This window comes from Shewanella marisflavi (genome assembly GCF_023283925.1).
In the GTDB taxonomy this organism is placed as follows: Bacteria; Pseudomonadota; Gammaproteobacteria; order Enterobacterales; family Shewanellaceae; genus Shewanella; species Shewanella marisflavi.
This window is the reverse complement of record NZ_JAKIKX010000014.1, coordinates 1-57,671: the sequence shown is the minus strand read 5'-3', so window position 1 is coordinate 57,671 and position 57,671 is coordinate 1. Positions and strand designations below refer to the sequence as shown.

The following is a 57,671-nucleotide window of genomic DNA, read 5'->3' as shown; positions in this document are numbered from 1 at the left end:
TCTTGGTATCGACGGGACTCGACCCCACCACTAGCTTCACCGGCGCGGTGACGGCGGTGACCAATGTGGGACCCGGGCTTGGGCCAGTGATCGGCCCGGCGGGGAACTTCTCCAGCCTGCCAGATATTGCCAAGTGGTCATTGGCCATCGGCATGCTGCTGGGGCGCTTGGAGATCTTGACGGTGGCAGTACTCTTCCACCCCAACTTTTGGAAATACTAAACGCGATACTGGCCCCATAGGGCTTGCTGCTCAGGGGTTAAGAAGGTCCAGGCCAGCACGCGGGTCAACTTGTTACCTTGAGCCATCTCCAGCGTCTTCACCTGTTTAGCACCAACTCGCTCAAGCTGCCGATAACAGGACTTAAGGTTTTCCTTCTTCGACACCAAGGAGGTAAACCAGAGGCACTGAGTCGCAAACGCCTGACTCTCGCGGATCATCTGGCTGAGAAAAGCCTGTTCTCCGCCTTCACACCAAAGCTCGGCCTTCTGACCGCCAAAATTCAACTTAGGCTTATTTGCAGCCACCTCATGACCTTTAGCCCGTTTATTGGCTGCCAGATTCTTCAGCTTTCGGTCGCTGCCTCGACTCGCCTCTTCCAGCGAGCCATGAAAAGGAGGATTACACAGGGTCAGGTCGAATCTGTCTTGCGCCGTGATGATACCGGTAAATATCTGCTTGGCGTCTCGCTGCTGGCACAGACTCAGCTTACCTTCGAGAGGAGGATTGTTATCTATTATCTGCGCAACGTTCGCCAAAGAGACAGGGTCTATGTCGCTGGCCACAAACCGCCAACCATAGACCTGACTCCCCAGCAGCGGATAGATGCCATTGGCACCCGTACCGATATCCAGAACGACCACTCGCTCCCCTCTGGGCACCTTCGTCACATTGACCACCTTGCCTTTGCCTCCCTTGTTCGAAGGAGCCGATTCGGCCAGGAGATCCGCCAGATAATGCAGATAATCCACTCGACCAGGAATAGGCGGGCAGAGAAAACCTTCGGGAATATCCCAATAGTTCAGCCCATAGTGCAGCCTAAGCAGCGCCAGATTGAGCAGTTTCACCGCCTTAGGATCGGCAAAATCGATAGACAAGTTGCCATAAGGGTTGGGGCGAACATAGGGCTTAAGCGCCGGAGTGGTCTCTACCAGCGCATTAAAATCATAACCCTTGGCGTGTAGATTACGCTTATGCAGCCCCTTGGGCTGACGGGGAGCCTTGTCTGATGTGGCCTTAAGCTTGGGCTTAGACGGCTTTGGCTTAGACGTCTTAGAGGTCAACTTTTGAGAGACAGATTTTTTTGCGTCAGGGCGCGCAGGTTTGCGAGAGAGGGTCATCAAGAAGATCCCGGCTGCACACGCAGGCATGCAGCCAAAAAACATTAATCGTACAGATATTTAGTAAACAGCAGATTGACGACAAGCGGCCGACCTATCTCCAGCTCCAACAGGCGGTTAAGCGTGTCATAACACTCGCGGCGGATCTCCTCTTTTCCCGTCAAAGATTTCACCTTGTCCTCAGTCTGCGCACCTAATATCTCTATGATGGCGGCGCGTAATAGCGGATCATGATGCTCTAAAACGATCAGATCTTCCGGCGCCTTGACCATCAACTCGACGCTGATCTTCACAAATCCCAACTTCTTACGGTTGGAAATATAGTTAGTCACAATATCTGGCTCGAAACCATAATAAGCATAGGTATCGATCACCTCTTCCTCTTCGGCAAAGACACCCAGACTCACTACACTGGTCACTAACAGCAGCATAAGCAGCGCAAACTTTTTCATATCAGACGAATACTCCGTTCATTATTTGATTGCCAACACCCGCTTTTCAGCTTGGCCGATACCTTATTAACGGCATTAAGACGTAAGGCTTTAATTACCGACATCAAAGCCTCATCGTGATAAACTGCTGAGGTTTTTGAGTATTGTACCGAGAATTTAATGAGTGTGACTAGGTTAAGCTTTCCCTATGGCGAATCCATTCAATGGCATTCACCGGATCAAATTCCCCAACTTCCCCCAACACCCTTTAGGGAATGGCTGTTAGCTTCAGGTAGTTTAACTCAAAAACTCAAGTCTCACTGCACCCAATTTGAGGTTAAGGTACTGGGCGAGGATATGTTATCGCCCTTCCCAGGCGAACTTCCCGAGCAACAACCCGCCTGGATCCGCGAGGTGCTGCTCTGTCTCGACAATATTCCCTGGGTATTTGCCCGCACCTTAGTACCCGGCACCATGATGGACAAGGCCCAAGATAACTTCTTAAACTTGGGCACCCGTCCACTGGGCGAGCTGTTGTTTACCAGCGGCGACTTCACCCCAGGCAAGATAGAGGTCAGTCAGTTTACTGCTTGCAACTCCCTGGCTAACTTGATCGACTCACTGAGTCAAGATAGCCAGCAGCCCCTCTGGGGACGCAGACGCTACTTTAGCCACCAGGCGCAGCAGTTGATCGTCAGCGAAATATTTCTGCCCAAAGCGCGACAACTGATCGAAAGACTGCCATAAAAAAACGCCTCTTAATGAGGCGTTTTTCTTTAGCTTCGACGCCGCAGACCTAGCAGCATCAGCAGGGATAAGCTGAGCCAACCAAGGCTACCACCACCTGAGTCCTGCTTAACTTCTGGCTCAACCACGGGCGGCTGCACTACCGGAGCGGTCACGGTCAACGTCAGGCTCTTACTCGACTGATTATTGGCCTCATCGTTTACCGTCAGAATGACAGTGTAAGCCCCACCTGCACTATAAGAGTGTGTCGGCGAGGAGGCCGTGCTCGTCTGTCCATCACCAAACGACCAGTGATAACTTAGGGTACCAACCCCTTGGCTAGACAGATTACTAAAGGTCACGGTCAGGTCGCTGGCCTGATAGCTAAATTCGGCCAACGGTTTGATCACCACGGTCACTTGCGTGTTAGCCGTTACCGACTCACCCGCACCATCGGTTACCGTCAGGGTGACCTGATAACTGCCCGATGACTGATATACATAGGTTGGCGCTGATGCTGTACTAGCGGCACCACTCACACCAAAGTTCCAGGCATACTGATAGTTGCCGTCACCACCGGTCACGTTAGCACTAAAGCTAACACTCGCCCCCTGCTGTGAGGTAGTGATCGCGGCGCTGAGCGACTCGGGGGCTGGCGGCGGAGCCTGAGTACCGGAATACTCGAAGCGCACTTTGGCACTGCTCGAATCCTCACTCTGTGTCACGACCTCCATAGTCAGTCCCAATTCAGGCAATATGATGCCCGACTGCGGTTTCAGCGGCGCACTATAATCCTGGCTATCATCGAACAGGCTATTGCCGGCCAGATGGGTATCACCAAAAAAGGTGGATTGATTGTATAGGCTAAAGGTGGCGTCACGGATCTGAGTCGCCGTGCCATTGGTGCCGATAAGCATCTGATCTGCATCGACCACACCTATCAGGCCGCTACCAGGATGGCTGCTGGAGTTGTTGTCTGACTCGTTAAAGTTCTCCAGCCACAACAAGACCCCTGGCTCATAGACATGGCTCTTCAAGCCCACATCGACGCCATTGTAGCTGCGCAGCTGCACCAGATAACGACGTGGCTTACCTGGGCGGGTATTATCGATACGGGCAAAGCCGCCGGTTAACGCCATAGCCCCCGCTTCTTCGGCGCCATCGCTATACACTACAGTATCACCGTCAAACAGCTTCAGCTCATCGAATACAAAGCCATAGTCACCCACCGCCTCATCGGTAAAATAGACCACACTGATCTGGCGATCGCTGCTACCTGCGTAGGCACTTAGGTCAAAGCTCAATTCTACCCAGGCATCGCTGCCTTCGGCGCCCGACACATCGGCAGATTTCCCCGTGATAATATTTTTCGCATTATTGATGCTGTTACTCGCCTTAGTGAGATTGCCCACTAACGGCACATCACCCACCTTCACCTGCACATAGTCGTAATCTGTCTCGATGCTCCAGTGGGCCTTCATCTTTAGCGTCAGCTTGCTACTGGCCGGAAAATCCAGGCTAAACGAGGCCGCAGTGCTGAGCAGATGGCCCTGACCCGAATAGTACTGATAGCTGCCGGCATAGGGCTGCTTAAAGGGAATATTGTCTACCGGTAGGGGAATAGATATCTGGTTAACCTGATTGGCATTTACCGCCTCGACCAGCTGCACTTCCTGGCCACCAGCTGGGATAGACGCTAGGTCCACCTGAGTCTCATTTATCCACTTACCCTTGTACTTGTTTTGCAGATAGGAGCGGGCATAAGGGCTAAAGCCCACGGGTTCACTGCCAGGAATACTGCCGGTCCAGCTACCACCAGACATGATAGACCAGGAACCGACGGGCGAGCCGTCGCCACTGTTACTGGTATCATATTCATCCGGCAGGCCAAGATCATGGCCAAACTCGTGCACTACCACACCTGCGGCAGCATCTATAGGTTGCACCGTATAACCAAACACCTTCTTACCTGTTCCCGGAATTTCGTAACCCGGTGAACCACCCTCATAAACATAGAAACGGTGAGACCAGATGGCATCGTCTCCCAGCACGCCACCACCAGCCTCTTCGCCAATGCTGGAATGAAACAGCATCACATGGTCGATATCGCCATCGGCTTCATTGAGGTTGCCGTCGCCGTCGAGATCGTAGGGATCCTCCACGTCGAACGACGCAATTTCAGTTGGCGTCATGTCTGCCAGCGCCTGGGTGACAGCCTCTTTCACCAGCTCAGGCACCGCCATGTCATCATCACCGTTATTAGAGTCGTTCTGACCATAGTAGGCGGCGTTCTGGCTGGCGGTATACCAACCATAAACCTTACCTGTGAAGTAAAAGCTGCCGCCGGACTCCGCCTGATAATATTGATACCCGGTCAGCAAGTTTTGTCCTTGCGGCCCGGTAAAGCCTGTTGTCGAGAACATCAAATCCTGATAGTGCGACACGGGATAACTCACGTAATACATAGGGGTGTCGACGGCGGTGAGGCGATTGTTGTCATGGGGTAGATCGGGAAAGTCGATCAACACGCCAAGCACCTTGACCGTCTTGGTGACATCCGCATCCGCCTGCGGCGAGGTAAAAGAGATCACACGTGTCTTTTGCTGCGCCTTCTCACGCAGACGCTGCTGTGATTCAAGCTTGGCCTGCACTACACCGCCTTTTTCCTGATAGCTCTTGGCTCTTTGGGTATAGGCCTGAACCGCGGCGCGCTTCTCAGCTTCACTGGCATCGGCTTCCAGCTCACCACGCTTTACCAACCAGTAGAGGATCTGCTGTTCGTTAATCACGCCTGCATCGGCAAGCCCTTTCATGGTGAGGGGCGCGGCATTGGCCTGTGCACCCACTAACAACAGCGCAAGGCTCAATGCGGATAACGCAACACGGTAACATTGTCTCTTCATGCTTAATATATTCCTTTATCCCAGACAGGGCTTAGCCCTGCTGGAGATCCTCAGGCTGACAGCCATCTCTAATCATTTTAGTGGGGACTTGGGAAGGGAGCGAACTCATCGCCATAGGCACTAACTTAAACACGCGATGAGTTAAGTGGCCGCTGATTCGGCCTGCTGGGTGTTAACATTGGCTCTGCGGCAAACGTAACAACAACACCCAAGGTCCACCACAAGACATTAACAGTATTTTCCCCTATAGAGTAGAGCAAACATGCTATTTTCCTCTAAAGGGGTAGAGATCATGGCAGAGTACAGCAGAACCTGCGACGACTATTCAGCTTTATCATCACTCTCCGCCTCAATTAACCAGCTACGATAGATGAGCAGTAACACTGAGGCTGACCAGCTGAAGTTAGTGCAATGTAGGCCATCACCCGTGATGGGATCATAGTTCTCCCTAATGGGTGCCTGAGTCAGCACACCTTCGGCCTGATTCACCAATTGAATGGCGAGGCGCCGCGCCAACTCATCATAACCGTAACGGGAGACCCCTTGCAGGCCAAACAACGCCTGATCCAACCAAACGGGGCCACGCCAGTAGCGTTTCGGGGCAAACGCCGGGTTATCAGCGCTCACGGTGGGAAATGGCACCTTAGTCGCAAAACTTGATTGGCTGAGCTGGGTGGCGATCATTTGCTGCGCCTGAGCCTCGCTGGCGGCACCCGCCCACAGCGGCAGCCAGCCCTCGACCCCTTTACCCTCGGTTAACATCAGACGAGAGTGCTCTCCATGGAAACGTCTATCGTAGAAAAAGCCGCTCTGAGCATCGAAAAACTCGCTGCGGATCCGCCCGCCCAACCGCTCAGCCTGCTGACGCCAGGTCGCCGCCTGGGTATCAAATCCCTGCAACTCAGCCATCTGCGCCAGATAGCCCTTCTCCGCATACAGGTAGCTGTTAAGATCCACCGACTCCTGAGAGATTGAGTAGCCAAGTAGTCGTCCCTTATCATCATAATTTTCCAACACTTTAAGCTCATCACTGATATCGAAGCGAGGGGCATTATCCATGCCAGACTCCCAGGCCGCCGCCTCGATCACTGCCTCTCTATCTGGCTTACCCGGCTCACCGTGGCGAGGATGGCGATTAGCACCATATTCCGCCAACCCATTGTGGTTATGATCCCGATTGCGATACCACCACTCATGATAGGCGACTAGCTGGGGGTAAAGCTTGGCGACAAAATCCCTATCTTGGCTCTGTAGATAGATCTGCCACACGGCCCAAGCTGCCAGCGGCGGCTTGCCGTTACGCTCATTCCAGTTGCCCCCTTTGCCACCGCGGCTAGCCTCAGCGTTATAGAAGATAGCATCAGGTAGGTTACCCGCATCTTGCGGGCGCAGCGTGTCTTGCTCATCAAACTGATAGTCGAACATCGCCAGCACGTTCGACTTGGCCAGCTCTGGATCAAACTGTGCCAGCGCCACAGCCTGTTTCCAGCTATCCCAGGCCCAGACGCCGTTGAACCACTTATAAGTCACCGAGGGGGTGACGGCGTCATGCAACAGGGCGCCCGCCGGACTGCGCCAGTTGTGCAGTAGAGTGACCATACTCTTGGCAGCTAGTCGCCTGGCCGCCAAGTCGCCACCCAACATCAAGCTATCGAGTCGCCTCTGCCAGCTTGCTTGATTAGCACTCAGACGCTCGCTCACCGTCATCCAGTTTAACGGACCGGCACGCTCAGCCTCGTTCGTTGTATGAAAGTACCTGTGAGCGGCGCGAAGCGTCACACTCGCCCCTGGCGTTAAGGTTACAGGCTCACTGTCGGCGCGATAGCCCTGTTGGCCGTCCGCAGTGATAGCCACCGCCTGCTCAAATAGCAGCTGGTAGCTGGCATCATCGAGCTGTATCTGCCAGGTTTGATCTATAGGGGTAAACTGCCAGGTGACACTGCCATCAGACACTAGTCGCTTGTCGATAGGACGATACTGCTTCAGCTTGGGGTGACTCTCGAAAGGCTTACCCGACCAGCTCAGTTGCCATGAGTGAGGAGTATCACTCAAGTTACGCAAATGGGTGGTAACTATGGCGGTGCGATTGTCGCTATAGTCCAGACGGGTGATTAGCTCAAATTGATCAAACACAAAGCGCTGGGTCAGACCCCAGGGCTCGCTATAGATCTCAACCTTATTGGCCTGAGACAGATCGATACGCTCCCCCGAATCGAGGGAAAACAGCTGCAAGCGTTGCAAGCTGTCGCTCAGGTGCAGGCTATATTCTTGAGCAATAAACAGCGGCCCGGTAAAGCTACCGTAATAGGCGGGTGTATCTGGCAGGTGAAAACCGTGCCAGGCACCTTGATCCATATAAACGGCAGGAATAGTTAGATTGCCTTGCTGATCGCGCTGTTCCATGGAGCTGGGCGTGCCAGCATAGCTGAGCAGATCACGATAATCACGGCTAGATGCAGTAACCGATGAGCAAACGGTTATGCTAAGGGTGAAAGTGAGCAGCACGCCAAGCAGATAGATGGGACGCAACATGATGAGCCTTATCATTGGATACAATATCCAGATAATCCCAGAGTCCTACTTCAGATGCAAGGAGAATGAAAAAGCCAGAAATAGGAATGCACGAGAACGAGCAATTAACTGCGCCTGTGCAAGCGTATGAGTCTCCAGCTTGGCCACACACGGTGGCCAAAATGTATTTGCACAAGCTGTGCCTTCGGGTCAATCAAACCAAGCTATAGGCAAGCGTAACGCAAAGTTTAGTTGGTATGCTCGATATAATTAGCGACGCCATCGAGGAACATCTGCACCGAGATCATCACCAGCACCATGCCCATCAAGCGCTCGACTGCGGTCAGTCCCTTCTCACCCAGAAGCTTAGTAAACAGCTTATAGAAGAGCAGGATCACGGCGCTGGCCACCCAAGCGGCCAACAGGGCCAGAGTCCAGTCCAACATGCGAGAACTATCGGTATGAGCCAGCAGAATCAAGGCCGCCAACACTGACGGGCCCGCCATCAGCGGAATCGCCATAGGCACAATAAAGGGCTCTTCACCTGCTGCCAAGCCCACCACTCCACCAGGCTGAGGGAAGATCATACGAATCGCGATCAGAAACAGTATGATGCCGCCGGCAATACTGACCGATTCGGTGCGTAGGTTTAGAAAGCTGAGAATCGCCTCACCGGCAAACAGGAACAGCATCATGATGATCAGCGCAAAGATCAGTTCCCTCACCAAGACTCTGCGCCGCTTCTTAGGCTCAATATGACGAAGAATCGAGGCAAAAATGGGTAAGTTACCCAAGGGATCCATGATCAAAAACAACATTACCGCAGCAGAAAAGATATCCATAACTCAATATTCGTCAAAAGTTGAACCCATATTGTATAACTTATTGGCAATATTAAGCAGTAGATAAGACAACAAAAACTGCACGCGTTATAGCATTTTACGCCGCTATCGCGATCCTTGTTACCAACTGAGATGTAAATTCATCACATGCTCAGGTTATTTGTTCGATTGGCAGCCATAAGACTGATATACTAGCTGGCTTTCTAGGCTCCCTTGTTAACACTTATATGTACTATCTCGTCGCCAGTTGTATTGCACTCCTGCTAGGCCCACTCTTCTATCGTTTCTTTACGACAGGGACAGGTCTGCAAAAAGGCTTAGATGGTTTTATCTTCGTGTCTCTGGGCGGCCTGGTGCTAATCCATATTCTGCCTGAGCTGCTGGAACACGGCGGCTTTCTCTCAATCCTCTTTGTGATCATAGGCCTATGGGGCCCAACCTTGAGTGAGCGTCTGTTTCACCGCTACTCAGAAGTCACCCATAACCTCACGTTGACACTGGGTATCGGCGGCCTGCTGCTACACACCCTTACCGATGGCGGCGCCATGGTGCTGGCTCAGCAAGACGGTAACTCAAGCCTGCTGGCTCTGGGGGTAATTCTGCATCGCCTACCTGTAGGTCTGGCGATCTGGTGGTTACTCAAGCCTCAGGTGGGCGGACGTTGGGCCTCTATCGTTTTGGCCGGCATGATGCTGCTTACCGCCGTTGGCTATTTCGCTGGCGAACAGTTATTAGCGCAGCTAAGCCTGGATAATACCGTCTATCTGCAATCCTTCGTCACTGGATCTATTTTGCACGTGGTACTGCATCAGCCCCACGGCCACAACATCAGCGACAGCCAGGGCAAGTATGAATATCAGGCCGGTATTGGCAGCCTACTGGGCATCGCCCTACTCTTTATTCTGCTTATGGTCGACTCAGGCGGTCACGACCACCATGAACATAGCCATGCCACCGAACAACTCGTAGAGTGGATGCTGACGCTGGCCCCTGTGCTGCTGCTCAGCTACAGCCTGGCCGCGCTGCGCTATCAATTTGGCCTGTCGCCGCAACATAAACGACTCAGCCAACGCTGGCTGCAACGCCTGGCAGGGCCTGAGGCTTTAGTGATCACTCTACTTTTGTTAGGACCAAGCCTGGCACTGATCCAACTGATCGGCCTGACTTTGGTCGGCATCTTACTCACCCTGACCCGGGTCGAACCGACTGACCCCCATCAGGGACTTCCAAGCTCGGCCTGGCGATTTGGCTTTGCCCATCTGGTAGATCGCAGCGCCCCCTGGATAGTGCTCAGCCTGGTACTTGCCAATCTGATTGGACACCCATCGGTTCCCCTTTCTTCACCTTGGGTGCAAATTGGGGTCTTGTTGCTGCTTCTGCTGCCTATGCGCTTCTGTAACCTGGGTGGCGCCGTGTTGGCCCTGACCCTGGCCTACAGCGGCTGGAGTATGGAAGCCGTGATGCTGGTACTGCTGGCGGCACCAGTCTTTAATCTGGCGCAGCTAAAGCTGATGGACTGGACCCAGCGTCTGGCACTGACAGGGGTGATTGGTCTCTGTCTACTAGGCACCCACTGGTTAATTCCAGAGTGGAGTCAGCTGCTCAGCCTTAGCGAAACGGTTAACCAAGTGAGTCTGGCTTTGATCTCCGCACTCTTTGCCGCCAGCCTGTTAAGACTGGGACCACGCAAGTTTATGGCGCGCATCATGCTGTGGAAGCCCAAGGGCCATGATCACAGCCATGCGCCTGCTAACAGCCACGAGACACTTAAGCATAAACACGAGCACGGCCATCACTAAGAGATAGCTTTTCTCGCCGGTGGGGGCTAAGTTAAACACAACAGCCCCATCTGGAACCGCCTATGTGCATACTTTTCGTCGCCCTAGAGGTACATCCCCAGTATCCCTTGATCCTCTGTGCCAACCGAGACGAATTTCATCACAGACCCACAGAACCGGCTCACTTCTGGCCACCCGAGAATCAACTGCTGGCGGGTAAAGATCTCGAGGCCGGCGGCAGCTGGCTAGGGGTTAATCGCCGCGGTGATATCGCCGCACTCACTAATATCCGCGCTCCCGAGCTGCACGAGGCTAATCGCCATAGCCGTGGCGACTTAGTGATCAAAGCCTTGTCCCCCGCAGCCCCCATCACCACAGGCTGGCTTAAAGAGCACAGCCAACACTACAACCCCTTCAACCTGCTATTCGGTAGGGATCTGGAGCTCTACTGCTACCACAGTGTCAGCAAACAGGTTAAGCCACTATCACGGGGCTTTCACGCCATCAGTAATGGCGCGCTTGATGACATCTGGCCCAAGATGGCCAAGGGCACCCAAGCCTTGGAACAGGAGGTTAATCGGGCTGAAACCATAAATATTGAGGCGCTACTGACCATCATGACAGATGAGCGTCAGGCGCCCGATGAAGATCTGCCTCAAACCGGTGTCGCCCTGGAATGGGAGCGACAGCTATCGGCCATCTATATTAAGCATCCAGAATATGGCACCCGCTCTACCTCAATCTTTCTACGAGACAAACAGGGAAAGTGTGAATTTATCGAAGTCAGGTACGATGGTAAGGGCAGAAACTTGGGTAGGCAGGTGTTTAAGTTTGAGGTATCCGCGAATCAACCGGACGAGGCTCGCCCGGCATACACTAACGCAATCTAATCAGAAGAGTGGTCGTGGGTAATCACCCACTTGTCGTCTATCTTCTCAAGCAAAAGGGTAAACACCCCATTAGGCTTATCTTTCACCCGGGTCAGCTGCCAGCGCCCCACGACGATGGCGGCATAATTGCTGAGCATCTTGGTCTCTTCTATGGTGAACGTGAGTTGCCCCAAGGTCGCCTTATCGGGGTAGTTTTTCTTATAAGCGGCTAGGGTCTCTGCCCAACCATAGCGGAATTTATTGCCTGAGACGAAACGCATCTTATCGCTCTGCCAGTAGCCTTGCATATAGGCATCCAGGTCGCCGCGATTCCATGCAGCTTCTTGATTGCGCAAAATATTGGCAATCTCATCAGTGGGTACTGCCTGCACTGGGAGTCCGAGTAGCAAGAGCAGTAAAATCCATCCATTTTTGTTCATCATCTTCTCCAGAGGGAGGCATCAGGGCCCGTTTAGTATATATTAAAAGCTAGGTAAGGCATTATCTTCTCTATAAAAATGCCTTAATGGACCTTATCAAATGAGCCTAATTTATGTTTCAAACCTTGTGTAAAACGATCCTAAAACTCAGTGGCTGGACCATAGATGGCAGCCTTCCCAAGGCTGACCAATATATTACTATCGTAGGCCCTCATACCAGCAACTGGGACTTTATTATCGGGGTACTCGCCAGAGGGGCTTTGGCGCAAAAAATTCACTTCCTCGGCAAGCATCAATTGTTTATTCCCCCTTGGGGCTGGTTCTTCAAGGCCATAGGCGGGACACCTGTCGATAGGCGTAAAAACAATAATCTGGTCGATGCCGTGGCCCAACTGTTTCAGCAAGATCCCCATTTCAAGCTGGCTCTGGCCCCAGAAGGCACCCGCAGCCCGGTGACCCGCTGGAAGACAGGCTTTTACCATATCGCCACCAAGGCCCAGGTGCCCATAGTCACTGTAGCGCTGGACTTCGAGGGTAAGCGAGTGGTGATCCCCGAGGCGATAAACGTCACTGGCGATATCGATAAGGAGATGACACAAATTCTCGACTTTTACCGCACCATCAAGGGCTGCCACCCTAAGACTATCCCCGAGTATCACGCCTAAGTTCGTCCAGGCTCGATTGCCAAATCGGGCCGCACTGGTTATAGTGCGGCCACCTGCTGTTTTGTATACAATTTTTAGATGAACTTAGATACCTGGCTACTCTACTTGGCAGCAATCTTGCTGATTGCCATCTCTCCCGGCACCATGGCGGTATTGTCGATGAGCCACGGCATCCATTTCGGCAAGGTACGTAGCCTGGCCACAGCAATGGGCAGCGTCAGCTCGGCGCTACTACTGATGTTTGCCTCCGCCGCTGGGCTAGGTGCCCTGCTAAGCGCGACCGAATATGGCTTTACCCTGCTGAAATATTGCGGCGCCGCCTACCTTATCTATTTGGGAATCAAACTGATAATGACCAAGGCCAGCGCTCAGGGGCTGGACTTACAGCACATTAAGGGGAAAGGCTCACCTAAACAGATGTTCAAACAGGCTTTTTTAGTGGGGATCAGCAACCCCAAAGATCTGCTCTTCTTTGGTGCCCTGTTTCCACAGTTTATCGATATCACGGCGCCCCAGGGGCCACAGCTCGCCATACTCGCGCTCACCTGGGCCCTGGTGGATTTCAGCTTTGTAATGATCTACGCCAGCATGGCCAATGTGCTGGCCCCTAAACTCAGAGCCAGCAACCGTCTGCATTGGTTCGACCGCACCAGTGGCGGCGTATTTCTTACTCTGGCCGCCATACTCGTCACCCGAGACTAACCAGCCCTGGTCAACTGGATTGGGCAAACAGAGGTACCGAATCAGACGGCTCCCTTAAGGCTCCGCACGTCGGCACCCGTTGGTGCCTGGAAGGCCCGCAGATTAAATTGCGGCAATATCGCGTAGATATGATCGAAGATATCCGCCTGAATATCTTCGTAAACCGCCCAGCGGGTATCGTTAGTGAAGATATAAATCTCTATCGGTAGCCCCTCAGTGGTTGGCGCCAACTGACGCACCAGCAGGGTCATATCCTGATGCACCTTAGGATGTTTGCGCATATATTCCAGCAGATAGGCCCTGAAGGTACCGACATTAGTCAGATGACGGCTGTTCACCGGCATGTCACCGTCTTGAATATTAGCGTTAAACTCGGCAATATCCGCCTGTTTGCGCGCCAGATAATCCTTGAGTAGGTTGATTTTCCCCAGGCGCTTAAGCTGCTCTTCGTTAAGAAAAGCAATAGAGTCTATATCGATATTCACCGCTCGCTTGATGCGTCTGCCGCCCGACTCCGACATACCGCGCCAGTTCTTAAAGGCGTCAGACACCAAGGCATAGGCCGGGATCATTGTGATGGTCTTGTCCCAGTTCTGCACCTTAACCGTGGTCAGGGAGACCTCTTCCACCGCACCGTCGGCGCCGTACTTATCCATCTGGATCCAGTCGCCGGGACTGACCATGCGATTGGCCGCCAGCTGGATACCGGCCACGAAGCCTAAGATGGTGTCTTTAAACACCAACATCACCAAACCTGTGGCAACACCCAGGCCGCTGAGGAAATAGACCGGCGACTGCTCAGCCAGCACGGAAATCGAGATGATGATGGCAACGAAGAACATAAACAGCTTAAGCAGCTGCACAAAACTCTTGATCGGCAGACGACGGCTAATCAAGTTGATATCGGCAATCTCATTACCTGCGTCCAACATGCTAAAAACGGCGCGCACAAACAGCACTACGATGGCCACATCCAGCAATCTATCGGCCAAGCTGCTAAGCAGCGGATGTTCCACCAATGCTAGCGGCAGTAAAATATTAAGAATCAGGGCAGGCACCAGCTTAGCCAGCTTCTCCAGCACGCCATGCTTCATGAAGATATCATCCCAACGCACCCTAGAGCGCTGGATCACCATATTCATGGTGCTCACGACACCCCGTTTCACCACCAGGTAGCCAATTAAGGCGATCAACAAGCAGGCAAAGACCATAACGCCTGTCGACACATTGCCAGCCGGACTATTTATCCCCATTTGAGTCAGCCAGTGGGAAACCTGCGCGCGTAATTCTTGATCCAAAATACTCTCTCCCTTGTAAATTCACTTAAGGCGTCACAGCCGATAATGCCCGCATAACAAGTCCATTTCAGCGCACCAACAATAGTAACACAACTGCTTATTTTAAAAGCTTTTTTACTCTATTTTATTGACTGTAATATAAAGATTCACAACAATCCATTTTCCCAAGAAAATGGAGACCTTGATGTTAAAGCCACTGCTCACCTGTGTCCTACTGAGTATCACACCGCCATTGCTGGCCGCCACATACCAGGATGACATTTCCGCCCCGGCCCCTAAGACGGCCATCACACTGGATTATATCGCCGCAGACTCGGCACTCTATGGTATCACCATCGCGCCCAGTCATTATGACAGCAATTATGCCGACTGGGGTTACTACATGGGCTATGCCATGAGCCAGAAAGAAGATATTCAGCTTGAGGCCCCAAAAGAAGCCTATACCCAGGAAAAGCTTTGGCGTTTCGGCGTCAGCTATTGGCTCACCGACAGTCTCAGCCTCTATGGCGGGGCCAGTGCCTATACCTATGAGTATTCCCGCACCAGCAATATCTCGCCGCGAATTGTCGGTGGAAAACCCATCTGGGAAACTGAGAGGGATACCCAATGGGGCGGTGAACTCGGCATACGTTTTCAACTCGGTCGACATATGGTGCTCGGCCTGGGCTATGACTCCGCCAGCGAGTCAGCACTCTTTAGCCTGGGATACAGCAACTAAAATCCGCTAATCGCGACCCAGGCATATAGGAATTTACCGCGAGTTTGACTATGCTAGAGGCCACAGACAAACCGCTAAAACTGGTTAAATTCAATGTATAAAGCACTACAAAGCTGTGCCATCACGGCCCTCTTCCTCTTGATGGCGCCCGCCTTTGCAGCCGATAAGGCTGACGATGCCGTCGCACTCATCACCCTGGAAAATGGCGCTACCGTCAGACTCAATTCTGACTTCACCTGGGAATATGTGTTCTTGACGCCACAAGTGACAGAGGATCAGACAGCTAAGAGCGAAACCGTCGAAACTCAAGCAAATACAACAACTAATACAGAAAATCAGATACAAACATCGACTGAACAGGTCAGTCAGCCTGTCGTCCAGGCGGCCAAGGTGCAGCCGGTAGTGATCGCCAGCGGCCCGGTCGTGGGCAACGCCATGACGGCAACGGCCATGGATCACGCCAACCTACTGAGATCCACCGCCAAGGGAGGCGCCAAGGTAAGTTATCTCAAGAGCCAGTGGGACAACAAAGGCCGTCTGGGTCTGGATTTCGAGCTCAGCAGCAACAGCGAAGAGAACTATGTGATTATCGAGCTCGAGATCAGCCTGTTTGCCGACTCTGGCGAGCTGATTAAGACAGAGACAGCCAACGTCTGGCAGGCTATCTTCCGTGTACCCGAAACCTATTTGCGTAAGGGCCAGACCCGCAACAGCGAAACCTTATGGATTGAAGGCATCGACAAGGCCCAGTGGAGCAAGGAGCTGATGACGCTGAAAATTGTGGATATGAGTTCGCGCTAACTCAACGCCATTAAAGCATAACAAAACAGGCCCTGGCGGCCTGTTTTTTATAGGATCTATAAAGCCATTGTCTCAGGCATCCTGACCGCCACCATATGCCCTCGAGCACACACCTTGCCCTCAGCCGACAGGGTAATCTCCACCACCACCTTGCGAGGCTTCACCTCTGTGATCTCACCGACAAGCTCAAGTTCCACCCCCATAGGGGTCGGCGCCAGATAGTCTATGTTAAGGGCGGCGGTGACAAATCTGGGCGGCTCATCTAAGCGCTCACCCGCTAGCTCAAGCGCCCTTTGTGCGGCCGCGCTGGCACTGCCGGTACCATGACAATCGATCAATGAGGCGATCAGGCCACCATAAACAAATCCTGGGATCGCCGTGTGAAAGGGCTCGGGGGTAAAATGAGCTATGGTCTGCTCACCGCGCCAGTAACTCTTAAGCTGATGACCACGTTCATTGTTGCGACCACAGCCGTAACAATGGCTTAAGTCATCTGGATAAGCATCCTGAAAAGCGATTCCCTGCATAGTAAACTCCTCGACAAATTGGCCTTCTACGCTAACGGGATAGCACCACCATGGCAACACAGACTTAAGCACTAATCACTTGTCACTATGCCGGTACGCCATCCAATAAAAAAGGGCCCTGTGGGCCCCTTTTAAGCAGCTTAGTTCACTAGAAACTCGACAGAATACCTGCCGGCAGATAGCGATTATAGCTGGCGCTCAGTAGCAGCTTGGTAGCCGCCTCGATATCCGGACCGAAGAATCTGTCCTTGTCATAATAAGCTACCACCTCACGCAGCTCGGCCTTAGCCTGAGCCACAGCGGTCGCTGGTTGCAGCGGTGCGCGGAAATCCAAGCCCTGAGCCGCCGCCAGCAATTCAACTGCCAGTACGCCACGGGTGTTTTCCGACATATCACGCAGACGGCGCGCCGCGAAGGTCGCCATAGAGACGTGATCTTCCTGGTTAGCGGAAGTTGGCAGACTGTCAACCGAGGCAGGGTGTGCATAGGTCTTGTTTTCAGAGGCCAGGGCCGCCGCCGTCACCTGCGCAATCATAAAGCCTGAATTCACCCCGCCATTTTCCACCAAAAATGGTGGCAGCTTAGAGAGGTTAGAGTCGATCAACAAGGCGATACGACGTTCGGCAATCGAGCCCAGCTCGGCAATGGCAATCGCCAGGTTATCCGCCGCCATGGCCACAGGCTCTGCGTGGAAGTTACCGCCCGAGATGATATCGCCGGTATCCTGGAACACCAATGGGTTATCGGTTACGCCGTTAGCCTCGGTGGCCAGCACTTCGGCAGCGTGACGGATCTGAGTTAGACAAGCGCCTAATACCTGTGGCTGACAGCGCAGCGAGTAAGGATCTTGCACCTTCTCACAGTTCACATGATCTAAGCTAATCTCCGACTCTTCACCCAACAAGTGACGGAACACGGCGGCAGAGTCGATCTGTCCCTTCTGACCACGCGCAGCATGAATGCGTGGGTCGAACGGGCTACGGCTGCCCATGGCGGCCTCGACGCTCATGGCGCCAATCACCGAGCTGGCCGCAAACAGATCTTCGGCGTTAAACAGACCTTCCAGCGCCAGTGCGGTAGAAGCCTGAGTGCCATTAAGCAGCGCCAGACCTTCCTTCGCCGCCAGTTCAATGGGCTTAAGACCAGCGATCTTAAGGCCTTCGGCGGCCGAGATAAGCTGTCCCTTGTAGCTCATCTCACCTTCGCCCAGCATCGGCAGACACATGTGTGACAGCGGTGCCAGGTCGCCTGAGGCGCCTACCGACCCTTTCTCGGGCACGCAGGGGTAAACTTCGGCGTTCACCAGGGCGATCAGGAAGTTGATCACCTCGAGACGAATGCCTGAGAAACCGCGGCTCAGAGAGTTGATCTTCAGCACCATCATCAGACGCACTGTGGCATCTTGCATATACTGACCGGTACCGGCGGCATGAGACAACACGATAGAGCGCTGCAGCAACTGCAGGTCCTGCTCGCCAATCTTAGTGTTGGCCAGCAGACCAAAGCCAGTGTTAATGCCATAGACGGTACGGCCTTCGTCGATCACCTTCTGTACCAGGCCGGCGCTGGTATTGATGTCTGCTACTGCGCTCTCACACAGCTCCAGACTCACCTTGCCACGACTGATGGCTCTTAGCTGCGCCAGGCTTAAGGTGCCTGGCTTTAATACTAAATGACTCATTGTTACAACCTCTTGTTATTATTCTTATCGGTTGAGCATAGGCAGATCTAGGCCCTGCTCCTTGGCACACTGCTTAGCGATCTCATAGCCCGCATCCGCATGACGCATCACGCCCGTGGCTGGGTCATTCCACAGCACACGGCCCAGACGCGCCTCGGCCTCATCGGTACCATCGGCAACAATCACCACACCCGAGTGCTGACTGAAGCCCATGCCGACGCCGCCGCCATGGTGCAGAGACACCCAGGTCGCGCCGCTTGCTGTGTTAAGCAGAGCGTTCATCAACGGCCAATCCGATACTGCATCTGAGCCGTCCAACATAGACTCTGTCTCACGGTTAGGACTGGCCACAGAGCCAGAATCCAGATGGTCACGGCCGATCACGATAGGCGCCGACAGCTCGCCGTTTTTCACCATCTCGTTGAAGGCCTTCGCCAGACGCGCCCTGTCTTTCAGGCCGACCCAGCAGATACGTGCAGGCAGCCCCTGGAAGGCGATGCGCTCGCGCGCCATATCCAGCCAGTTGTGCAGATGCGGGTTGTCTGGGATCAGCTCCTTCACCTTGGCATCTGTCTTGTAGATATCTTCGGGATCGCCTGAGAGCGCCGCCCAGCGGAAGGGACCTATGCCTTCGCAGAAGAGAGGACGCACATAGGCTGGCACAAAGCCCGGGAAATCGAAGGCATTTTCCACGCCCTCATCAAACGCCATCTGGCGAATGTTGTTACCATAATCTGTGGTGGCCGCGCCCGCCGCCTGCAGGGCCAGCATGGCTTTCACCTGCACAGCCATCGACTGCTTGGCCGCCTTGACCACGGCCGCCTCATCTTTCTTTCGCATCTCGGCGGCGTATTCTAAAGTCCAGCCCTGTGGCAGATAGCCATTTAGCGGGTCGTGGGCCGAGGTCTGGTCGGTCACCACATCTGGCGTAACACCACGCTCAACTAACTCGGCGAAAACGTCGGCGGCGTTGGCGAGCAGGCCGACAGACACAGGCTTGCCGCTCTTGTTGGCTTCGTCGATCATCGCCAGCGCCTCATCCAGGCTAGTGGCCTTCTTATCCACATAACGGGTACGCAGACGGAAGTCGATGCGGGTCTCGTCCACCTCACAGGCCAGTACAGAGTAGCCCGCCATGGTGCCGGCCAGTGGCTGAGCGCCACCCATGCCACCCAGGCCGCCGGTGAGGATCCACTTGCCGCTGGCGTCACCGCCAAAGTGCTGCTTGGCCATGGCCACGAAGGTCTCGTAGGTGCCCTGGACGATTCCCTGAGAGCCGATGTAGATCCAAGAACCCGCTGTCATCTGGCCATACATGGCCAGGCCCTTCTTATCCAGCTCGTTGAAGTGTTCCCAGTTGGCCCAGTGTGGCACCAGGTTAGAGTTGGCGATGATGACGCGTGGCGCATTGCTGTGGGTCTTGAACACGCCCACAGGCTTGCCCGATTGCACCAGTAAGGTCTCGTCTTCTTCTAGGCGCTGTAGCACCTCGATAATCTTGTCATAGCACTGCCAGTCACGCGCCGCACGGCCGATACCGCCGTAGACCACTAGGTCTTCCGGGCGCTCGGCCACATCTGGGTGCAGGTTGTTCATCAGCATGCGCATCGGCGCCTCGGTGAGCCAGCTCTTACAGCTCAGCGTAGTGCCATGTGGCGCGATAATGCGACGGCTAGGGTCGTGTCTCTTATCCATTCTTGCTTACCTCATTTGTGCTGTCTTGATGACATTATTTTTATCTTTATTCAGTAACTCATTACCTGTGACAGTCTTAAATACTGCTTAGGGAAACAGGCCGTTCCCAAATAGGGTTATCGCTTTAACGGTTAAAGGTCAGGTGACCGCCGAGGCGGAAACGGCTGCCTGGATGCAACAGGCGAGCAAAACTCACCACCCCCTGACGGGACCAGGTACGACGCAGGATCTGCAGGCAAGGCTCGCTTTGGGTTATCTGCAATCGCTCGCGCTGGATGTCGTCGGCCACCACGGCCTCTATGGTGTGGCGCGCCTCGGTGAGCGGTGCCACAAAGGAGAGATATTCGTGGGGCGTCTGCAGGCTAAAGTCCTGGGCCAGATAGTCGGGTACCAACTGCGGATTAACGAAACGTTCTTCCAGTTGCAGCGGCGTCCCCTGCTCACAGTGCACCAATACCGAGTAGAACACCTCGCTGCCCTCCTCGAGCCCCAAAGCGATAGCAATCGGCGCCGTAGCCTGGGTTAGGGTCAACTCAAGCTGCTCCACGCTGTAACCATGGCCCCTGTCCTTGATCTCGTCGGCGATATTACGGATCGCCATCATGGAAGATTGCGACTTGAGCCCAGCCACGAAGGTGCCCAGTCCTTGGGAGCGCTCGAGCACGCCAGACTCGGTCAGCTCAGTCAGGGCACGCCGCGCCGTCATGCGGCTACAGGTAAACAGCTCGGCCAACTGGTTCTCCGATGGCACTCGGCTATGCTGCTGCCACTCGCCGGACTCCACCTTAGTCAAGATAAACTGTTTGATCTCGGCAAACTTGGGCGTCGCCATCTCTGCTCCTTGTGGGCTTGCCGGGTAGCTATTGCTCCTAGGCATCGCCGCAAACTCGATTACACTTTTCAAATGCTGAAAATTACCGCTATAATCCTAGCTTGTATATACAAGTAAATACAAGCTAGCTCACACAAATTTATTGCCGCCACCGTTAAGGCGCGCCAGTCGAGGGAAACATCATGTCTTGGGATCAGGTTTGGATTGACGTCAATATCGCCACTATGGACCCTGAAATTTCAGCGCCTTACGGTGCGATCACCGATGCCGCCATCGCCGTCAAGGAGGGCAAGATCGTCTGGATGGGTCCACGTAGCGAGCTACCCGAGTTCGATGTCTTGTCAACGCCGGTTTACAGAGGCAAGGGCGGCTGGCTTACCCCAGGCCTTATCGACGCCCACACCCATCTGGTGTTCGCCGGCAACCGCGCCAACGAGTTTGAGCTACGCCTACAAGGAGCCAGCTATGAAGAGATCGCCCGCGCTGGCGGCGGCATCATCAGCACGGTCAAGGCTTGTCGCGAGGCCAGCGAGGCCGAGCTGTTCGAACTGGGACGCCAACGCCTCAACGCCCTGGCCAAAGAAGGGGTGACCACGGTCGAGATAAAATCTGGCTACGGTCTGGACACAGAAACCGAGCTCAAGCTCCTTAGGGTCGCCCGCGAACTGGGCAAGCATCATCATGTGGACGTGAAGACCACCTTCCTCGGGGCCCACGCCATTCCGCCCGAGTACAAGGACAACAGCGACGCCTATGTGGACCTGGTGATCGACGAGATGCTGCCCGCGGTCATTAACGAAAACCTGGCCGATGCCGTGGATGTCTTCTGTGAAAACATCGCCTTCAGCCTGGAGCAGACTGAGCGCGTACTGAGCGCGGCCAAAGCAGCCGGGCTGGATATCAAGCTACACGCCGAGCAACTCTCTAACCTGGGCGGTTCGGCTATGGCGGCGAATCTCGGCGCCAAGTCGGTAGACCATATCGAATACCTGGACGAGGCTGGCGTGAAGGCTCTGAGTGAAAGTGGCACCTGCGCCACCCTGCTCCCAGGCGCCTTCTATTTCCTGCGGGAAACCCAAATGCCGCCTATCGACCTGCTGCGCCAATACAGTGTGCCCATGGTGCTGGCCAGCGACTATAACCCGGGCTCGTCGCCGCTCTGCTCCAGCCTGCTGATGCTCAACATGGGCTGCACCCTGTTCCGCCTCACCCCAGAAGAGGCACTGGCGGGCATGACCCGCAACGCCGCCAAGGCGCTAGGAGTCGAGGCCACTGTCGGCGTGCTCAAACCTGGTATGCAGGCCGATTTCTGCCTATGGGATATCACCACGCCCGCGGCCCTAGCCTACAGCTATGGGGTGGATGTGTGTAAGGAAGTGGTGAAAAACGGGAAGTTGGTTCATCAGTAAGATTGTTAGGCGCCTGAGCGATGAGGCGTACTCATCGTTTGGGTTGGCCTGCAGGACAATGACGTTTGCGTAGATTCAAGTTCACCATAACGTCTTGGTGATCAATTGCCTGCCGTGGGTGCAGCAGAGGGACATGCCAATGTCGTGATCACATGGATGTGAAAGAACGACCTCATGTGCAAGCACTCTTTTGGCAGGGTGAGTGAAGCGCAGCTTCTAGCTCACGAACGAGAGGCATGGATGCCGAACTGGCTTTTAAACAGGGAAGTTGTTCAAGCCCATCCCTGGGTGCTCTACGGTGGCATCTGATGTGAATGGATTCACAAATGCAGCGATGACATGGATGTCAAAGAGCTGCCATGCCACCGAAGGCCAAAAGCGTGCTTACACCCGGTCATCTGTCTCTTCGATTTGGCCTCAACTAATTCATCTATGAAATGCGATCAAATTTGGATATTTCTTTGTTCCTCTATCACTTATGAGTTTTCCTACTGTTGACCTAGCAGATACAAAATCAGGTTAATCGAAGAGACGTTGAATAAGGTGTGTAGGTATGTCTGAGGGTATCGAAAACAGGGCCGAAAATGTTCCCAACATTTTTCGGCATTCCCAACATCCATGTCGGTCAGATGTTTTCGTTAAGCGGCCAGGGATGGCTTTACAGCGTCCCGAAGACGTATCTGCACATAAGCCCGCGGCAGGCGATTGGTAACAGTAGCCGCCCGGCTAACAAATTCATTAGTAAACGCGGTGGAACTAAGAATACTCCAGATCTTCGGTAGCTATTTGCCTATTGCTTTAAGTGATAAAAATGCAGCTAGAAATAGCTTCAAGAAGACCTACCCTGACAACATTGTCCCCGTTGTATTGGCGGACACTTCACTGTGCCGTAGGAGCAGAAGACGCAGCAGTCGCCCGGAAGGGGTTTGAGAATCTCATGGCAGCCCTGGCATTCGTAGAAGAATTGGCAGGCATCTTCGGGCATGGTCTCCACTTGCTTGTAACCACAGTGGGGACAGGTGATCTCGGATCTGAGTTGGATTGGATTTGCCATAAAAACCTCGTGCAAAGCTCTTCATTTCAAACGACAAGCATTAAGCCATCATCATTAGCAGGCTCACAGGGCTATCTGACTTAGCTACCTGACTTAGCTACCTGACTTAGCTATCGGCCTAAGCTACGCCCATTAGAGGCAAATAAACAGCGCCGAGCTCACATTGCAGCAAGCAAGAATCTCGACTATTACCTAGCCAAAAAACACGCCGGACGCGAATGACGACACAAGATAGTTGCTCACTCGCTGTAAAGCAGAGTGATTCGGCATAAAACCGCCTGTAACGCCCGGGGGACTCTGCTTTGAGCATATTTCACTAGCAGCCAATTCTCACCCCCAACCGATAGCCACTATACCTAAAAGATCTCCCCTTGCTTGATCAAGAGTGATCAATTAGGAGTCACTATGAACAGCCATACATTCTCCCGCGCATACCCTTTGCTGATTGCCGGTTTAATTGCCGCCACAGGCTTAACCTATAGCCCAAACAGCCAGGCCGATCTACTTACCGATATCTGGAATAAACTCAAAATCACGGCAACAGACGCCGCCGACGCCGCAGAAGATGCCGGTAAAACCGTCACCAATACGGTAGACATACAAGGTAAGGTGCTGATTTTACAGAAAGCACAACAAAGTTTTAATGGCTATACCCAACAGATGTTCGACATGATTGAAAACGCTGGCAGCGAAGGTCGCATGGTGATCCAACAAGAATTTGAGGGACTCGCGGCCTTTGGTGGCGCCAGCTGCTCAGGTGGCAGCGACTGCTACCGCTTTAAAAACGATCTTATCGCCTTCGTGAGCGATCTGGAGTCTACGGGTAACCTGCTATTTAACATGCAAGACAGCAGCCTGCTAGGCAACATCTACCACTTCGACCCCATGATCAACCTGATCGACGCCATGCCTGGCTACTCGCTTTATCCCCTCTACCGCGCCTTCACTGTCGACGGTGGTGCCTTCCAATCTGGCTTCTTCGATGTATTTCACGAGATGACGACCCATCTGGAGACTTTAAGACAAGGGCTCAGCCCCAATATCAATACCAGTCTCAGCATCAACAGCCTGGTAGGCGACAGCTGCCAGTTTATCAACGGCAATCCTGCCGAGTTTGAACAGGCGGCGTTCTTCGTCACCGCCGGCGCGGGCTCCATTAAGCTATTCGGTCAACTGCTCAAGGCGCTGGGCACCACCAAGATTGAACCTGTCGCTCAGGTGCATGGCTATGTGGGCGGCACAATAAAGAATAACCCTTTGAAGAAGTTCGGTGAGCTACTCAACGGTATCTCCTCGGCGGCACTGACGGCGGCCAATTACGGCCATAACAAGCTGAGATACTGCCAGACTCAAGCAATTCAGCAGCAGATCATCGCCAATCAACAGCAAGTGATCGACAATCAGAACCAGCTGCTACAACGCCTAGATAGAATGGAAAACAGCCTGCCTGCGGGTTGGGCCAGGAAGGGCGGCGAATAGTCACATAGAATAAAGCGACGGATAAGCCAGTGTGCCAATACCGTCCCAACTGCTCTGGAGTGTGCCGCTCCAGCAGAGCGGCACCTTGTACTAGCTTAAGTAACGCCTCAGGTCTGCCTAGTTTAAGGGCTTAAGGCTTTCCATTGCCCTGCTTAAGCAGCAGCTCGGCCTTGGCACCGAGAAACACATAAATCCCCAACCCCACCAGCAAGCCAACCACGGCAAACATCATGCCGATGGCCGGCAGCACATACTCCATCTCACCCAGAGAGGCCTTAAACATGGTCAATAGCGCCTCGATAGAAACGGCAATTAAGATAGTGGAGATAAAGCGGGTGATGGTGCGCCGGGTAGAGCTGTGACGGAAGATATCCTTATGCATTAACACCTCTTCTTCGAGTATCGTCTTACCCAGATCGAACACCGCCAAGGCCAGGGTGATGAAGATGATGATGCTAAAGGGCTTAATGGATCCACTGGGCACAACGCCTTGTGCCAATAAGGCGACAATATCCACGGTTGCCATGCTGATCAGCACGAACACCATGATAAACAGCCCCAGCACCAATGCCGAGTAAATGCCCTTAAACAGTGGTGTCGCCCGGCGTCTGGCTCTATCGCCCATCATGAATTCAATCAACTGGGTCAAGTTGATATCCACCACGATAAAGCCTCGCCCAGCATCGTCATCGATACGGTAAGAGGCCGACAAACACAGTTTGCCGCTGGCATTGGAGAGATAGGGGGTGGTGATCTTAAGGCGCTTACTCTCCTGCGCCTTCGAGAAATAGGGACGATGGCTGCGGCTCAGGTTGCGCCCAACAGGAATAGCCTGCACCACACGATTGACTATAGCGACATTCTCGCTGATCTGCACTCCATCGCCGTCGAGCACATAAAGCAGCTCGATAAAGGGATAACTGTTGGCAATCTCGGCCATCGCCCGCACCCGAAAACCTGGGTCAGACAACATCAGGGGATCGCTTATCCCCACCAGAATCGACTCCATCAACTCTTTTACCAACTGCTCATGTTCATGGTAACGCTCGATCACGCTCAAATAACTCATTGCCGCCATAGACTGCTCTCCAAAGGTAACTATCCTGAGCGTTGCAACTATGGCGCCAACCCCACTCGCCAGAGTGGCACCAAGGGCAAGACACAGCGGAAACATGGCTGTATGAGTGAAAACCTAAGCAGAATAGGGGGGTGCAACTCGGAAAACCGATTGGATTAACGCTAGAGATCCACTCTGGTGGCGCCCAAACCCAACAGCATCTGCACCAAAAAAGGGCAAATGCGGATGGGTTTGGGCTGAACCTTATGGCTGAGTGTAAAAAGCTTATGGGAAGCTGTTAAGGCCGCTTCTGAGCCTCAAACGCAGCCAAACTCTCACTGTATTTGCGGGTCCAGAAAGGATGATCTGTCTTGGCCAACGCCAACTTCTGCTGCTCGATAGCCTGATCAAACATCTTCAGCTCGCCATAGACCCGAGCCAAGGCATCGTGTGCAGTGTGGGACTCAGGGTTAGCCTCCACCGCCGCGCGGTAGATGCTGAGCCCCTTGTCGCTATCCTTGGCAAACTCGGCATCCGCCAAGGCGATCAGCGAATCGGTAGAGGGCACGGCAAAGCCATACTTCTGCTGCGACAGAAAACGGTAGTGGTCGAGGATCCCTTTGACGCCGCCCTTAGCAATTTCTGAGTCAGGCGAGAGCACCCTGTGATAGTCATCGAACAGCCACTCTATGCCATAAGCGGTCGCTAGGATTGGCTGTGTCATATAGTAGGTGCCGTCGAAACGCTTCACCTTATAGTGCAACGCCGGATGATTAGTCGTCTTGAGAAGCTCCTCGAAGGCAGCGAAATCTGCCAGCTGACGCTGCTCGAAATTGCTGTCACTGGTGGTCAGCATCAGGTAGCGTGGCTTGCCCTTAATACGCTCCAGCTTCACGGCAGCCGATTTCATCACATAGGCAAAGTCGTCACTCAGTACTGGGCTTGCCGCCAAATAGGCATTAAACAACTCAGGCCGATTAAGCAGGGTGTAGAGCACCAAGCCGGCATTGCCGGTAAAGCCGTTCATGATACGAAAACCATTGGTGCGATACTTGGCATCAATGGTCGGCAGCAGCGACTGCTCCATGAAATCAAGCAAGGCGGTACTACCCTCCTGCTCAATTGCCCTACTCTTCAGCTGACCTAAGGTCTCGTCACCATCGGGCGCCGTGACGATAATGGTCTCCAACCAAGGCCAGTCACCGTTATGGCTCATCCAGTCATGCATGCCATCCAGGTAGCCGCGACTGCGGGGATGAAAGTCGAATAGGAGCACATAGCGCTTATCGGGATTCTTACCGTAGCTTGGGGGCAGAGTGACATTAAAGGCAATGGGCTTTTCAATGTCCGGAGCCTTGACCATCAGGGTCTCCAGATGAGGAGTTGCCGCCTGAACCTGGTTCAAGCTGCTGCCGAGCAGTAAAATAACGCCTACAATCCATTTATTTATCACGTGTATTCCTTTTTGTTGTTAAGTGATAACGCAACGCAAGCCGTTACCAGGTCGACATAAGAAAGTCTCTAATTCGCTCCCGGTCAGACTGACTATTACAGGAGATCATCTCACCGCAGGTACGCCCCCGCAGAGAGGTTCCCGTGCCGCTGACCGCATCGGGTACTCCACCACGCATGGTGGCAATGTGGTAACTAAATACCTCTTCGATACTAGGTGCTCGCACTTCGATCACCTCCATATCATCAGTAGGCGCTTGTCTTGCAGTCTCCTTTACTGGCTGAACCTCTGCCTGACGCTTCACCTCCAGGGCCACCTCGCTGGCTTCTGCCAGCAGATTCAGCGTCGGCTCATGTCCCGCCTCATAGGCCTTGATCAGGTAAGCCTTGGCTTTCTCCTTGTCCTTTTCCACCAGCTCGCCTTCTATATAGAGCATCCCCAGCAGGTGAGCCGCCTCATTCAGATCGCCGCGATTGGCATCTCGCAGATAGCGCATCGCCTTGTCGATATCCCGGTTCTCGCCATCTTGCAAATAGAGAATAGCCGCCTTGTACTGGGCAAAAGGATTACCTAACTTGGCCGCGCGCCGATACCACTTGGTAGATCGCTCCATGTCGACCTGAGTGCCATACCCCAAACGGTACATCTCAGCCAGGGTGTACATGGCATCGGAATGGCCGTAACGGGCCAGTGTCTTGTATTCTTTGAAGTGGTCGATGCACTCGCCACGCTCACAGCTCTCCAGCTGAGTAGGCAGCGGCTTTACGCTGATCTCGGCCGCAAGCGGCAAACAAACACAACTAGCTATCAATGCTATGCAGCTAAAAAAACCGCTATATTTTAACGTCATACGCCTTTCCCTGATCCTCTGACTTAAGCGGATTAGTATGATATTCAACCAAATACAAGTCAAACCTTGATCCGGCAAGGTCGATTGACCCTTGCTGTTTGTTAGTGCGGTAACTTGTCGGCGATTTATACGAGGCAGAGTCGGCGTGATGTAGTATTCTACATAAACTGGCGGTCACCCTTTACCTATCGCCTCCAAGCGCTGTCCCAAGGGGTGAGCTAAACGCATTGCGCTTTGTTGCTTGCCATTGACATAGCCAAACTATGTTACTTGGCTCATAAGCACAAATTAAACCTGAAAGAGAAACAGACCCTAGCCAAAGGGGCGTTTTCAGCTTAGGATCTGGCCTGTCGTATAAGCGGATCATTTCTATTAATACATAGTGGAGTAAGCCAACGTATGGGTATTCGAGCCATAGTTGTAGATACAGCAGGTACAACAACCGATCTGAACTTTATTCAGGACACCCTTTTTCCCTATTCGGCTAAGGTCCTTGCTGATTTTTTAGAAGAAAATCAAACTAATGTATTAGTCGATAACTGCATTAGCGATGTTAAAGATATCGCGCTTGAACCCGAAGCCTCACTAGAACGTGTCGTCGAGATCTTAGAACTGTGGATTGCTGAAGATCGCAAGGCGACTCCGCTTAAGACACTTCAAGGCCTAATCTGGAAACAGGGCTACGCCAAAGGTGAATTTAAGGGACATATCTACCCTGATTTTATCGACAGCGTGAAAGATATTAAGGCGCAAAACGTACGTCTTTACAGCTTCTCATCTGGCTCGGTAGATGCACAGAAACTCCTGTTCAGCCACAGCGATGGTGGCGACCTGACCGAGTACTTCGATGGTCACTTCGATACCCGTACCGGTAACAAGCTGTTTAAACAGGCTTACAGCAATATCATCAATACCATCAGCCTGGCGCCTAAGCAGGTACTGTTTATCTCTGACGTACTGGAAGAGCTCAAGGCGGCCGAACAGGCTGGCATGCGCGTGATCCAGATGGTGCGTGAGACCACTCAACGTACAGGCGACTACCCACAGATCGCCAACTTCAAAGAGTTGAGCCTCAGTTGATTCCCTTATAAACAGAAAAAGCACCGCAAGGTGCTTTTTTTATCTCTGCTGCAATCGGAATTGGTATTCCCGACAGATGCTGATATCTTAACCTAAAACTAAACGCTTGTTTGAAAATTAAAGGTTAAGATATGGAGCAGTTCGTTAGCCAGTTTCCCTTTCATACCCGCATCTCGGTCGCCTGGGGCGAGATGGATGCATTGCAACACGTCAATAACGTGGTCTATTTCCGCTACTTCGAAACGGCACGTATCGACTTTTTTAACCAGCTGTTTCCTCTAGATAAACTCTACAAATCCGGCATGGGCCCGGTGATCAGTGACAACCAGGCACGCTACAAGCGTCCGGTCACCTATCCCGATACGCTACTCGTCGGCGTCAGTATCAGCGACATCCATAAAGATCGCTTTACCATGCATTATCAGGTGTTCAGCGAGCAGCAACAGGCAATCACCACCACTGGCTCCTCGGTTGCGGTTATGTTCGACTTTCACAAGCAAGCTAAGGCCGAGCTGCCCGCCGAGCTATTGGCCGTACTCAGAGATCACTGCGTTGACTAACAGCTCATACCAATCACAGTGAGTAAGTGATCGGGTACTTGCCATGATTGGTATTACATCTCTTCATTAAACAGCAAGACTATACCACCGCCACTCAGGCCACTGTTGATGTTGAGGGTGATGCCTATCCCTATGTTGCGCAGCCAGGCTGATAGCGAAGGGGTCTGCACCACCCAGCCTGCACCGAACTCGTAGTAGTGGCGCGTCCCCATGGGGTCGATGACATCACCGCTGAGGTCGATCCGCTTGGCCAGCAGGCGCATCTCGTTCTGACGGTCGAAGAAGTCTGGCAACCCATAATGAAACACCAGGGCGTTGCTCAGACGCCCGACCTGAGGCGTCACCGCCTGCATGCCATCGTCGGTCAGCAGGCTGCGGCCTATGCCGTATCTGAGGGTACTGATAAATTCCCACTTGTTCCCCATGAGGTCACCGGTATAGGTCAGCTCGGCATTGGGGTCGAACATGATGGCGCCATAGCTGGTGTTCACCAGCTTGTCGTCGAGAATGCCACTGACGCTGCGCAGCACGGGGTCGTTATAGATTAGGCGGTTTTCCAGCCAGATAAACTGCGCCCCCAGGCCAAAGACCGCCCGCCACTGCTCATTTATCTGATACTTCCAGCGATACTCGCCCGCCAGCAGGTAGCTGGTATCCTTGATCGGACTGCTGATGGTCTCATCCTCCAGCCCCTGTATGCTGTCGCTGGCGTGCACGTAGGAGAGGCGCACCTGGATACTTTGGGACCACTCGGGCGAGAGCGGCACAGTGTCGCTCTCCCAGGGCAAGGTGTAGGAGGTCAGCTGACTGCGCCGCTTGAGCGACTCTTCGTCACCGGCGTTGATATCGCCTATCTCACTCAGGTCCACTATGGTGTTGGGGTTGAAGTCGACTATGCCTAAGGTGATCAGGTTGGCGTCGGTCAGCACCATGGCGCTGGTGATATCCCCCTTCACCTTGGCCTCGATCGCCCCACGAATGTCGATCTCCTGGGCCAAGACAGTGGTGCCGCTCCCTAACAGGAACGCGAGTCCCAATGCCGCAAGTCCCTGGGCCGCGACGTGCGTTAAACGACTGAAAAATATGCCCATCAAGCCGCAACCCTTAAGCTAAATGTTGACCGAATCATCTTGTGACTTATCTCCTCACCCTGTGCTAACGTTAAGAGTCATCCAACCAAACGAGAAGCAGACTATGACCCAGGAGACGATATTACACCAGGCCGATCAGCAGCGATTTGTGTTGTCGATTGAAGGCCATGATGCGGTATTAGAATATCAGCGGCAAGGTGATAAGGTGGATTTTGTACGGACCTTCGTGCCGGATCCCATCAGGGGTCAGGGCGTGGCCGGGCGCCTGGTGCGCCATGGGTTAGAATGGGCCAAGTCCCAGCAACTCGCCATCAGCGCCAGTTGCTGGTACGTGCAGAAGTTTTTGTAACCCGTTTATTCACCGGTCAGGGTCAGCAGCGCCTGCTTCACCTCTTCCCCTATGGGTTGGCTCTTGTCGATACTGTAGTCGTAATGCACTAAGGTGGTCTTGGCCTCGGCGGTCATTTTGCCGCCCTGCCAGCTCTGCTGCGCCACCTCGAAACTGGCGTTGCCCACACGGCTTACCCAGGTCTTTATCTCAACCGGCTGCCCATACTGGGTGGGTGAGGTGTAAGCGATGGTAAAGCCTGCCACGATCAGGTTCCACTCAGCTAAATTAAGCTCAGGATTAAAGAGCGTAAAGATAGGCTCACGCGCCGCCTCGAACCAAACAGGCATCACGGTATTATTGATATGGCCCAGGCCATCGGTTTCGTTAAATCTGGGTTGAATCGTGAGAGTAAAAAAGCGTGCTGACACAGGGCATTCCTAAGGTTAAGTCGTTATTTTTATGGCAGAGACGTTAACCGAGAAGCCAGGGGGATGCAATATGGACTTTTGGACAATTGGACGTTTAGCTTAAGGGCGCCTCATTGTGAGGCGCCCTTAATATCACTGTTATTTAACGTACATGGCGTTAATTTCAGTGGCGTATTTGTGATAGATCATCTTACGTCTTAACTTCATGGTCGGCGTTAATAGCCCGGCCTCCATCGAAAAAGCCTCGGGCAGCAGAGTAAACTTCTTGATCTTCTCAAAGCCCGCCAACTCTTGTTGCAGATGTTTGAGGCGCTGCTCGAAATGCTCTACCACATGGGAGTGACGCAGTAATTCCATCGGCGACTCGTAATGCAGCCCCTTCTCTTTAGCCCAAGCCTCCAACGACTCGAAAGCCGGAACAATCAAGGCGGTCACATAGTTTTTAGCATCGGCGATCACCGCCACCTGCTCGATAAAGGGACAGCAACCCACCTTGCCTTCGACTCGCTGCGGCGCAATATATTTGCCGTTTGATGTCTTCATTAACTCTTTAATTCTGTCGGTAATAAACAGGTTACCCTGCTCATCAATATGGCCAGCATCGCCAGTCTTCAACCAGCCATCTTCGAAAGTGTCGGCCGTCTCCTGAGGACGGTTATAATAACCGCGCATCACGGTATCGCCGCGTACTAAGATCTCGTTGTCTTTACCCAGCTTGATCTCTACCTCTGGCAGCGTCTTACCGTTAGAACCGGCAACTCTGTTATCCAGAGTGTTACAGGTCACTGTCGCAGTGGTTTCCGTCATGCCGTAGCCACAGAGCACAGGAATATCGATGGCATGGAAGAAGCTCGCGACATTTTGATCCAGCGCTGCACCGCCGCAAGGCATAAACTTAAGCCTGCCACCCAGCACCTGTTGCAGCTTGCTGTAAACCAGCTTATGGGCCAGCTTCCACTGCGCCTTAAGCCACCAAGACGCCTTAGCACGGCCTTGGCTAACCTCAAACTGGCGCTGACCTACGGCCATGGCCCAAGCAAATAATTTCTTACGGGTATCGGGTGCCTTGCTCACTTTATCCTGCACCGCGCTATACACCTTCTCCAGGAAGCGTGGCACCACACACAGGGTGTGCGGGCGAATATCGACAATCGCTTCTTTGACTGCCATGGGGTCATTAAGATAGACATTATGTCCACCCCGGCAGAGCACATAGAAGCTCCAACCGCGCTCAAATACATGGCTCAATGGCAGAAAGGCCAGCGACACATCGCCAGGCGTGAAAGGCAAAATGGTATCGTGTTGACGGATCACCGAGGCAATATTGCGATAATCCAGCATCACCCCTTTAGGGTCGCCCGTGGTGCCTGAGGTATAGATTAGGGTTAACAGATCATCCAAATCCTGCTTTGCCAAACGCTGGGCCAACTCGGCCTCAACCTCAGCGGTATAGGTTTGACTCAGTAACTGATCAAAATGAACAGCTGTTACCGCTTCACTCAGTTCAACTTCAGAGTCGAACACCACGACTTGAGTCAGACTTGGACACAAGGCCACTAATTCACAGGCCATACGGTATTGCTCAGCATCACCAACAAAGATCAGCTTGGCCTGAGCATCATCGACAATATAACGCGCCTGTTCCAGGGTACTGGTGGGATAAACGGGCACGACAACCGCCTTGGCCTTAAGGGCCCCCACATCGGCACAAGTCCACTGTGGACAGTTTTGTGACAGTATCACTACCTTATCTTGAGCAGCAAAGCCAAAACGGATCAGTGCTTTAGCAACTTGATCGCCAATCTCATCGAATCGGCGCCAGCTAACCTTCTGCCAAGGCGCGGATAAGCCATAACCTTCTAATGCAATGGCATCACCACGTTGTTGGCTCTGCGCCTGCATCAGGCTTATCGGATGATACTGTTGAAGCGACATAATTATTTGACCCTTTTAGCGTACACTTGTACCTGTTTTGCGGCATTTTACTGCAACGGCGGCCAAAAAATAAGAGTTTTTGCTCCAATAATGTTAATTAGAGCACAAAGCAGACCAGAGATGAGATCAGACGAGATGGTCTCGCCACAGCTTTTGGCTGCCCCACCAAAGCGTTAGCAGAGAAAAGGCAACCAGGCCCAAATCTATCGCTAGCCAAGCCGTAAGATCCCGCCCCTCGCGCGCAGCCAGCAGGGCAGTCGACAGCCAGATCGCATGGCAGATCACCACTAACAAACTGAGAGAGATATGCATGGCATTGCGGGATGCGCAGCCTAGCCCCAGCAAGATGGCACATACGCTAAAGGTGCTTAAGACCAGGTGACACCAGATGATCAGGGTCACACTGTCGCTCAGCCAATAAGCGAAACTTGCCAATAGCGCCATGGTCAGAGTGATATAACCCAGTAAACGATATTGCCCTCTGGCAAAGGCCTCTACCATCCCCTGCTTACCGTCAAATCCCGGCAGTATGTACAGGGTTTCTGCCGCGCGCCAGCGCTGAATACGGCTCCAATGTACCAAAGAGCAGGCAACCGCGCTGAACTGTCCCATGATGAAAAGGACCGGCAGCTCTATGCCCGCAACCACATTCACTAAACTCATCACTAGCGCCAGGCTTGGTAGCAGCACCAGCAACATGGAGAGCATAGGGCCGGTAAAGAAGTTCACAGGATGGAGCCACCTGTCCAGGCGCATCATCAAGTTATTGGAACCTAGATTCGGCAGCCAAAACCAGCCCATCTCCAAGCCATTGAGATAGACAGAGCGGGCCTCAAGGTGCCAGACCACACGCTGCAGATCGCAGCGAATAAGATAGATAAAACCTATGATGGCCACTGGCAGGCACCATAAGCTCAAGCTAGGCAGCATGGCGGTGATTTCGGGTAAGAAGGGCAGTAATAAAAACAGGCCAAAAGAGAAATAGAAACTCTTGATGTGCAACCGGCAGACATAGACAAAGGCCACCCCTGCCAGAGTTGCCACCCCTACCTGGGCAATGGCGCCCTCAATAGGCAAGATCAGCGCCGCAGTCAGCGAGATCAGGCTGGCAACGCCGCCGACCATCAGAGCTTGCCACTGAATGTTATCAGCATAACCCGGCACCAGGCTGGCCCATTCGGTGGCCGACAAACGGTTGAGTTGCCAGGCGATCGCCGCACAGGTCGACACCTGTATCATCCCCAGCATAACGGGCATTGCGGCATATTTTTCCGCCACGGCCATCACCAGCAACATCACTAGCGCGAGTAAGCCAGTGCCAAGAAAACTGGCGCTGCCGACATCAAATAACCAGAAACGCCCCATGCCGCGCAGAACCTTAGGCATCATCTGTGTAACTCCATAAAGAGTTGTTCCAGATTCATCGGCGTCACCGTGTCGAAACAAGCGGCCATTGAGGGCTCATAGTGATCCACCAGCAGCTTATCCTGCTGACGGTTAAGCACCACTAGCCCGTCGGGCAACACTTGCCCCGGCTTAAGGCTCACCAACTGGACACTCTCCCTCAGGGCATCGATCTCTTTGAAGAGCACCAACTTGCCTTTACGCATCAGGGCCACATGGCTGGCAACCCGCTCGAGATCTGAGGTGATGTGGGAGGAAAACAAGACAGCTGAGCCAGCATCTAAAGCCAACTCAAACAGATCTGACATAAACTCGCGTCTGGCAATAGGATCCAGGCTGGCGACTGGCTCGTCGAGGATCAAGAGTTTCGGACGATAAGCCATGGCCATGATCAGCGCCAGCGACTGGCGCTGCCCCACCGAGAGGCGCTGCACCTGTTGCTGCCCATCGAGATCGAATCGGGCCAGCCACTCCTGCTCCAAAGACGTATCCCAGTTAGGGTAGAAACTGCGATGCAGTGTGAGGGCTCTCTCGACGCTAAAGCCTTCATAACCAAAAGGCTGCTGCGGCACATAGCCGATAAGCTCCTTCTGGGCAGAGCTCAGGTTTTCGCTGGAACCGCCCAGGATCTCTATTCGCCCCTGCGTCACGTTTAGTATGCCTAAGGCGCAACGCATCAGGGTCGACTTACCGGCGCCGTTTTGCCCCAGTAGGCCCACCACCATGCCAGGATAGAGGGCCATAGACAGCTCATCTATGGCTAACTTGTCGTCGAATGCCTTGCTGATCTCATGAAAGGCCAATATAGCTTGATTGCTCTCTTGCATCTGCATCTGTTCCTTTATTGCGCTTGCTGCCATGCCTTGGCAATGATGGTGTTGAGTTCATCCAGGCTAACGCCGAGTTGTTTAGCCTGAGCGATAAGTGAATTGACTTGAGGCGTCATCAAATCAACGCTGGAGGTGCCTTGGCTATCGCCACGTTGTGCCACCCTGGTCGGCTGACCACGACGACGCTCCAACCAGCCCTGTTCCACCAGCTGCTGAATGGCGCGAGAAACCGTCATTGGGTTAACCGTCAAATGCTCGGCAATCTGCCGCACCGAAGGCAATACCTCCAAGGGCTGCAACTGGCCGCCCACAATCAAGCGCACAATCTGATCGCTTAACTGTCGGTAGATGGGGTCACCATTACTGGGGTTGACACTAAGTAAATCTAGCATTAGTCTTTATTCACTGTATTAATACATTGATACACCGATACAGTATTAAACTAACATAGATACGATAAATTTCAACTAAGGAATCGGTATCATGCTTCAAGGAAAGGTAAAATTGATGGTCAATAGACGCTCCCACATGCAGCGGGTTTTGGCGCTACTACTGCCCATTTGCATGGCAATACTCTTGCTGTCTCAGCCCACTTGGGCCAACCCAAAAGAAGAAGGCAAGACTGAGGCTTGCTATGTCGATGGTCTATCAGATCGTCTGCGTTGCGGCGTTATTACAGTGCCCGAAAACTATGACGCCCCCCAGGGAAAACAGATACAGATCCACTATCTGGTCCTACCCGCCATCAAGCCCAGCTTTGAAAAAGAAGCCCTGCTAGCCATCGCAGGTGGTCCTGGCCAGTCGGCCATAGATAACGCCGCCAGCTTCGACAAGATCTTTACTAAGGTACGCCAGCAGCGCGATATTCTGCTGATCGATCAGCGCGGCACAGGTCTTTCAAACCCACTGACCTGCGACGGAGAGGGTTTCGAAGGCGGCCTGGCCTTTAATGAAGAGCAACTGGATATCGCCGCCGAGACCAAGGCCTGCCTTGATAAGCTTGATGCCGATGTCAGCCAATATGGCAGTGAAACCGCCCTCAAAGATTTCGAGGCAGTCAGACAAGCCCTTGGCTACCAAAAACTGCACCTGTATGGCATCTCTTACGGCACTCGTATGGCGCAGCTCTATATGCGCCACCATCCAGAGGCCTTGGCCACCGTCACCTTAGATGGTGTGGTTCCCATGCAGCAAAGTGTGATTAATATTGGCGACGCCATCACCCGCGCCATAGATCTGCTGCTAAAAGATTGCCAAAACAACGACCTGTGTCATCAACAATTCCCGAAACTTGGTGAAGAACTCGCCCAGGTTGAAACCCTGCTTAGCCAAGGCGCGGCGATCAGCCAGACACGCGACCCGCTAACCAATGCACCCACTAAACTCGTGATGACCAAGGGCAAATTTATGGGCGCCATCCGCATGGCTCTCTACATGCCTAATGTCAGGGCACTACTGCCCCACGCCATCCATCAGGCAGCCCAGGGCAATTATCAGGCAATCACCGGACTTTACGCCCTTACCGTCAACAGCACAGGCATTGCAGCCGGCATGCACTCGGCCGTGGTTTGTGGCGAAGATTGGCACCGCTTTAGCGAGGCGGAGCGCGAGCGCTTAACACAGAGCTACTTCGGTAAAGAGATGATCAAGGCATTCGATCTCTCCTGCCCTATCTGGCAGATCCCGCCTGTTAGCCTTGATTTTGCAGACCCCATTGCCAGTAACCTCCCCACCTTATTGTTATCTGGCGAGATAGATCCCGCGACACCACCGAGCTGGGGCGAGCTGGCAACCGCAAAGCTGACCAATGCCAAACACTTCGTTGCCCCCTATGCCACCCATGGTGTGGCTTATCAGTCTTGCGCCAACACCCTTATCGCAGAACTGATCGGCAGCGGCAGTGTTGATGGACTCTCGCCAACCTGTTTAAACAATGATGTCAGTCGTAATTTCTACCTCAATGCCAACACGGTAGAAGCCATCCCACAGGACACACTCAGCCAGAGCATCAGCCAGGCCAAGCTTAGTGACGACCAGCAGCAAGGAGTGCAACATGATTAAGGTATCGAATTTATCTAAGCGCATCGGCGAAGTGCAGGCGCTGAACGATCTGAGCTTCGAGGCCCTGGACGGCCAGATCACCGGCTTGCTGGGCCCCAATGGCGCAGGCAAGACCACCTGTCTACGCACCGTCTTTGGTCTGCTTAAGCCAGATCAAGGGATCGCCGAAATCGACGGCATAGATGTGGCCAAACAGCCTGTTGCCGCCAAGCAGCAGCTGGGACTGTTTCCCGATCCCTTCGGCCTGTATGAGCGCCTGACGCCCAGAGAGTACATTCGCTACTTTGCCGAGCTCAATGGTCTCTCCCGCGATCAGGCCAAGGCCGCCTCGGCCAAGGTGCTGGGAAAACTACATATGAATGATATTGCCGATCGCAAATGCAAGGGCTTCTCTCAGGGGCAGCGCATGAAGACGGCACTGGCCCAGGCGATTGTGCATGAGCCCACCAATATCATACTCGACGAACCGACTCGCGGCCTGGACGTGATGAGCACCCGGGTACTGCGTGACCTGCTCAAAGATCTTAAAGAAGCTGGACACTGTGTACTCTTCTCCAGCCATGTGATGCAGGAAGTTGCCGCCCTGTGTGATCGGGTGATCGTCATGGCCGAGGGACGAGTGGTCGCCGTTGGCAGCCCCCAAGAGCTCTGCCAACAGACAGGTAAGGACTCACTGGAAGATGCCTTTATCCAGCTAATCGGTACCGACGAGGGAATCGCAGCATGATCAGTTCAATTATTACTATGGTCAGAAAAGAGCTGACCGATGCCGCCAGAGACAAACGCTCTGTCATGGCCGGGCTCTATTATGCCATCGGCGCGCCGCTAATGATGTGTGGCATGTTTATGATCCTCATTGGCCAGATCACCAGCCCAGAGGCGCTCAACATCACCATCACCCATGGTGAGCGTGCCCCGGATCTGGTGAAGTATCTCGCCAGCAACGAGATCAGCCAAGGCGAAGAGAGCGACCGCAAAGAGATAAAACTCGTCATCAGCCCTGACTACGCCGCCAACATGGCCAAGAGCCAGGCAGCCGAGATAGTGCTGATCGCCGACAACTCCAACGAGAAACTGCAGTCATCGATTCGCCGTCTGGAAAAGGCACTGCAACAATATAGTGCCGAGATGGGCAGCTTGCGGCTGATCGCCCGCGGCATCGACCCTAAGGTGATGCAGCCCATCAAAGTTAAGGTGGAAGATCAGGCCACCTCTGATTCCAAGGGCGGAATGATCTTGGGCATCGCCATCTTCATGATGGTCTATGCGGTGTTTATCTCGGGCATGAACCTGGCCATAGACACCAGCGCCGGCGAGCGCGAGCGCAACTCCCTGGCGCTGCTGCTCAGCCACCCGGTATCGACCCGCGACATAGTAGTGGCCAAGGTGGCGGCAGTTACTATTTTTGCCATGTTGGGGCTTATCCTCACCCTAGTGATCTCGAAAATCGCCTACGGCTTCGTGCCTTGGCAGGAACTGGGCTTCTCGGTCAACATCAATGTCGACTTCATCCTCTTGATGCTGGCGATCGGCCTGCCCATCGCCCTAATGGCGGCGGCGCTGCAGCTGTTTGTCTCCTTTATGGCCAAATCATTTAAGGAGGCGCAGTCCTACCTCACCATAGTGCTGATCGTGCCCATGATGCTGTCGATGGCGGCAAGCTACAACATAGCGCCAGACACACTACAGTGGCTGCCGATCTCGGGTCAGATGCAGGCTCTGATCGCCTTCATCAAGGGCAAGGAGATCCCCATGCTGCAACTGGCGCTCTCAAGTGCCATCACCTTTATCATCGCCCTGGCTCTGGCCTTTGGTATGGAACGCTCACTCAAGAGTGAAAAAATCGTCTTCGGACTCTAACCCCTACGGGCCTCCTAAGGAGGCCCAAACATGAGGAACCTGCTATGGATAAGCAACAAGTCGTCATGATCATCATGTTGGTGCTCGTGGCCGCAACCACCTTAAGTGAAATGTACAAGTACTACTTAAAACAGCAAAAGCGCAAGCAAGTGTCTGATAACACTGATGAGGTACTCAGGCTCAAGCAACACAATGAACAGCTGGAGCAAAGAGTCAGAGTGCTGGAACGCATAGTCACCGACAACGACTACCAATTGAAGCAGGAGTTTGAGACGCTCAGCCGCAATGCTTGACTTTTTCTCTTGTACCAGAGACCACCTATGGTTTTATAATGGCGAAATACGATAAATCGCTTAAAAAACACAAGGTACAAGAGGATATGACCATTTCATCAGCTGTTAAACGCACATTCGTTGGCCTGCTAGCCCTTGTTGGACTGTCGGGCTGCGCCAACGCATTGTGCGGCGCCCAGACAGATCACGCCACCAACCCGCTGCAGAGAGAAAACACCCGCCTTGAATGTGAGCGCCAAGTAATGAACGCCATAGACGAAAAAGAGCGCCAAGAGCAGAAAGAAAATGACGCTCTATTCAAGGCCCACATGGAAAAGCACACTAAGACCTCAAAGTAACGCTTGGACTTGATCTGGCTCGACTCAAGCTCAGCCTCGGCGTTTGCCACAAACCAAGCCGGTCCGCTAGCAACAAGTGTGAGTGTTAAATTTTTGCCTATAGGCCCTCGGCGAGAGGCTAGTCAACTGAATGAACAGCTTTCGAAAGGAGCTGACATCTTCATAACCCACTCGGGCCACAATCTGCTCTAACGCCAACTCAGTGGTTTCCAACAAGCGTTTAGCCTCATCGACCCTCAGCCGCTGCATATAGCTGGCGGGGGTCTCATTAAGCGCCCGTTTAAAGCGGCGGATCAGAGTGCGCTTACCCACGGCAAACTTAGTGGCTACCTCATCGAGTAACCAGTTTTGATTTAAGTTAGCCTGCATCCACTGCTGAATATTTCTGACCAGCTCATCCTGGTGATGCTCGGGGGTGATTGCCATGGTCATAAAGGGTTGCTGTGAACAGCGATTAGGATCGATCAGCAATATTTTAGCCATCTGCTGCGCCAACGACTCGCCCGCCAGCAGCCCAACCAAATGCAAGGCCAGGCTTAAATTTGAGGTGGTCGCCCCCGCGGTATGAAACTGACCGTCAGATACCACCAAGGAGTCCATGCAGAGCTTAACCCGCGCAAAATTACGCTCAAACATCTGTGACAACCACCAAACAGTGGTGGCCCGCCGGTTATCCAGCAGCCCTGAGGTCGCCAACATCAGCGTACCTGAACAATAGGCGGCGATAGGCTTACCCGTTTGTGCATAGGCTCTCAGAGGGGATAACAGGGGCAAAAAATCTTGCTGATATTGGTTAAACTCCGCCTTGTTGGTCACAAAGGCAGACGCCAGCACCACGGCATCGGCAGTTTGTAGCTGGCTATCGTCGGTCAAACCCATGGCCGCCAATTGGAAGCCTTGATTGGTGGTGATCGCCTTGCCATCGCCGGAAACGATATGGCAATGAAACAGGTCTTGAGTCGCATCAGGATTGAGCCTGCGATACAGGGCGTTGGTAAAGCTAAATACATCAATCAGCCCCACTATGCCGCCGGCCACCACATTGCCCGCCGCCAGTATCATGATTGTCTTCATCCCTTCTCCCTCATCCAAGCACTTGTCACTTGCCACGTGTCACTTATCACCCTTATTTTGTCAATAATGACACTTCAGGCCTGTTTGTCGAGTTTTTATACTGACCACATTGCAAAAAGAAGGAGTAAGCAGATGAACACACGGACACTACACCTGATCCTAAGCCTGGGTTACTTGGGCATAAGCTGGACCCTGCTGCTATGGCTGCACTTTACCACCCAACCCAACCTGTTCGGCCATTTTATTGCCATCCCAAGCCTGTTGTTATTTAGCGCCTTTAGCGCGCACCAGATCATCCGCAAGGGGCTATAAACGGGCAATAAAAAAGCCCAGCCTGAGCTGAGCTTTCTTGAGTTCAGGCTTGGCCTGCTGCCTATTTTGCCTTAGGTCTGAAAGGCTTGATCACTGACTCATCGCATTCCAGATAAGGGCCTTCCATCAGATCGATGCAGTAAGGGATAGCAGGGAATACGGCGTCCAGACACTCACGGATCGACTTGGGCTTGCCAGGCAGGTTGACGATCAGGCTGTCACCACGCAGACCCGCCGTTTGACGAGACAGGATAGCGGTCGGCACAAACTTGAGTGATTCGGCGCGCATTAGCTCGCCAAAGCCAGGCATCATGCGCTCACACACGGCCTCGGTTGCCTCCGGCGTCACGTCACGCTTAGCCGGGCCTGTGCCACCAGTGGTAACGATGAGACAACAATCTTGCTGATCGGCCATCTTAATCAAGGTCTGTTCGATAATAGGCTGCTCATCGGGAATGACTTCATAGACAGGCTCCCACTCCGAGGTGAGGTATTCCCCCAAGACCTCGATAATTGCCTTACCGGAAATGTCTTCATACACGCCTGCACTGGCGCGATCACTGACGGTAACTATGCCAATCTTTGCTTTTGCCATTCCACTTTTCCTTTGATTTTTTTGAGTCGCGAGCGGTGCTTGATGCCGCTCCATCGGTGCGCCCTAAAATAACATATTTTGTGCGTCACTAAAGCCGTCGAGACCGAATAACGCGATCCCATCGAGCAAAGCTAGGTCTGGCAGCAGGCAAGGGTCTCTTCCAGCAGATCGAGAAACGCCTGTTGATTGGCAATAATGGCTTCTAGATCGCCGCGCCGCGCATCTATCTCTACTTGTCGGGCAAGCTTTACCAGAGCGGTCATACTCAAGTTGCTGGCAGCGCCTTTGATGGCGTGTACACTTGAGCGAATGGCGTCGCAATCGGCCGCGTCTATGCCTGCGACAAAGGCATTTTTGTGGTGCAGCATCTCATCCACAAATACCTTTAGCACCTCATCGAGCAGCTCCTGATCGCCTGACATCAAGGCCAGGGCCCTGTCTCGATCAAACAGCGGATTGGCCTCCTCTACCGAAGCTGGTACCACTTCTATTACTGGCTCATGGGGCAGCGCAGATTCATAGTTTGGCTGACTCAGGGAGAACCAGCGATACAGACACTCTTTCAGTACCTCCAGCACCAAGGGTTTAGTCAGATAATCATCCATACCTGCACGTATACAATGCTCCCGGTCACCTTTCATCGCATTGGCAGTCAAAGCAATAATGGGCAGGGCGCAGAACTGACTGCCCCCTTGCCCCTCACGAATCGCCGCCGTCGCCTGAAACCCGTCCATCTCAGGCATCAGGCAATCCATCAGAATCAACAGGTAGGGATTATCCTGCTTCGCCGACAGCAGCTCCAAGGCTTCTCGACCATTGTTAACCACATCGGCCTCAACACCCAGTTGGTGTAACATCCCCAAAGCAACCATCTGATTGACCTTGTTATCCTCCACCACCAGCACCTTAGGCTTAGTCATACTGGGTTTAACAATCGGCTCTATGTTGGGCTCATACTCCTGTTCCAGCGGCTGATCCGACAGGGCGCGGATCAGCTGGCCAATGTTCAATGGCCGCCCCAGATGAGGCACTCTGGCATCTTGTTTCTCAAACTCTAATTGCTGCCAATGGGCGAGTAGCGGCAAGACTATGGCACTTTGCTCTTCGGCCAACTGGCGCCAACGACTCAGCTCGCCGGAAAAGGTCTCCCGCTCGGCGGAGAAACTATAAATGATGACATCTGAAGCGGGAATGGCTTGGTTCGCATCGAGAAATGTCACCTTAGCTCCCCAGCTGGTGAGCAACTCTCCTAGCATCTGCTCGAAGTCATTCAATTGGCCCATTAACGTGACTCGCTCAGGCGCCAAGCCTGTTCGCCAATCTTGCTCCCCATCCGTTTGAGCTGGCTGCTGAGCCAGGGTAAAGCTAAAGATACTCCCCACTTCCTGCTGGCTCTCGACCGTTATCTCCCCCTGCATTAACTCACACAAGCGTTTCGCGATAGAGAGGCCCAGACCTGTGCCGCCAAACATACGGGTCGTCGAGCTGTCGCCTTGAATAAAGGGGTTAAACAACATGGCGAGCTTTTCTTTGGCTATGCCTATGCCGGTATCTTCAACCTCACAGCAAAATTGCAGCGATCCCGACTCTGTTTTCCAATTTGACAGCCTAAGGGCAATCCATCCCTCATCGGTAAACTTAATGGCATTGCCAACCAGATTCATCAAGATCTGGCGCAATCGGCTGGGATCACCCACTACATAGCGGTACTCTAATTGACTGATATCCACGAACAAGGGCAGATGTCGCTCTTCTAACTTTAACGTTACCGACTGCACAAACTGATCGATAAGCTCCACCAAGTCGAACTCGATTGCCTCGATCTCAAATTTACCTGACTCTATCTTGGAAAAGTCGAGAATGTCATTTAGCAGCGACAACAAAGACTCAGCGCTGGTGGAGGCCACATCCACATAACGCTTTTGCATTGGCGACAAGTCAGTCTCAGCCAGCAGCCCTAAGATACCGATCACGCCATTCATTGGCGTACGTAATTCATGGCTCATGCAGGCTAAGAAGTCCTCCTTGATCTTGGCGGCGACTTCCGCCTTCTCACGAGCCTCTGAGAGCGCCCAGTTATTGAACTCCATCTCTTGAGCGTAAGACTCGATTTTGCGCTCATTAATCTTCATCCGAGTCAGGTCTTCGACACAGACAAAGTATCCTTCAACCTTGCCGTCATCGCCGATGTCGGGCACATAGGTGATATGGAAAAATCTAGGCTGTTTCTGTGCATCTAAGGTTTCTGCCTCAAACACCTGCTTCTTGCCTTCAAGCACCCCCTGCTGATAAGGCTGGATCAGCTGATAGACATCCTGAGGTAATACCGCCTCGACCTTTTGGTCTAATACCTGCTCTTCTGACTTGCCAAACCATTGAAGGTAATGCTGATTAATAAAGCGATAGCGGGTTCTGGCGTCCACATAGGCCAACTGAATAGGAATCACATTGGTAATGTTATCGATATATCGCCGTGATTTATCCAGCTCTAACTGCTTCTGGTTACGGGCGCGGACGGCTTCGTTATAGCTGTTTACCAAGACACCAAACTCATCTTCATTGTCCAGGCGTATGATCTTATGGCCACCAAAGGCCTCAATTTGACGCCGAATACGGCGAATGGGATCAAGCAATACCTTGTGCTGCACAAAGAGGTTTACCACCAGCAAGATGGCAAAGCCTAGTAATAGAATGCCCACATAATGGAATAGCTCCTTAGAGCTATGTGCCTCGATGTCACTGGCGTCGTATTTGACATAGAGTACATAGGCCCTAAGTCGCTGCTGCTCTGGCGAGATGAGATAAACCTGCTGCACCTTGTGCACCATGCTCCCCTTGCGCAACACCTCCTTGACACTCTGCTTATCGCTAACATGATTTATCATCTCGACCAACTCAGGCGCCAAGTTACCCGACAATGCTCCCCCCTGATATTGGGACAGATTATCGGCCACTATCTGCTTCAGGCGAGGATCGAATAGCATCAAACGCCTGATACTGCCTTGGGCAGCGATACTATTAACGACTCGACGCATGTTACTAAAGTCAGTGCTGACCTCAAGGGCAAGTCGAAGCGAGACAGAGACCTGAGCAATCTCATTATCCACCTGATGCTCGGTGCGCTCCAACATCTCCTCGTAATAGTAAAGGGCAATCAAACCAGAGATGACCAAGGCACACACTAAAGTAGCCAGATTCAGCTTATAGACAATGCCCCGAGCTATCTTGTCTCGATATTCGCGCAGCATAGACTAGTGCTCTTGATAAAAGAGATTATCGATATGAGCACAGTCGGATTCTATCGACTCTATCTTCACTAAGGTCTGACAAACACTATGACCCAAAGCCTTCAGCTTATCAGGTTGATGAAATAGCTTGTTTTGTTCATCATGACTAAGCAACTTGAGATCCATAAGCGCCGCCTCAAAGTCAGCTACCGATAAACCTTCTCGCTGCGCCATAATCGCAATCGCCTCATCGGGATACTCTTGCAGATAGTCCATCGCCATCTGCCACGCCTTTTGGATCTGACCCACCAGCTCTGGATGCTTAGCCAATACGGCAGAGGAGATAGACAGAGTATCTAACACCTCCTCGGGGATCTCCTTGGTAGAAAATAGCTCTTGATAGTTACCTGTAGACTGTATCTCCACCGAGTAGGGCGGATAGGTTACCATGGCGTCAATCTTGCCAATGGCTAAAGCACTGGCTCCTGCACCCTGCTCCACATTGATGATCTTCACATCATCAAGCTGCATCTGATACAGATTTAACGCCCGCTCCAACACAAAGATCCCCAGCGAACTGACCTCACAACCTATGGTTTTGCCCCTAAGCGCCTGCATATTCTCCACAGAATTAGGTGCAATAATCACATCGCCACCATCGGAATAATCGGCTAACAGCACGACCTTAACGGGTTGCCCATCCAAGGCTTCCACCTGAATCGCCTCTATCATGGTGCTGGCAAAGCCATCGACATAACCGGTTAAGTAAGCGCGCTGGGCATCGGACAAGGTTGAGACCTGTACCAGCTCAATGTAGGCGCCCACCTGAGTGAAAAAACCTTTCTGTTGCGCCAGATATAAGAGCTCATACCCGGGCCAAGGGTTCAGGGCTAGGGTGATCGGCTCCTCCACCTTCTTAGGTTCACAAGCAGTGAGCAGCAACGCTGTTAGCAACAAAAAAATTCCCTTTATCATTTTTGTCATTCCTTAATCTTCTTCTACCGTAAGATAGGCACCGTCCTGATAGCAAACCACTCGGTTTCGTCCATCAGCCTTTGCCTTATAAACGGCCTCATCGGCCAACACTAAAAGGTGTGATAGATCGGCATTATGGTAGTTCGCGGTCACCACACCAAAACTGCCGGTCACCTCCAGTCCCATAGGTTTAAGTCGCGCCAACTGCTGACGGACATATTCCGTTTTCTCTCTTGCGATATCCAGGCCACACTCCATGAGGATCACAAACTCCTCCCCCCCCATGCGCGCCACCAGATCTTCTTTGCGAAAGCTCTCCTGTAGCAATTTAGCGACCGCCTGTAGCACGAGATCGCCAACATGATGACCATTGAAATCGTTGATTTTTTTGAAATGATCCAGATCCAGCATCACGATAGCCAGTTCGCTTCGATGGCGAACCATGCTAGAAAGGCTCTGAGCGGCACGCTCGGCGAGAAAATGACGGTTATAAAGGCCCGTAAGTTGATCATGCAGCGCCATAAACTTAAGTTTATCGCTATGCTGCTTAAGCTGAATATGGGTGGAGACTCTGGCACGCACTATGGCTGGTCGTATCGGTTTAGTAATGTAGTCGACTGCACCTATCTCCAGCCCCTTCTGCTCATCCTCATCTGAGTCTTTAGCAGTCACAAAAATGATAGGGATATCTGCGGTCTCAGGATCTGCCTTTAACTGACGACACACCTGATAACCATCCAGACCGGGCATAATGACATCCAGCAGAATAATATCTGGCTTCTGCTTGGCTACCTTAAGACACTCTTCGCCACTTTCGGCTGTCCAGACCTGATACATATCCTTAAGGCATTGCCTCATGATCAGGACATTAGTCTTAACGTCATCTACCACCAGCACTACTGATTGTTCGTCCATGCAATCCCCTAATCAGCCCAGGTCAATTAGCCACAATGTTTCAAAAGGATAGAGATATTTTTAAGTGTAGCAGAAAGGATTTTTTCATCCTGAAAACTCATGAGCGGCCCCATTCAATACGCAAAATCATCACTGGCATAAACGTAGAAAACAAAAAGGCCAATCCTATGGATTGGCCTTTCGAGCAAGATACGCCTAGAAGCGATAGATTTAACCGATAACCGACTTAGTTTCCCACTGAATCACGTCATGGAGGCAAGAAAACGGCTACACAGCTAGGCCAACCGCGACACCAGAAGCCCAGGCCCACTGAAAATTGAAACCGCCGAGCCAACCGCTGACATCCATCACCTCGCCGGCAAAGTAGAGCCCTGGCACCTTCTTGCTCTGCATATCTTTAGAAGAGAGCTCGTTAGTATCCACGCCACCTAAGGTCACCTCGGCAGTGCGATAGCCTTCAGTACCGTTCATCAAAAGCTGCCAGTTATGAAGATTATCTGCCACTTGGTCACGCTGGGCATGCACCAGCTGATTAAGTGCCATGTTGAGTAGTGCCTCATCGAACAACACCTCAACCAGTCGCTTGGGCAACCACTGGGACAGGGTATTACGCAGACTCTGCTTGGGGTGATTGGCCAACGCCTCGCTCAAGGCCTCTGCGGCATCGACCTGAGGCAGCAGGTTAATCGAGATACTTTCGCCTGGCTGCCAGTAGTTGGAGATCTGTAAAATCGCCGGACCAGAAAGGCCTCTGTGGGTAAACAGCAGCGCCTCACTAAACTGAGTACCGTCTTGGGCGGTAATGGTACTGGGCACAGCGATACCCGATAGCGGCTCAAATTTCTGCTTCTGCTCACTATGCCAGGTAAAAGGCACCAGGCCTGCGTGAGTCGGCAACACCTTAAGACCAAACTGCTCGGCGATCTGATAGCCAAACGGTGAGGCGCCCAATTTGGGCATAGAGAGCCCACCAGTCGCCACCACCAAAGACTCACAGCTGTATGCACCCTTGCTGGTTTCCAGCATAAACAGGCCGTCTTCCTGCTTGGTGATGGAGAGAATATCGGTACGCAGTTGCACCTGTGCGCCCGCCCACTCACACTCGGTCACCAGCATGGTCACTATCTCTTTGGCCGAGTCGTTACAGAACAGCTGGCCATGATCCCGCTGGTGATATTCGATGCCATGACGCTCAACCAACTCAATAAAATCTTGCGATGAGTAACGCGCCAAAGCCGACTTCACGAAATGGGGATTGGCGCAGATAAAGTTACCCGGTTCCACCTTAAGATTAGTAAAATTGCAACGACCACCGCCGCTGATCAAGATCTTGCGCCCCGCCTGTTTGCCGTTATCTAACACCAGGACATCTCGACCACGATAGCCCGCTGTCGCCGCGCACATGAGGCCCGCCGCGCCCGCACCGATAATGATCACGTCATGATGTTTCACTTAAATACCGCCTCAAACAAGTTAATAGCTAACGGACGCAAAGTCCTAACATCCACTAAGTAGATGGAATGGCGCAATATGTCTGGAACATTTTTGGCCTTGCATAAATCCCCTCTTAGCCCATCCGTGGGCACCGGGGATAAATATGTCCATATACAAATCACCTCTTTGCCCATCCGTGGGCACCGGGGATAAATACATCCTTGTATAAAAAAGGGCGCTATTTTAGCACCCTTTGTTCGATTTAGCATGAGTCGCCGATGGCCACTATTCGCTGTCTGCCGTCTCCGACTTTTTCTCTCTCGCCAACAAGTCCTTGGCCGCCTCATGTGGCGTGCCGCCTTGATAGAGCACCTTATACACCTGTTCGGTGATCGGCATCTCGACACCAAGACGCTTAGCCAAGGTATAGACCTCTTTGGTATTGCGATAGCCTTCAACCACCTGACCAATCTCGGTCTGGGCGGTATCGACATCTTTACCCTGACCTAGGGCTAAACCAAAACGACGATTACGCGACTGATTGTCGGTACAGGTCAACACCAGATCACCCAGACCCGCCATCCCCATAAAGGTAGACGGCTGTGCACCAATAGCTTCACCCAATCGTGTAAGCTCAACCAAGCCTCGAGTGATCAAAGCAGTACGGGCGTTAGCACCAAAGCCTATGCCATCTGACATACCGGCGCTGATAGCGATCACATTCTTTACTGCGCCACCAAGCTGCAGACCAATAAAATCGTCATTGGCATAGACACGCAACCGCTTAGGGCTGTGCAGCAGCTCGACCAGATCATTGGTAAAGGTTTCATCGGTACCAGCAACTGAGATAGCGGTTGGCAAGCCAGCCGCCAGCTCTTTGGCAAAAGTGGGACCCGACAAGACCGCCAACGGATATTCATCACCTAAGATTTCTCGCGCCACTTCTTGCAGCAAACGACCCGTTTCAGGTTCAAGACCTTTGGTCGCCCAGACAATACGCGCATCTTTGCGCAGCAGAGGCTTAGCCTGTTTCAGTACCAGACCAAATACATGGCTTGGCACTACCACCAACACATTGTTAGAGGCGGCTAGGGCGGTAGCAAGATCCGCTTCGGGAATCAAAAGATCCGGCAATGCAATACCGGGCAGAAACGCCTCATTGGATCGATCACGCTTAAGGTTCTCGATATGATCGGGCTCATGGCCCCAAATAAGGGTTTTATGTCCGTTACTGGCTAGAGAAATAGCAAGGGCGGTGCCATAAGAGCCCGCCCCCAGTACCGTAATATCGGCAGTATTGTTCATGCGTAATTAAGCGTTCGCTTCTGCGGCTTCACCAGCAGCTTCGGCTTGCGCCTGACGCTGTTGAACATACTGTGCAAACAGCGCGTCAAAGTTAACTGGAGCCAGGTTTAGTTGTGGGAAAGTACCACGAGCAACCAGGCTACCAACAACTTCGCGAGCATATGGGAACAGTACGTTAGGGCAATATGCACCTAGAGAGTGAGCCAGTTGCTGTTCAGTCAGACCTGCGATAGCGAAGATACCTGCTTGTTGTACTTCACATAGGAAAGCAGTTTCTTCACCGTTTTTAGCCGTCACAGTAAGAGAAAGGACAACTTCATAAACATCATCAGCCAGCTTAGCGCTGCGAGTGTCTAGGTCTAGTTTAACTTCTGGGTTCCACTCTTTCTGGAAAACAGCTGGGCTGTTTGGTGTTTCGAAAGAGATATCTTTAGTGTAAACACGTTGAATGTTGAACTGTGGACCCTGTTGTTCGTTATTTACTGCTTCAGCCATAATTTCCTACCTAATCAATTTTGTTCGATTCATCCAATGAGAAGAATCATCTTTAGGGCCTTTGTTACTCGAGTCCTAATTTAGACCTCAGCCACCATCCCGATTTAGTATTCCTTAAATCTCACCTATGGGTGGATTTAAGCCATTTTTTATAAGAGATGACACTCTAATCAAAGATGCTTTACAAAAGCAATCCTTGTGTGGGTTATCTTTTGGTTTTGGCAACAGGTAAGTTATTTTGTTGCCATTCGCTCATCCCACCCTTGAGGTTATACACAGACTCAAAGCCTGCTTTAACCATCAATTGAGCTGCTTGCGACGAGGTCATTCCTGCATTGCATACCATTATAATGGGACTGGCTTTGAACTTTTCAAGGGCAGATGTCTGATTATTTTTAATTTCAGACAAAGGCAGGTTAATCGCATCAACGATATGACCTTTCTTAAACTCTTCCTTGGAGCGCACATCAACCACCTTGGCGTCTTGTTTGTTAATTAACAAGGTTGCTTGCTGATGATCTACTGTTTTCACTTTTGAGATACTAGACTTAAAAACGCTCACGATAAGCGCTGCAAACAAGCCCACCCAGGCAAGACTTAGCATAGGGTTGGCTTTAAAAAATTCGATATATTCTTGCATTATTTTCGGCCTACTTCTGTGGCTTTAAAGACGGTTTGGGCTGAGAGTATAACCGATTGTCAAAGCAGATTGCAGCATGTTGTTCATCCCAGGCGGGAGGCTGATATTGAGAGAACCCTTAATTTGTGACGGGCTCGATAACTGCTATCGAAGTAAATCGCTTTTTGATCGCCCTCGTACGTAGTAATATTTATCCAATTTCAGAATTCTAGTTTTCTTTTTAACGTTAATAGGTACCACCATGACGACACGCAAACGCCCATTGGCACTGCTGATCCTCGATGGCTGGGGTTACCGTGAAAATACCCATATGAACGCGGTATATCACGCCAACACTCCTGTCTTAGATCGCCTCAACAAAGAATACCCCAATAGCCTGATCTCAGGCTCGGGGCTGGATGTCGGCCTGCCCGACGGCCAAATGGGCAACTCAGAAGTCGGCCACATCAACATAGGCTCTGGCCGCGTGGTCTATCAAGAACTGACCCGCATAGGCAAGTCAATTGAAGATGGTGAGTTCGACCATAATCCAGCCTTTGTCGAAGCGATCGACAAAGCTATCGCCGCAGACGGTGCGGTGCATATCATGGGCCTGCTCTCTCCGGGCGGCGTCCACAGCCATGAAAGCCATATTCAAGCCATGTGTCAGATGGCTGTTAAGCGTGGCGCGAAGAAAGTTTACTTACATGCCTTCCTCGATGGTCGTGACACTCCACCGAGAAGCGCTAAGTCTAGCCTGGCACATTTCAATGAGATGTTTGCCGAGCTGGGTACCGGCCGTATCGCCTCGTTAATTGGCCGTTACTACGCCATGGACAGAGACAACCGCTGGGATCGTGTCTCTCAGGCCTACGAACTAATCACCCAGGGCAAGGCGCTGCACCAGTATCAAGATGCCGTTGAGGCCCTTGAAGCCGCTTATAGCCGTGATGAAAACGACGAGTTTGTTGCCAGCTCGGCCATTACAGACGCAGACGGTCAGGTCGCCAGTCTGAATGATAACGACGCACTGATCTTCATGAACTTCCGCGCCGACCGCGCACGCCAGATCACCCGTAGTTTCGTCGATCCGAACTTCGACGGCTTCGAACGTGCGGTAACGCCTAAGATCAACTTCGTCATGCTGACCGAGTACGCCGCCGATATTAAGGCCGCTATTGCTTATCCTTCGGTGGATCTGGTCAACACCCTGGGCGAAGTGCTGCAAAACAACGGCAAGACGCAGCTGCGTATCTCGGAAACCGAGAAGTACGCCCACGTCACCTTCTTCTTTAATGGCGGCAAAGAGGAGCCATTTGAGGGTGAAGAGAGAATTCTTATCCAATCGCCTAAGGTCGCTACCTATGACCTGCAACCAGAGATGAGTTCGACCGAGTTAACCGACAAGTTGGTTGAAGCCATAGAATCAACCAAATATGACGTGATCATCTGTAACTACCCTAACGGCGATATGGTGGGCCATACCGGTAACTTCGACGCGGCGGTTAAAGCCTGTGAAGCGGTCGACACCTGTATCGGTCGTGTCGTTGAAGCGCTGGCCAAGGTAGATGGTGAATGTTTGATCACCGCTGACCATGGTAACGCAGAGCAGATGACAGATGAGCAAACTGGTCAGGCCCATACGGCACACACCAGTGAACTCGTGCCGCTGATCTATGTTGGCCGTAAGGGTGAGATCTCGCCAAACGGAAGATTAAGTGATTTAGCACCAACCATGTTAACCTTGATGGGACAAACTGTGCCGTCAGAGATGACAGGGCGCTCTATCATTACCCTAAGCGAGTAACGACTCTTTGCTTAAACGATTTGGTTTCTATAAAGCCAGCATACTTGCTGGCTTTATCATGCTCTCTTGCACTGTTCAGGCCGCTGACCTGAAGCAGCGCCAATCCGAACTCGAAGCCATCCAGAAACAGATAAGCAGCCAGCAATCGGCCCTTAAAGACACCAGTCGTCAACATGAAAGTCTGATAGATCTCCTCAAGAAAGATGAGCAAGCCATCGCCGAAGCCGCCAAGAAGGTCACCCGGACCCAGGCATCACTGGCACAGACAGATGAGAAACTGGCCGAGTTAAACAGCCGCAAGACAGAATTAGATAACCTAAAGAAGAAACAACAGAAAACCCTATCGAATCAGTTAGCCAGTGCCTACCTGGCAGGCAACCACGACTACACAAAAATGCTGCTCAATCAGCAGAGTCCGGCAACCATAGAACGATTACTCGCCTACTACCAATTCCTCAACAAGGCGAGAATGGACTCCATAGAGCAACTACAGCAGACAATGACAGAGCTGACGACTATTGAGTCAGAGCAAAAGACCCAACAAGCTAAGCTCAATGAGCTGATCCTCAATCAACAGCAACAGGCCAAGGTTCTCACCCAAGAGCAGCACCAGCGTCAACAGACCCTGAAACAGATTGAGCGCACCCTTAACTCCCATGGTGCCAAGTTAGAACAACTACAAATTGAAGAGGCCAGTTTAAAGCGCGTTGTCGAACAAGCCCTAAAGGCGATGAAAGACAACCCCAGCATGGAAGGACTATCGAGCCGTCAAAAACTAAGCTGGCCAACCAAAGGACGCATTCGCGCCGGCTTTGGTAGTCGCCGCTCCGGCGAAGTGAAATGGAAAGGGGTCATGATGGCCGCGCCCGAAGGGCAGAATATTAATGCCATCGCCTCAGGCAAGGTGATCTATGCCGACTGGCTCAGGGGCTTTGGTATGGTGATGGTCGTCGATCACGGCAAGGGCTATATGAGTCTGTATGGTCATGCTCAAACACTACTCAAAAATGCCGGTGACAGCGTCAACAAGGGCGAGACCATAGCTTTGGTTGGTCGCTCGGGTGGACAAACAGAACCTGGCCTATACTTTGAAGTAAGGCATAAGGGGCAAGCCGTCGATCCTGCGAGATACTGCAGGCGATAATGCGACAACGACCCCGAGTGATGGGGGAGGTTGTCCATGTCTCAATTAATTCGTTATTTCAGCTGCGTCGCCTTAGGCCTGACGCTTGGTCTCTCCATCACTTTGTTTGGCCACGAAAACGCCAAAGAGTACCAAGCTAAGGTCAACTACCCCTTACTGATCGATATCATCAGCACTATCGAAACCTACTATGTCGATAAACTTTCCCAGGAAGAGCTAATCCAAGCCGCCATCGATGGGGTATTCGCCAAGTTAGATCCTTATTCAAACTTCCTCGACAGCCAGGCCTTTTCCGATATCAAGGATGCCAATAAGGGGGAATACTTTGGCTTTGGTATCGAGATAGCCACAGATCAGAATCAGGTGACCATCATCAGCCCCTTTCCCCATTCACCGGCGGCCAATGCTGGGATTCAGCCAGGGGACCGCATTATCAAGGTGAATAACGAAACCGTTACGGCTAAGCAATTGGATAATGTACTCGAAGAGATCAAATTCCACAGCAAACACAATCTGGCCATCAACCTTTCCCTCAGCCGCGCCAACTCCGAGACCCTTTTCGATGTGACTCTCACGCCCAGCCTGATTGACGTTAATTCAGTTGAAGCCAAACTCCTCGACAACGGCGTTGGCTATATCAAGCTCTCCAGCTTTCAAGATGATTCTACCGAAGATTTGATCAAACAGCTCACAGAGTGGCAAAACCAGCCCATGACAGGCCTGATTTTAGATCTACGCAACAACCCGGGCGGCTTATTAGATCAGGCCATTAAGATAGCCGACATTTTCCTCGCTAAAGGGCGAATCGTGTCAACCAGGGGCCGCTTCTTCGACGCCAACTCAGACTACTTTGCCTCGCCACAAACCATGTTCTCCAAGTTGCCGCTTACAGTATTAATTAACAAGGGATCGGCCTCAGCCTCCGAGGTACTCGCAGCGGCGCTGCAGGAGAATAAACGCGCTACCCTGATAGGTGAAAAGAGCTTCGGTAAAGGCACAGTGCAAAGCCTTATCCCAACTCTGATAGAGGGTAATGCTATCAAGCTCACCATAGCCCATTACACCACCCCTAAAGGACAAGACATACATGCCATTGGCATTGCGCCGGATATAAATATCCCCAGCGAGACTATGACTGCCGAGCAAAGTATGCCTATAATCCCTGAGCAATCACCCCATGATGACCTTGCCCAGGATCAAATAGTCCAATCGGCAATCTCATGGATAAAAACAAATAGTTAGTGAATAAAAAAACAGTGCGCTTATTACTCTTATTAGCTGTCTTATTTACCACACAATTCGTCAACGCCGCCCAGGTCTCCATCATCATAGATGATATCGGTTATCGTCAAACCGACGAGGCCGTATTGGCGCTGCCAACTACCGTTACCCTTTCCGTGCTACCCCACACGCCACTGGGCGAAAAGCTCGCTGCTATCGGCCATAGTAAAGGTCATGAGATCATGCTGCATCTGCCCATGCAAGCCCTCAACGGCAAGGCTCTGGGACCAGGCGGACTCACTAACCAAATGAACGAAAAAGAGTTCAAACAAGCGGTTCAAGACGCGTTTGAAAGCATCCCCTATGCCCGCGGAGTCAATAATCACATGGGCAGCCTGTTAACCCAACTCGAAGCACCTATGAGTTGGCTAATGGAAAGCCTCAGGCAAAAAGAGAGTTACTTTATCGATAGCATGACCACGAGGTACAGCAAGGCGGGAGAGGCTGCCGACAAGCAGGGTATTCCTTTGTTAAAACGTCAGCTATTCTTAGATAACGATGTGTCGCCACAGGCATTAGAGAAACAGTTTAACCAGCTGATAAAATTAGCAAATAAAGAAGGTAAGGTGATAGTGATTGCTCACCCTTACCCTGAGACCATACGCTTCTTGCAGGCTAATCTACCTAGGCTTACCGATGAAGGGATCAACTTAGTTAACTCATCGAGACTCTTGCCTTATCGCATCGCACATAAACAGCAAAATACCGGCGATAAGGCACACTTAAGATAGAGAATTAGATCTCTAATACTGGAATGGAAAGGTCAGGCAAAAGAGCCTTAAGCTCCTCACGGTTACTAACAATGTCTGCCAGAGTGTACTGATCTAGCACAGCCAGATAAGCATTCACCGCCTCAGCTAATACACCTTTTAGCTGGCATGCAGGTAAAAAGCGACAATAAGGCTTGCTACAATCAATGGGCGAGAGCGAATTCTCCAGAGTACGAACCAAGGTGCCAATATTAATCTGATCGGCAGGCTTACCTAACTTGAAACCACCGGCCTTGCCGCGCACCGTATGCAAATATCCCTCTTTACCAAGATGATGGACAATTTTAGACACATGGTTCGCCGACAGATCGAACACTTCTGTGATCTCCGCAATTCTGAACAGAGTGTCTCTTTCTGGCGATAAGGCCAGGTACATTAACGTACGAATACCAAAGTCTGTATAACGAGTTAACTGCATAACCAACCTTCTAAGATTGCGTCGCCGCTTCTAAAGATGTTATCAACCAAAGTGCTTCCTCTGCCGTTGAGCCGCAAACTTCCGGTTCGGCAATGAAGCGATCACACAGCGCCGGACGCTCAGGATGACCGAATATCTTGCAAAGATTCTGCTCATCTAACTGGATGCAACGCATCCCTGCCGGTTTGCCTTGGGGCATACCAGGAATAGGGCTGGTGATCGACGGCGCTATACAACAAGCACCACATCCGAGACGACAATTCATAGCGCATTATACCCATATTTGCGTAGCTTGTTAGTCATTAAGATCACAGCCTCAATCTGAGATCTCATAAAGCTTAGCCTCACCTAATAGTAAAAGAGATAGAACCGAGATTTCCTTATATCACAAGGTAAGCAAAAAATTTCACCACCCCAGTAGCTTAAGCCCCTTATTCAGTCCTCAAATGGATGGCTGTAGCTGCGAGTTGGTCGCAAGGCACATGGATGTGCCGAATGTCTTAGAGAAAGCTCTAGTCATGGCCAGATTCGAACCATACATCAGATATTTACTCAACGCTCATCTCACATGGGGGCGTAAGACATCCGTTTATCAAGCGAAGCTTGATGGATGGCAGGAGCGCGAAGCAGCTAGACTACGAGCTGAGGGTCTAATGAATAAAAAGGAAAGGCGCCTGTCATGAGCTTCGAGCCAGAGACTAACTCCGTCAATCTCACATGGGGGCGAAAGGCATCCGCTAATCAAGCGAAGCTTGATAGATGGCTGTAGCGCGAAGCAGCTAAGCTGCGAGCTGAGGGGGCCACACTGCGTAAGCAGCTTTGGACTGCATGTGAAGGAGGTGCTTTCGCGAAGTGTATAAACGAAAAAATCCCCAACACAGTGTGCTGGGGATTCTTCGACTCTCTTTCGAGAATAAATAGGCGTCTGGAAATGACCTACTCTCACATGGGGAGACCCCACACTACCATCGGCGCGATTGCGTTTCACTTCTGAGTTCGGGATGGGATCAGGTGGGACCACAATGCTAT

Annotated in this window: 55 protein-coding genes and 1 rRNA gene (1 of these 56 running past the window's edge); 23 read left to right on the top strand and 33 right to left on the bottom strand. The window is 52.3% G+C overall.

The genetic code is table 11. The features are described 5' to 3' along the window. Nucleotides 1-221, top strand: the 3' end of a protein-coding gene (locus tag L2712_RS18505) for a TrkH family potassium uptake protein (protein WP_248978655.1). 1,222 nt of this gene lie to the left of the window's left edge; only the last 221 of its 1,443 coding nucleotides appear in the window; the start codon falls outside the window, past its left edge; its stop codon occupies nucleotides 219-221. On the opposite strand, the gene rlmF is transcribed toward L2712_RS18505, so the two are convergent. Further along, entirely contained in the window at nucleotides 218-1,339 is a 1,122-nt protein-coding gene (gene rlmF, locus L2712_RS18500; RefSeq protein WP_248978654.1) for a 23S rRNA (adenine(1618)-N(6))-methyltransferase RlmF, read from the bottom strand. The two genes, L2712_RS18505 and rlmF, sit on opposite strands and share 4 nt — an antisense overlap. Nucleotides 1,340-1,383: 44 nt before the next feature. After that, complete coding sequence (locus tag L2712_RS18495; RefSeq protein WP_088905775.1) at nucleotides 1,384-1,791, bottom strand: flagellar basal body-associated protein FliL; 408 nt, start codon at nucleotides 1,789-1,791, stop codon at nucleotides 1,384-1,386. A 159-nt stretch (nucleotides 1,792-1,950) separates the two neighbouring features. Between L2712_RS18495 and L2712_RS18490 the strand changes: the two genes are divergently transcribed. Next, on the top strand, nucleotides 1,951-2,517 hold the full coding sequence (locus L2712_RS18490) for a chorismate--pyruvate lyase family protein (protein WP_033540459.1): 567 nt from the start codon (nucleotides 1,951-1,953) through the stop codon (nucleotides 2,515-2,517). Nucleotides 2,518-2,546: 29 nt separating this feature from the next. Here the strand turns inward: L2712_RS18490 and L2712_RS18485 are convergent, their stop codons facing one another. The 3 genes from L2712_RS18485 to L2712_RS18475 form a co-directional block, all read right to left on the bottom strand. Beyond that, complete coding sequence (locus L2712_RS18485) at nucleotides 2,547-5,399, bottom strand: immune inhibitor A domain-containing protein (protein WP_248978653.1); 2,853 nt, start codon at nucleotides 5,397-5,399, stop codon at nucleotides 2,547-2,549. A 321-nt stretch (nucleotides 5,400-5,720) separates the two neighbouring features. Beyond that, nucleotides 5,721-7,946: an MGH1-like glycoside hydrolase domain-containing protein gene (locus L2712_RS18480; RefSeq protein WP_248978652.1), complete on the bottom strand. Its 2,226-nt coding sequence runs from the start codon at nucleotides 7,944-7,946 to the stop codon at nucleotides 5,721-5,723. A gap of 212 nt (nucleotides 7,947-8,158) precedes the next feature. Next, entirely contained in the window at nucleotides 8,159-8,752 is a 594-nt protein-coding gene (locus L2712_RS18475) for a YhgN family NAAT transporter (RefSeq protein WP_033540462.1), read from the bottom strand. A 227-nt stretch (nucleotides 8,753-8,979) separates the two neighbouring features. On the opposite strand from L2712_RS18475, the gene L2712_RS18470 reads away from it, so the two are divergent. Together L2712_RS18470 and L2712_RS18465 are read left to right on the top strand one after the other, a co-directional pair. Further along, nucleotides 8,980-10,551, top strand: coding sequence for a ZIP family metal transporter (locus tag L2712_RS18470; RefSeq protein ID WP_248978651.1), 1,572 nt, complete (start codon nucleotides 8,980-8,982; stop codon nucleotides 10,549-10,551). A gap of 62 nt (nucleotides 10,552-10,613) precedes the next feature. Next, nucleotides 10,614-11,420, top strand: coding sequence for an NRDE family protein (locus L2712_RS18465; protein WP_248978650.1), 807 nt, complete (start codon nucleotides 10,614-10,616; stop codon nucleotides 11,418-11,420). On the opposite strand, the gene L2712_RS18460 is transcribed toward L2712_RS18465, so the two are convergent. Continuing rightward, on the bottom strand, nucleotides 11,417-11,839 hold the full coding sequence (locus L2712_RS18460) for a YybH family protein (RefSeq protein WP_248978649.1): 423 nt from the start codon (nucleotides 11,837-11,839) through the stop codon (nucleotides 11,417-11,419). The two genes, L2712_RS18465 and L2712_RS18460, sit on opposite strands and share 4 nt — an antisense overlap. Before the next feature lie 113 nt (nucleotides 11,840-11,952). On the opposite strand from L2712_RS18460, the gene L2712_RS18455 reads away from it, so the two are divergent. After that, nucleotides 11,953-12,504, top strand: coding sequence for a lysophospholipid acyltransferase family protein (locus L2712_RS18455; RefSeq protein WP_033540466.1), 552 nt, complete (start codon nucleotides 11,953-11,955; stop codon nucleotides 12,502-12,504). Between the two features lie 78 nt (nucleotides 12,505-12,582). Next, complete coding sequence (locus L2712_RS18450; RefSeq protein ID WP_088905783.1) at nucleotides 12,583-13,206, top strand: LysE family translocator; 624 nt, start codon at nucleotides 12,583-12,585, stop codon at nucleotides 13,204-13,206. A 41-nt stretch (nucleotides 13,207-13,247) separates the two neighbouring features. Here the strand turns inward: L2712_RS18450 and L2712_RS18445 are convergent, their stop codons facing one another. Continuing rightward, the gene (locus L2712_RS18445; RefSeq protein ID WP_248978648.1) at nucleotides 13,248-14,504 is read right to left on the bottom strand and encodes a mechanosensitive ion channel family protein; all 1,257 of its coding nucleotides are present in this window, start codon (nucleotides 14,502-14,504) and stop codon (nucleotides 13,248-13,250) included. A 184-nt stretch (nucleotides 14,505-14,688) separates the two neighbouring features. Between L2712_RS18445 and L2712_RS18440 the strand changes: the two genes are divergently transcribed. Both L2712_RS18440 and L2712_RS18435 read left to right on the top strand, forming a co-directional pair. After that, nucleotides 14,689-15,222 (top strand): TonB-dependent receptor, encoded by a 534-nt coding sequence (locus tag L2712_RS18440; protein ID WP_248978647.1) that lies wholly within the window; start codon nucleotides 14,689-14,691, stop codon nucleotides 15,220-15,222. A gap of 93 nt (nucleotides 15,223-15,315) precedes the next feature. Beyond that, a complete protein-coding gene (locus L2712_RS18435; protein WP_248978646.1) occupies nucleotides 15,316-16,023 on the top strand; it encodes a DUF3157 family protein in 708 nt (235 codons plus the stop codon). 56 nt (nucleotides 16,024-16,079) lie between these two features. Here L2712_RS18435 and L2712_RS18430 read toward each other — a convergent pair whose 3' ends face one another. From L2712_RS18430 to hutC, 4 genes are all read right to left on the bottom strand, one after another. After that, a complete protein-coding gene (locus L2712_RS18430) occupies nucleotides 16,080-16,550 on the bottom strand; it encodes a PaaI family thioesterase (protein ID WP_248978645.1) in 471 nt (156 codons plus the stop codon). Between the two features lie 148 nt (nucleotides 16,551-16,698). Continuing rightward, on the bottom strand, nucleotides 16,699-18,231 hold the full coding sequence (gene hutH / locus L2712_RS18425; protein WP_088905787.1) for a histidine ammonia-lyase: 1,533 nt from the start codon (nucleotides 18,229-18,231) through the stop codon (nucleotides 16,699-16,701). Between the two features lie 24 nt (nucleotides 18,232-18,255). Further along, on the bottom strand, nucleotides 18,256-19,926 hold the full coding sequence (gene hutU / locus L2712_RS18420) for a urocanate hydratase (RefSeq protein WP_033540473.1): 1,671 nt from the start codon (nucleotides 19,924-19,926) through the stop codon (nucleotides 18,256-18,258). A 124-nt stretch (nucleotides 19,927-20,050) separates the two neighbouring features. Continuing rightward, complete coding sequence (gene hutC, locus L2712_RS18415) at nucleotides 20,051-20,758, bottom strand: histidine utilization transcriptional repressor HutC (RefSeq protein WP_033540474.1); 708 nt, start codon at nucleotides 20,756-20,758, stop codon at nucleotides 20,051-20,053. Nucleotides 20,759-20,940: 182 nt separating this feature from the next. Here hutC and hutI point away from each other — a divergent pair, with 182 nt between their 5' ends. After that, on the top strand, nucleotides 20,941-22,167 hold the full coding sequence (hutI, locus tag L2712_RS18410; protein WP_248978644.1) for an imidazolonepropionase: 1,227 nt from the start codon (nucleotides 20,941-20,943) through the stop codon (nucleotides 22,165-22,167). Nucleotides 22,168-22,996: 829 nt separating this feature from the next. Here the strand turns inward: hutI and L2712_RS18405 are convergent. Further along, nucleotides 22,997-23,221: a GDCCVxC domain-containing (seleno)protein gene (locus tag L2712_RS18405; protein ID WP_081953862.1), complete on the bottom strand. Its 225-nt coding sequence runs from the start codon at nucleotides 23,219-23,221 to the stop codon at nucleotides 22,997-22,999. A gap of 405 nt (nucleotides 23,222-23,626) precedes the next feature. Between L2712_RS18405 and L2712_RS18400 the strand changes: the two genes are divergently transcribed. Continuing rightward, entirely contained in the window at nucleotides 23,627-24,700 is a 1,074-nt protein-coding gene (locus L2712_RS18400) for a hypothetical protein (protein ID WP_248978643.1), read from the top strand. Between the two features lie 130 nt (nucleotides 24,701-24,830). On the opposite strand, the gene L2712_RS18395 is transcribed toward L2712_RS18400, so the two are convergent. The 3 genes from L2712_RS18395 to L2712_RS18385 all read right to left on the bottom strand — a co-directional run bounded on the left by L2712_RS18395 (nucleotide 24,831) and on the right by L2712_RS18385 (nucleotide 28,060). Beyond that, complete coding sequence (locus tag L2712_RS18395) at nucleotides 24,831-25,778, bottom strand: PDC sensor domain-containing protein (RefSeq protein WP_248978642.1); 948 nt, start codon at nucleotides 25,776-25,778, stop codon at nucleotides 24,831-24,833. Nucleotides 25,779-26,055: 277 nt separating this feature from the next. Then, a complete protein-coding gene (locus L2712_RS18390; protein WP_248978641.1) occupies nucleotides 26,056-27,210 on the bottom strand; it encodes an alpha/beta hydrolase-fold protein in 1,155 nt (384 codons plus the stop codon). Nucleotides 27,211-27,253: 43 nt separating this feature from the next. After that, complete coding sequence (locus L2712_RS18385) at nucleotides 27,254-28,060, bottom strand: tetratricopeptide repeat protein (protein WP_033540480.1); 807 nt, start codon at nucleotides 28,058-28,060, stop codon at nucleotides 27,254-27,256. A gap of 399 nt (nucleotides 28,061-28,459) precedes the next feature. On the opposite strand from L2712_RS18385, the gene mtnC reads away from it, so the two are divergent. Together mtnC and L2712_RS18375 are read left to right on the top strand one after the other, a co-directional pair. Beyond that, on the top strand, nucleotides 28,460-29,140 hold the full coding sequence (mtnC, locus tag L2712_RS18380; protein WP_033540481.1) for an acireductone synthase: 681 nt from the start codon (nucleotides 28,460-28,462) through the stop codon (nucleotides 29,138-29,140). 131 nt (nucleotides 29,141-29,271) lie between these two features. After that, the gene (locus tag L2712_RS18375; protein WP_033540482.1) at nucleotides 29,272-29,700 is read left to right on the top strand and encodes an acyl-CoA thioesterase; all 429 of its coding nucleotides are present in this window, start codon (nucleotides 29,272-29,274) and stop codon (nucleotides 29,698-29,700) included. Between the two features lie 53 nt (nucleotides 29,701-29,753). Here the strand turns inward: L2712_RS18375 and L2712_RS18370 are convergent, their stop codons facing one another. Beyond that, nucleotides 29,754-30,791: a Solitary outer membrane autotransporter beta-barrel domain gene (locus L2712_RS18370; protein ID WP_248978640.1), complete on the bottom strand. Its 1,038-nt coding sequence runs from the start codon at nucleotides 30,789-30,791 to the stop codon at nucleotides 29,754-29,756. Between the two features lie 103 nt (nucleotides 30,792-30,894). Here L2712_RS18370 and L2712_RS18365 point away from each other — a divergent pair, with 103 nt between their 5' ends. Beyond that, nucleotides 30,895-31,140 carry a GNAT family N-acetyltransferase gene (locus tag L2712_RS18365; protein WP_248978639.1) on the top strand — a complete coding sequence of 82 codons (246 nt, stop codon included), beginning with the start codon at nucleotides 30,895-30,897 and terminating at the stop codon, nucleotides 31,138-31,140. 5 nt (nucleotides 31,141-31,145) lie between these two features. Here L2712_RS18365 and L2712_RS18360 read toward each other — a convergent pair whose 3' ends face one another. The 5 genes from L2712_RS18360 to L2712_RS18340 form a co-directional block, all read right to left on the bottom strand. Further along, a complete protein-coding gene (locus L2712_RS18360) occupies nucleotides 31,146-31,550 on the bottom strand; it encodes an acyl-CoA thioesterase (RefSeq protein WP_248978638.1) in 405 nt (134 codons plus the stop codon). Nucleotides 31,551-31,688: 138 nt separating this feature from the next. Further along, nucleotides 31,689-33,485: an AMP-dependent synthetase/ligase gene (locus L2712_RS18355; RefSeq protein WP_248978637.1), complete on the bottom strand. Its 1,797-nt coding sequence runs from the start codon at nucleotides 33,483-33,485 to the stop codon at nucleotides 31,689-31,691. 126 nt (nucleotides 33,486-33,611) lie between these two features. Next, nucleotides 33,612-34,874 (bottom strand): hypothetical protein, encoded by a 1,263-nt coding sequence (locus tag L2712_RS18350; protein WP_248978636.1) that lies wholly within the window; start codon nucleotides 34,872-34,874, stop codon nucleotides 33,612-33,614. Then, entirely contained in the window at nucleotides 34,871-35,716 is an 846-nt protein-coding gene (locus L2712_RS18345; RefSeq protein ID WP_248978635.1) for an ABC transporter ATP-binding protein, read from the bottom strand. Before L2712_RS18345 ends, L2712_RS18350 begins: the two co-directional genes overlap by 4 nt. A 14-nt stretch (nucleotides 35,717-35,730) precedes the next feature. Beyond that, nucleotides 35,731-36,111 (bottom strand): GntR family transcriptional regulator, encoded by a 381-nt coding sequence (locus tag L2712_RS18340; protein ID WP_033540486.1) that lies wholly within the window; start codon nucleotides 36,109-36,111, stop codon nucleotides 35,731-35,733. A gap of 91 nt (nucleotides 36,112-36,202) precedes the next feature. Here L2712_RS18340 and L2712_RS18335 point away from each other — a divergent pair, with 91 nt between their 5' ends. From L2712_RS18335 to L2712_RS18315, 5 genes are read left to right on the top strand one after another with little or no spacing between them, the layout of a single operon-like run. Next, on the top strand, nucleotides 36,203-37,780 hold the full coding sequence (locus tag L2712_RS18335) for an alpha/beta hydrolase (protein ID WP_428848630.1): 1,578 nt from the start codon (nucleotides 36,203-36,205) through the stop codon (nucleotides 37,778-37,780). Further along, complete coding sequence (locus L2712_RS18330; RefSeq protein WP_033540487.1) at nucleotides 37,773-38,507, top strand: ABC transporter ATP-binding protein; 735 nt, start codon at nucleotides 37,773-37,775, stop codon at nucleotides 38,505-38,507. Before L2712_RS18335 ends, L2712_RS18330 begins: the two co-directional genes overlap by 8 nt. Then, nucleotides 38,507-39,640 (top strand): ABC transporter permease, encoded by a 1,134-nt coding sequence (locus L2712_RS18325; RefSeq protein ID WP_248978665.1) that lies wholly within the window; start codon nucleotides 38,507-38,509, stop codon nucleotides 39,638-39,640. The genes L2712_RS18330 and L2712_RS18325 overlap by 1 nt, the downstream gene beginning before the upstream one ends. A 44-nt stretch (nucleotides 39,641-39,684) precedes the next feature. Next, nucleotides 39,685-39,933, top strand: coding sequence for a hypothetical protein (locus L2712_RS18320; protein ID WP_088905800.1), 249 nt, complete (start codon nucleotides 39,685-39,687; stop codon nucleotides 39,931-39,933). A gap of 38 nt (nucleotides 39,934-39,971) precedes the next feature. After that, complete coding sequence (locus L2712_RS18315; RefSeq protein ID WP_033540489.1) at nucleotides 39,972-40,271, top strand: hypothetical protein; 300 nt, start codon at nucleotides 39,972-39,974, stop codon at nucleotides 40,269-40,271. 66 nt (nucleotides 40,272-40,337) lie between these two features. On the opposite strand, the gene L2712_RS18310 is transcribed toward L2712_RS18315, so the two are convergent. Next, a complete protein-coding gene (locus tag L2712_RS18310; protein ID WP_248978634.1) occupies nucleotides 40,338-41,345 on the bottom strand; it encodes a GlxA family transcriptional regulator in 1,008 nt (335 codons plus the stop codon). 132 nt (nucleotides 41,346-41,477) lie between these two features. Here L2712_RS18310 and L2712_RS18305 point away from each other — a divergent pair, with 132 nt between their 5' ends. Further along, nucleotides 41,478-41,657 carry a hypothetical protein gene (locus tag L2712_RS18305; protein WP_033540491.1) on the top strand — a complete coding sequence of 60 codons (180 nt, stop codon included), beginning with the start codon at nucleotides 41,478-41,480 and terminating at the stop codon, nucleotides 41,655-41,657. 61 nt (nucleotides 41,658-41,718) lie between these two features. Here the strand turns inward: L2712_RS18305 and mog are convergent, their stop codons facing one another. The 8 genes from mog to L2712_RS18265 form a co-directional block, all read right to left on the bottom strand. Beyond that, nucleotides 41,719-42,252, bottom strand: a complete 534-nt coding sequence (gene mog, locus L2712_RS18300; protein ID WP_248978633.1) for a molybdopterin adenylyltransferase — start codon at nucleotides 42,250-42,252, stop codon at nucleotides 41,719-41,721. Nucleotides 42,253-42,383: 131 nt separating this feature from the next. Next, a complete protein-coding gene (locus L2712_RS18295) occupies nucleotides 42,384-45,500 on the bottom strand; it encodes an ATP-binding protein (RefSeq protein WP_248978632.1) in 3,117 nt (1,038 codons plus the stop codon). 3 nt (nucleotides 45,501-45,503) lie between these two features. Beyond that, nucleotides 45,504-46,454, bottom strand: coding sequence for an ABC transporter substrate-binding protein (locus L2712_RS18290; RefSeq protein WP_248978631.1), 951 nt, complete (start codon nucleotides 46,452-46,454; stop codon nucleotides 45,504-45,506). Nucleotides 46,455-46,466: 12 nt separating this feature from the next. Further along, nucleotides 46,467-47,369 (bottom strand): diguanylate cyclase, encoded by a 903-nt coding sequence (locus L2712_RS18285; protein ID WP_033540826.1) that lies wholly within the window; start codon nucleotides 47,367-47,369, stop codon nucleotides 46,467-46,469. Between the two features lie 267 nt (nucleotides 47,370-47,636). Beyond that, nucleotides 47,637-48,821, bottom strand: coding sequence for a BaiN/RdsA family NAD(P)/FAD-dependent oxidoreductase (locus L2712_RS18280; protein WP_248978630.1), 1,185 nt, complete (start codon nucleotides 48,819-48,821; stop codon nucleotides 47,637-47,639). A gap of 267 nt (nucleotides 48,822-49,088) precedes the next feature. Continuing rightward, the gene (gpsA, locus tag L2712_RS18275; protein WP_248978629.1) at nucleotides 49,089-50,108 is read right to left on the bottom strand and encodes an NAD(P)H-dependent glycerol-3-phosphate dehydrogenase; all 1,020 of its coding nucleotides are present in this window, start codon (nucleotides 50,106-50,108) and stop codon (nucleotides 49,089-49,091) included. A 6-nt stretch (nucleotides 50,109-50,114) separates the two neighbouring features. After that, on the bottom strand, nucleotides 50,115-50,603 hold the full coding sequence (secB, locus tag L2712_RS18270; RefSeq protein WP_033540829.1) for a protein-export chaperone SecB: 489 nt from the start codon (nucleotides 50,601-50,603) through the stop codon (nucleotides 50,115-50,117). 205 nt (nucleotides 50,604-50,808) lie between these two features. Continuing rightward, nucleotides 50,809-51,243, bottom strand: coding sequence for a rhodanese-like domain-containing protein (locus L2712_RS18265; RefSeq protein ID WP_033540830.1), 435 nt, complete (start codon nucleotides 51,241-51,243; stop codon nucleotides 50,809-50,811). A gap of 241 nt (nucleotides 51,244-51,484) precedes the next feature. On the opposite strand from L2712_RS18265, the gene gpmM reads away from it, so the two are divergent. Genes gpmM through L2712_RS18245 form a run of 4 tightly spaced genes read left to right on the top strand, consistent with a single transcriptional unit; the run spans nucleotide 51,485 to nucleotide 56,185 of the window. After that, nucleotides 51,485-53,029 (top strand): 2,3-bisphosphoglycerate-independent phosphoglycerate mutase, encoded by a 1,545-nt coding sequence (gene gpmM, locus L2712_RS18260; protein WP_033540831.1) that lies wholly within the window; start codon nucleotides 51,485-51,487, stop codon nucleotides 53,027-53,029. Between the two features lie 58 nt (nucleotides 53,030-53,087). Next, nucleotides 53,088-54,173 (top strand): murein hydrolase activator EnvC family protein, encoded by a 1,086-nt coding sequence (locus L2712_RS18255; protein ID WP_088906008.1) that lies wholly within the window; start codon nucleotides 53,088-53,090, stop codon nucleotides 54,171-54,173. 36 nt (nucleotides 54,174-54,209) lie between these two features. Then, nucleotides 54,210-55,415 (top strand): S41 family peptidase, encoded by a 1,206-nt coding sequence (locus tag L2712_RS18250; RefSeq protein ID WP_033540833.1) that lies wholly within the window; start codon nucleotides 54,210-54,212, stop codon nucleotides 55,413-55,415. Nucleotides 55,416-55,429: 14 nt separating this feature from the next. Next, the gene (locus L2712_RS18245; protein ID WP_248978664.1) at nucleotides 55,430-56,185 is read left to right on the top strand and encodes a divergent polysaccharide deacetylase family protein; all 756 of its coding nucleotides are present in this window, start codon (nucleotides 55,430-55,432) and stop codon (nucleotides 56,183-56,185) included. 4 nt (nucleotides 56,186-56,189) lie between these two features. On the opposite strand, the gene L2712_RS18240 is transcribed toward L2712_RS18245, so the two are convergent. The 3 genes from L2712_RS18240 to rrf all read right to left on the bottom strand — a co-directional run. After that, a complete protein-coding gene (locus L2712_RS18240) occupies nucleotides 56,190-56,642 on the bottom strand; it encodes an Rrf2 family transcriptional regulator (protein WP_033540834.1) in 453 nt (150 codons plus the stop codon). A 10-nt stretch (nucleotides 56,643-56,652) separates the two neighbouring features. Beyond that, the gene (locus L2712_RS18235) at nucleotides 56,653-56,907 is read right to left on the bottom strand and encodes a YkgJ family cysteine cluster protein (RefSeq protein ID WP_081953874.1); all 255 of its coding nucleotides are present in this window, start codon (nucleotides 56,905-56,907) and stop codon (nucleotides 56,653-56,655) included. A 658-nt stretch (nucleotides 56,908-57,565) separates the two neighbouring features. Next, nucleotides 57,566-57,671: ribosomal RNA gene (gene rrf / locus L2712_RS18230) — 5S ribosomal RNA — on the bottom strand; the annotation flags it as partial.

Coding starts and splice junctions, on each gene's coding strand:
- rlmF (WP_248978654.1), bottom strand. CDS start 1,339: ATGACCCTCTCTCGCAAACCTGCGCGCCCTGACGCAAAAAAATCTGTC.
- L2712_RS18495 (WP_088905775.1), bottom strand. CDS start 1,791: ATGAAAAAGTTTGCGCTGCTTATGCTGCTGTTAGTGACCAGTGTAGTG.
- L2712_RS18490 (WP_033540459.1), top strand. CDS start 1,951: ATGAGTGTGACTAGGTTAAGCTTTCCCTATGGCGAATCCATTCAATGG.
- L2712_RS18485 (WP_248978653.1), bottom strand. CDS start 5,399: ATGAAGAGACAATGTTACCGTGTTGCGTTATCCGCATTGAGCCTTGCG.
- L2712_RS18480 (WP_248978652.1), bottom strand. CDS start 7,946: ATGATAAGGCTCATCATGTTGCGTCCCATCTATCTGCTTGGCGTGCTG.
- L2712_RS18475 (WP_033540462.1), bottom strand. CDS start 8,752: ATGGATATCTTTTCTGCTGCGGTAATGTTGTTTTTGATCATGGATCCC.
- L2712_RS18470 (WP_248978651.1), top strand. CDS start 8,980: ATGTACTATCTCGTCGCCAGTTGTATTGCACTCCTGCTAGGCCCACTC.
- L2712_RS18465 (WP_248978650.1), top strand. CDS start 10,614: ATGTGCATACTTTTCGTCGCCCTAGAGGTACATCCCCAGTATCCCTTG.
- L2712_RS18460 (WP_248978649.1), bottom strand. CDS start 11,839: ATGAACAAAAATGGATGGATTTTACTGCTCTTGCTACTCGGACTCCCA.
- L2712_RS18455 (WP_033540466.1), top strand. CDS start 11,953: ATGTTTCAAACCTTGTGTAAAACGATCCTAAAACTCAGTGGCTGGACC.
- L2712_RS18450 (WP_088905783.1), top strand. CDS start 12,583: ATGAACTTAGATACCTGGCTACTCTACTTGGCAGCAATCTTGCTGATT.
- L2712_RS18440 (WP_248978647.1), top strand. CDS start 14,689: ATGTTAAAGCCACTGCTCACCTGTGTCCTACTGAGTATCACACCGCCA.
- L2712_RS18435 (WP_248978646.1), top strand. CDS start 15,316: ATGTATAAAGCACTACAAAGCTGTGCCATCACGGCCCTCTTCCTCTTG.
- L2712_RS18430 (WP_248978645.1), bottom strand. CDS start 16,550: ATGCAGGGAATCGCTTTTCAGGATGCTTATCCAGATGACTTAAGCCAT.
- hutH (WP_088905787.1), bottom strand. CDS start 18,231: ATGAGTCATTTAGTATTAAAGCCAGGCACCTTAAGCCTGGCGCAGCTA.
- hutU (WP_033540473.1), bottom strand. CDS start 19,926: ATGGATAAGAGACACGACCCTAGCCGTCGCATTATCGCGCCACATGGC.
- hutC (WP_033540474.1), bottom strand. CDS start 20,758: ATGGCGACGCCCAAGTTTGCCGAGATCAAACAGTTTATCTTGACTAAG.
- hutI (WP_248978644.1), top strand. CDS start 20,941: ATGTCTTGGGATCAGGTTTGGATTGACGTCAATATCGCCACTATGGAC.
- L2712_RS18405 (WP_081953862.1), bottom strand. CDS start 23,221: ATGGCAAATCCAATCCAACTCAGATCCGAGATCACCTGTCCCCACTGT.
- L2712_RS18400 (WP_248978643.1), top strand. CDS start 23,627: ATGAACAGCCATACATTCTCCCGCGCATACCCTTTGCTGATTGCCGGT.
- L2712_RS18395 (WP_248978642.1), bottom strand. CDS start 25,778: ATGGCGGCAATGAGTTATTTGAGCGTGATCGAGCGTTACCATGAACAT.
- L2712_RS18385 (WP_033540480.1), bottom strand. CDS start 28,060: ATGACGTTAAAATATAGCGGTTTTTTTAGCTGCATAGCATTGATAGCT.
- mtnC (WP_033540481.1), top strand. CDS start 28,460: ATGGGTATTCGAGCCATAGTTGTAGATACAGCAGGTACAACAACCGAT.
- L2712_RS18375 (WP_033540482.1), top strand. CDS start 29,272: ATGGAGCAGTTCGTTAGCCAGTTTCCCTTTCATACCCGCATCTCGGTC.
- L2712_RS18370 (WP_248978640.1), bottom strand. CDS start 30,791: ATGGGCATATTTTTCAGTCGTTTAACGCACGTCGCGGCCCAGGGACTT.
- L2712_RS18365 (WP_248978639.1), top strand. CDS start 30,895: ATGACCCAGGAGACGATATTACACCAGGCCGATCAGCAGCGATTTGTG.
- L2712_RS18355 (WP_248978637.1), bottom strand. CDS start 33,485: ATGTCGCTTCAACAGTATCATCCGATAAGCCTGATGCAGGCGCAGAGC.
- L2712_RS18350 (WP_248978636.1), bottom strand. CDS start 34,874: ATGATGCCTAAGGTTCTGCGCGGCATGGGGCGTTTCTGGTTATTTGAT.
- L2712_RS18345 (WP_248978635.1), bottom strand. CDS start 35,716: ATGCAAGAGAGCAATCAAGCTATATTGGCCTTTCATGAGATCAGCAAG.
- L2712_RS18340 (WP_033540486.1), bottom strand. CDS start 36,111: ATGCTAGATTTACTTAGTGTCAACCCCAGTAATGGTGACCCCATCTAC.
- L2712_RS18335 (WP_428848630.1), top strand. CDS start 36,203: ATGCTTCAAGGAAAGGTAAAATTGATGGTCAATAGACGCTCCCACATG.
- L2712_RS18330 (WP_033540487.1), top strand. CDS start 37,773: ATGATTAAGGTATCGAATTTATCTAAGCGCATCGGCGAAGTGCAGGCG.
- L2712_RS18320 (WP_088905800.1), top strand. CDS start 39,685: ATGGATAAGCAACAAGTCGTCATGATCATCATGTTGGTGCTCGTGGCC.
- L2712_RS18315 (WP_033540489.1), top strand. CDS start 39,972: ATGGCGAAATACGATAAATCGCTTAAAAAACACAAGGTACAAGAGGAT.
- L2712_RS18310 (WP_248978634.1), bottom strand. CDS start 41,345: ATGAAGACAATCATGATACTGGCGGCGGGCAATGTGGTGGCCGGCGGC.
- L2712_RS18305 (WP_033540491.1), top strand. CDS start 41,478: ATGAACACACGGACACTACACCTGATCCTAAGCCTGGGTTACTTGGGC.
- mog (WP_248978633.1), bottom strand. CDS start 42,252: ATGGCAAAAGCAAAGATTGGCATAGTTACCGTCAGTGATCGCGCCAGT.
- L2712_RS18295 (WP_248978632.1), bottom strand. CDS start 45,500: ATGCTGCGCGAATATCGAGACAAGATAGCTCGGGGCATTGTCTATAAG.
- L2712_RS18290 (WP_248978631.1), bottom strand. CDS start 46,454: ATGATAAAGGGAATTTTTTTGTTGCTAACAGCGTTGCTGCTCACTGCT.
- L2712_RS18285 (WP_033540826.1), bottom strand. CDS start 47,369: ATGGACGAACAATCAGTAGTGCTGGTGGTAGATGACGTTAAGACTAAT.
- gpsA (WP_248978629.1), bottom strand. CDS start 50,108: ATGAACAATACTGCCGATATTACGGTACTGGGGGCGGGCTCTTATGGC.
- secB (WP_033540829.1), bottom strand. CDS start 50,603: ATGGCTGAAGCAGTAAATAACGAACAACAGGGTCCACAGTTCAACATT.
- L2712_RS18265 (WP_033540830.1), bottom strand. CDS start 51,243: ATGCAAGAATATATCGAATTTTTTAAAGCCAACCCTATGCTAAGTCTT.
- gpmM (WP_033540831.1), top strand. CDS start 51,485: ATGACGACACGCAAACGCCCATTGGCACTGCTGATCCTCGATGGCTGG.
- L2712_RS18255 (WP_088906008.1), top strand. CDS start 53,088: ATGCTCTCTTGCACTGTTCAGGCCGCTGACCTGAAGCAGCGCCAATCC.
- L2712_RS18250 (WP_033540833.1), top strand. CDS start 54,210: ATGTCTCAATTAATTCGTTATTTCAGCTGCGTCGCCTTAGGCCTGACG.
- L2712_RS18240 (WP_033540834.1), bottom strand. CDS start 56,642: ATGCAGTTAACTCGTTATACAGACTTTGGTATTCGTACGTTAATGTAC.
- L2712_RS18235 (WP_081953874.1), bottom strand. CDS start 56,907: ATGAATTGTCGTCTCGGATGTGGTGCTTGTTGTATAGCGCCGTCGATC.